This is a genomic window from Kitasatospora sp. NPDC087271 (genome assembly GCF_044744605.1).
GTDB lineage: Bacteria > Actinomycetota > Actinomycetes > Streptomycetales > Streptomycetaceae > Kitasatospora.
Genome location: NZ_JBIUYQ010000036.1, coordinates 1 through 56,313 on the forward strand (window position 1 = coordinate 1; position 56,313 = coordinate 56,313).

At 73.9% G+C, this 56,313-nt stretch carries 49 protein-coding genes and 1 pseudogene; 27 read left to right on the forward strand and 23 right to left on the reverse strand.

Annotation, left to right across the window (positions count from 1 at the left end):
• The first annotated feature begins 328 nt into the window (after window positions 1-328).
• Entirely contained in the window at window positions 329-1,141 is an 813-nt protein-coding gene (locus ACIO9K_RS34970) for a slipin family protein (RefSeq protein WP_363622866.1), read from the forward strand.
• A gap of 81 nt (window positions 1,142-1,222) precedes the next feature.
• Here ACIO9K_RS34970 and ACIO9K_RS34975 read toward each other — a convergent pair whose 3' ends face one another.
• Window positions 1,223-1,840, reverse strand: a complete 618-nt coding sequence (locus ACIO9K_RS34975; protein ID WP_363589205.1) for a TetR/AcrR family transcriptional regulator C-terminal ligand-binding domain-containing protein — start codon at window positions 1,838-1,840, stop codon at window positions 1,223-1,225.
• Window positions 1,841-2,346: 506 nt separating this feature from the next.
• Here ACIO9K_RS34975 and ACIO9K_RS34980 point away from each other — a divergent pair.
• The 4 genes from ACIO9K_RS34980 to ACIO9K_RS34995 all read left to right on the forward strand — a co-directional run bounded on the left by ACIO9K_RS34980 (window position 2,347) and on the right by ACIO9K_RS34995 (window position 6,795).
• Window positions 2,347-2,628: a hypothetical protein gene (locus tag ACIO9K_RS34980; protein ID WP_400335791.1), complete on the forward strand. Its 282-nt coding sequence runs from the start codon at window positions 2,347-2,349 to the stop codon at window positions 2,626-2,628.
• A gap of 101 nt (window positions 2,629-2,729) precedes the next feature.
• Window positions 2,730-3,092: a metalloregulator ArsR/SmtB family transcription factor gene (locus tag ACIO9K_RS34985; protein ID WP_363589209.1), complete on the forward strand. Its 363-nt coding sequence runs from the start codon at window positions 2,730-2,732 to the stop codon at window positions 3,090-3,092.
• 137 nt (window positions 3,093-3,229) lie between these two features.
• The gene (locus tag ACIO9K_RS34990) at window positions 3,230-4,591 is read left to right on the forward strand and encodes an MFS transporter (RefSeq protein ID WP_400335795.1); all 1,362 of its coding nucleotides are present in this window, start codon (window positions 3,230-3,232) and stop codon (window positions 4,589-4,591) included.
• Window positions 4,592-4,725: 134 nt separating this feature from the next.
• The gene (locus ACIO9K_RS34995) at window positions 4,726-6,795 is read left to right on the forward strand and encodes a heavy metal translocating P-type ATPase (protein WP_400335797.1); all 2,070 of its coding nucleotides are present in this window, start codon (window positions 4,726-4,728) and stop codon (window positions 6,793-6,795) included.
• Here ACIO9K_RS34995 and ACIO9K_RS35000 read toward each other — a convergent pair.
• From ACIO9K_RS35000 to ACIO9K_RS35010, 3 genes are all read right to left on the reverse strand, one after another.
• On the reverse strand, window positions 6,762-7,964 hold the full coding sequence (locus ACIO9K_RS35000) for an MFS transporter (protein ID WP_400335799.1): 1,203 nt from the start codon (window positions 7,962-7,964) through the stop codon (window positions 6,762-6,764). The two genes, ACIO9K_RS34995 and ACIO9K_RS35000, sit on opposite strands and share 34 nt — an antisense overlap.
• A 122-nt stretch (window positions 7,965-8,086) precedes the next feature.
• Entirely contained in the window at window positions 8,087-9,046 is a 960-nt protein-coding gene (locus ACIO9K_RS35005; RefSeq protein WP_363622857.1) for an AraC family transcriptional regulator, read from the reverse strand.
• A complete protein-coding gene (locus ACIO9K_RS35010) occupies window positions 9,043-9,831 on the reverse strand; it encodes a phytanoyl-CoA dioxygenase family protein (protein ID WP_400335802.1) in 789 nt (262 codons plus the stop codon). The genes ACIO9K_RS35005 and ACIO9K_RS35010 overlap by 4 nt, the downstream gene beginning before the upstream one ends.
• Window positions 9,832-10,103: 272 nt before the next feature.
• On the opposite strand from ACIO9K_RS35010, the gene ACIO9K_RS35015 reads away from it, so the two are divergent.
• Complete coding sequence (locus ACIO9K_RS35015) at window positions 10,104-11,663, forward strand: purple acid phosphatase family protein (RefSeq protein WP_400335805.1); 1,560 nt, start codon at window positions 10,104-10,106, stop codon at window positions 11,661-11,663.
• Window positions 11,664-11,741: 78 nt separating this feature from the next.
• Here the strand turns inward: ACIO9K_RS35015 and ACIO9K_RS35020 are convergent, their stop codons facing one another.
• Window positions 11,742-13,799 carry a glycogen debranching N-terminal domain-containing protein gene (locus tag ACIO9K_RS35020; protein ID WP_363589221.1) on the reverse strand — a complete coding sequence of 686 codons (2,058 nt, stop codon included), beginning with the start codon at window positions 13,797-13,799 and terminating at the stop codon, window positions 11,742-11,744.
• Between the two features lie 166 nt (window positions 13,800-13,965).
• Between ACIO9K_RS35020 and ACIO9K_RS35025 the strand changes: the two genes are divergently transcribed.
• From ACIO9K_RS35025 to ACIO9K_RS35050, 6 genes are all read left to right on the forward strand, one after another.
• Window positions 13,966-15,000, forward strand: a complete 1,035-nt coding sequence (locus ACIO9K_RS35025; protein WP_363589223.1) for a LacI family DNA-binding transcriptional regulator — start codon at window positions 13,966-13,968, stop codon at window positions 14,998-15,000.
• A gap of 62 nt (window positions 15,001-15,062) precedes the next feature.
• On the forward strand, window positions 15,063-16,316 hold the full coding sequence (locus ACIO9K_RS35030) for an extracellular solute-binding protein (protein WP_363589225.1): 1,254 nt from the start codon (window positions 15,063-15,065) through the stop codon (window positions 16,314-16,316).
• Window positions 16,306-17,382 (forward strand): sugar ABC transporter permease, encoded by a 1,077-nt coding sequence (locus ACIO9K_RS35035; protein ID WP_350884138.1) that lies wholly within the window; start codon window positions 16,306-16,308, stop codon window positions 17,380-17,382. The genes ACIO9K_RS35030 and ACIO9K_RS35035 overlap by 11 nt, the downstream gene beginning before the upstream one ends.
• Window positions 17,369-18,265 (forward strand): carbohydrate ABC transporter permease, encoded by an 897-nt coding sequence (locus ACIO9K_RS35040; protein WP_363622850.1) that lies wholly within the window; start codon window positions 17,369-17,371, stop codon window positions 18,263-18,265. The genes ACIO9K_RS35035 and ACIO9K_RS35040 overlap by 14 nt, the downstream gene beginning before the upstream one ends.
• Before the next feature lie 68 nt (window positions 18,266-18,333).
• The gene (locus ACIO9K_RS35045; RefSeq protein WP_400335808.1) at window positions 18,334-20,112 is read left to right on the forward strand and encodes a glycoside hydrolase family 15 protein; all 1,779 of its coding nucleotides are present in this window, start codon (window positions 18,334-18,336) and stop codon (window positions 20,110-20,112) included.
• A gap of 192 nt (window positions 20,113-20,304) precedes the next feature.
• A complete protein-coding gene (locus ACIO9K_RS35050; RefSeq protein WP_363622844.1) occupies window positions 20,305-21,525 on the forward strand; it encodes a hypothetical protein in 1,221 nt (406 codons plus the stop codon).
• 94 nt (window positions 21,526-21,619) lie between these two features.
• Here ACIO9K_RS35050 and ACIO9K_RS35055 read toward each other — a convergent pair whose 3' ends face one another.
• Entirely contained in the window at window positions 21,620-22,375 is a 756-nt protein-coding gene (locus ACIO9K_RS35055; RefSeq protein ID WP_400335812.1) for a class I SAM-dependent methyltransferase, read from the reverse strand.
• 205 nt (window positions 22,376-22,580) lie between these two features.
• On the opposite strand from ACIO9K_RS35055, the gene ACIO9K_RS35060 reads away from it, so the two are divergent.
• The 6 genes and pseudogenes from ACIO9K_RS35060 (at window position 22,581) to ACIO9K_RS35085 (ending at window position 27,844) form a co-directional block, all read left to right on the forward strand.
• A complete protein-coding gene (locus ACIO9K_RS35060; RefSeq protein WP_363622840.1) occupies window positions 22,581-24,119 on the forward strand; it encodes an MFS transporter in 1,539 nt (512 codons plus the stop codon).
• Window positions 24,120-24,200: 81 nt separating this feature from the next.
• Entirely contained in the window at window positions 24,201-24,590 is a 390-nt protein-coding gene (locus tag ACIO9K_RS35065) for an SCO5389 family protein (protein ID WP_400335815.1), read from the forward strand.
• A gap of 209 nt (window positions 24,591-24,799) precedes the next feature.
• Window positions 24,800-25,837: an LLM class flavin-dependent oxidoreductase gene (locus tag ACIO9K_RS35070; protein ID WP_400335816.1), complete on the forward strand. Its 1,038-nt coding sequence runs from the start codon at window positions 24,800-24,802 to the stop codon at window positions 25,835-25,837.
• Window positions 25,825-26,307: pseudogene (locus ACIO9K_RS35075) on the forward strand (LLM class F420-dependent oxidoreductase); the annotation flags it as partial. The gene ACIO9K_RS35070 and the pseudogene ACIO9K_RS35075, both read left to right, overlap by 13 nt.
• Entirely contained in the window at window positions 26,304-26,744 is a 441-nt protein-coding gene (locus ACIO9K_RS35080) for a nucleoside deaminase (RefSeq protein WP_400335818.1), read from the forward strand. The pseudogene ACIO9K_RS35075 and the gene ACIO9K_RS35080, both read left to right, overlap by 4 nt.
• A 92-nt stretch (window positions 26,745-26,836) precedes the next feature.
• A complete protein-coding gene (locus ACIO9K_RS35085) occupies window positions 26,837-27,844 on the forward strand; it encodes an NADP-dependent oxidoreductase (protein ID WP_363632474.1) in 1,008 nt (335 codons plus the stop codon).
• Window positions 27,845-27,910: 66 nt separating this feature from the next.
• Here ACIO9K_RS35085 and ACIO9K_RS35090 read toward each other — a convergent pair whose 3' ends face one another.
• Complete coding sequence (locus tag ACIO9K_RS35090; RefSeq protein WP_400335820.1) at window positions 27,911-29,362, reverse strand: WGR domain-containing protein; 1,452 nt, start codon at window positions 29,360-29,362, stop codon at window positions 27,911-27,913.
• Between the two features lie 304 nt (window positions 29,363-29,666).
• Between ACIO9K_RS35090 and ACIO9K_RS35095 the strand changes: the two genes are divergently transcribed.
• A complete protein-coding gene (locus ACIO9K_RS35095) occupies window positions 29,667-32,036 on the forward strand; it encodes a lamin tail domain-containing protein (protein WP_400335822.1) in 2,370 nt (789 codons plus the stop codon).
• A gap of 63 nt (window positions 32,037-32,099) precedes the next feature.
• On the opposite strand, the gene ACIO9K_RS35100 is transcribed toward ACIO9K_RS35095, so the two are convergent.
• The 4 genes from ACIO9K_RS35100 to ACIO9K_RS35115 form a co-directional block, all read right to left on the reverse strand.
• Window positions 32,100-32,375, reverse strand: a complete 276-nt coding sequence (locus tag ACIO9K_RS35100) for a hypothetical protein (protein WP_400335825.1) — start codon at window positions 32,373-32,375, stop codon at window positions 32,100-32,102.
• Window positions 32,376-32,389: 14 nt separating this feature from the next.
• Window positions 32,390-33,556, reverse strand: a complete 1,167-nt coding sequence (locus tag ACIO9K_RS35105) for a HEAT repeat domain-containing protein (RefSeq protein ID WP_400335827.1) — start codon at window positions 33,554-33,556, stop codon at window positions 32,390-32,392.
• A gap of 88 nt (window positions 33,557-33,644) precedes the next feature.
• Window positions 33,645-34,427: an ABC transporter permease gene (locus ACIO9K_RS35110; protein WP_363622823.1), complete on the reverse strand. Its 783-nt coding sequence runs from the start codon at window positions 34,425-34,427 to the stop codon at window positions 33,645-33,647.
• 35 nt (window positions 34,428-34,462) lie between these two features.
• Complete coding sequence (locus ACIO9K_RS35115; RefSeq protein ID WP_400335829.1) at window positions 34,463-35,395, reverse strand: ABC transporter ATP-binding protein; 933 nt, start codon at window positions 35,393-35,395, stop codon at window positions 34,463-34,465.
• Between the two features lie 211 nt (window positions 35,396-35,606).
• Between ACIO9K_RS35115 and ACIO9K_RS35120 the strand changes: the two genes are divergently transcribed.
• Together ACIO9K_RS35120 and ACIO9K_RS35125 are read left to right on the forward strand one after the other, a co-directional pair.
• The gene (locus ACIO9K_RS35120) at window positions 35,607-36,791 is read left to right on the forward strand and encodes a sensor histidine kinase (RefSeq protein WP_400335831.1); all 1,185 of its coding nucleotides are present in this window, start codon (window positions 35,607-35,609) and stop codon (window positions 36,789-36,791) included.
• Window positions 36,792-36,817: 26 nt separating this feature from the next.
• Window positions 36,818-37,513 carry a response regulator transcription factor gene (locus ACIO9K_RS35125; RefSeq protein WP_363622817.1) on the forward strand — a complete coding sequence of 232 codons (696 nt, stop codon included), beginning with the start codon at window positions 36,818-36,820 and terminating at the stop codon, window positions 37,511-37,513.
• A 62-nt stretch (window positions 37,514-37,575) separates the two neighbouring features.
• On the opposite strand, the gene ACIO9K_RS35130 is transcribed toward ACIO9K_RS35125, so the two are convergent.
• The 5 genes from ACIO9K_RS35130 to ACIO9K_RS35150 all read right to left on the reverse strand — a co-directional run bounded on the left by ACIO9K_RS35130 (window position 37,576) and on the right by ACIO9K_RS35150 (window position 43,212).
• Window positions 37,576-38,166, reverse strand: coding sequence for a Pycsar system effector family protein (locus tag ACIO9K_RS35130; protein ID WP_400335833.1), 591 nt, complete (start codon window positions 38,164-38,166; stop codon window positions 37,576-37,578).
• Entirely contained in the window at window positions 38,163-39,122 is a 960-nt protein-coding gene (locus tag ACIO9K_RS35135) for a hypothetical protein (protein ID WP_400335835.1), read from the reverse strand. The genes ACIO9K_RS35130 and ACIO9K_RS35135 overlap by 4 nt, the downstream gene beginning before the upstream one ends.
• Window positions 39,119-41,323, reverse strand: coding sequence for a hypothetical protein (locus ACIO9K_RS35140; protein WP_400335838.1), 2,205 nt, complete (start codon window positions 41,321-41,323; stop codon window positions 39,119-39,121). Before ACIO9K_RS35140 ends, ACIO9K_RS35135 begins: the two co-directional genes overlap by 4 nt.
• Complete coding sequence (locus tag ACIO9K_RS35145; protein ID WP_400335840.1) at window positions 41,320-42,363, reverse strand: hypothetical protein; 1,044 nt, start codon at window positions 42,361-42,363, stop codon at window positions 41,320-41,322. The genes ACIO9K_RS35140 and ACIO9K_RS35145 overlap by 4 nt, the downstream gene beginning before the upstream one ends.
• A gap of 159 nt (window positions 42,364-42,522) precedes the next feature.
• Window positions 42,523-43,212, reverse strand: coding sequence for a Crp/Fnr family transcriptional regulator (locus ACIO9K_RS35150; RefSeq protein WP_400335842.1), 690 nt, complete (start codon window positions 43,210-43,212; stop codon window positions 42,523-42,525).
• A gap of 444 nt (window positions 43,213-43,656) precedes the next feature.
• On the opposite strand from ACIO9K_RS35150, the gene ACIO9K_RS35155 reads away from it, so the two are divergent.
• The 5 genes from ACIO9K_RS35155 (at window position 43,657) to ACIO9K_RS35175 (ending at window position 48,344) form a co-directional block, all read left to right on the forward strand.
• Window positions 43,657-45,279: an ATP-binding protein gene (locus tag ACIO9K_RS35155; protein WP_363622805.1), complete on the forward strand. Its 1,623-nt coding sequence runs from the start codon at window positions 43,657-43,659 to the stop codon at window positions 45,277-45,279.
• A gap of 17 nt (window positions 45,280-45,296) precedes the next feature.
• Window positions 45,297-45,683 carry a roadblock/LC7 domain-containing protein gene (locus ACIO9K_RS35160; protein ID WP_208869028.1) on the forward strand — a complete coding sequence of 129 codons (387 nt, stop codon included), beginning with the start codon at window positions 45,297-45,299 and terminating at the stop codon, window positions 45,681-45,683.
• 144 nt (window positions 45,684-45,827) lie between these two features.
• Window positions 45,828-46,190, forward strand: coding sequence for a DUF742 domain-containing protein (locus ACIO9K_RS35165; RefSeq protein ID WP_063345928.1), 363 nt, complete (start codon window positions 45,828-45,830; stop codon window positions 46,188-46,190).
• Window positions 46,171-46,788, forward strand: coding sequence for a GTP-binding protein (locus ACIO9K_RS35170; protein ID WP_400335845.1), 618 nt, complete (start codon window positions 46,171-46,173; stop codon window positions 46,786-46,788). The genes ACIO9K_RS35165 and ACIO9K_RS35170 overlap by 20 nt, the downstream gene beginning before the upstream one ends.
• A gap of 98 nt (window positions 46,789-46,886) precedes the next feature.
• Complete coding sequence (locus ACIO9K_RS35175) at window positions 46,887-48,344, forward strand: cytochrome P450 (RefSeq protein WP_400335847.1); 1,458 nt, start codon at window positions 46,887-46,889, stop codon at window positions 48,342-48,344.
• A gap of 10 nt (window positions 48,345-48,354) precedes the next feature.
• On the opposite strand, the gene ACIO9K_RS35180 is transcribed toward ACIO9K_RS35175, so the two are convergent.
• Both ACIO9K_RS35180 and ACIO9K_RS35185 read right to left on the reverse strand, forming a co-directional pair.
• Window positions 48,355-50,007 carry a purple acid phosphatase family protein gene (locus tag ACIO9K_RS35180; protein ID WP_400335850.1) on the reverse strand — a complete coding sequence of 551 codons (1,653 nt, stop codon included), beginning with the start codon at window positions 50,005-50,007 and terminating at the stop codon, window positions 48,355-48,357.
• Between the two features lie 221 nt (window positions 50,008-50,228).
• A complete protein-coding gene (locus ACIO9K_RS35185) occupies window positions 50,229-50,867 on the reverse strand; it encodes a DUF4360 domain-containing protein (protein ID WP_363587153.1) in 639 nt (212 codons plus the stop codon).
• A gap of 373 nt (window positions 50,868-51,240) precedes the next feature.
• Here ACIO9K_RS35185 and ACIO9K_RS35190 point away from each other — a divergent pair, with 373 nt between their 5' ends.
• The gene (locus ACIO9K_RS35190; protein WP_400335853.1) at window positions 51,241-51,522 is read left to right on the forward strand and encodes a hypothetical protein; all 282 of its coding nucleotides are present in this window, start codon (window positions 51,241-51,243) and stop codon (window positions 51,520-51,522) included.
• A gap of 12 nt (window positions 51,523-51,534) precedes the next feature.
• On the opposite strand, the gene ACIO9K_RS35195 is transcribed toward ACIO9K_RS35190, so the two are convergent.
• The 5 genes from ACIO9K_RS35195 to ACIO9K_RS35215 all read right to left on the reverse strand — a co-directional run bounded on the left by ACIO9K_RS35195 (window position 51,535) and on the right by ACIO9K_RS35215 (window position 56,125).
• Window positions 51,535-52,383 carry an SAM-dependent methyltransferase gene (locus ACIO9K_RS35195; protein ID WP_363622797.1) on the reverse strand — a complete coding sequence of 283 codons (849 nt, stop codon included), beginning with the start codon at window positions 52,381-52,383 and terminating at the stop codon, window positions 51,535-51,537.
• 58 nt (window positions 52,384-52,441) lie between these two features.
• On the reverse strand, window positions 52,442-53,800 hold the full coding sequence (locus ACIO9K_RS35200; protein ID WP_363587150.1) for an MFS transporter: 1,359 nt from the start codon (window positions 53,798-53,800) through the stop codon (window positions 52,442-52,444).
• 92 nt (window positions 53,801-53,892) lie between these two features.
• Window positions 53,893-54,339, reverse strand: a complete 447-nt coding sequence (locus ACIO9K_RS35205) for an isomerase (protein ID WP_363622795.1) — start codon at window positions 54,337-54,339, stop codon at window positions 53,893-53,895.
• Between the two features lie 92 nt (window positions 54,340-54,431).
• A complete protein-coding gene (locus ACIO9K_RS35210; RefSeq protein WP_363587179.1) occupies window positions 54,432-54,764 on the reverse strand; it encodes a ribonuclease domain-containing protein in 333 nt (110 codons plus the stop codon).
• A gap of 281 nt (window positions 54,765-55,045) precedes the next feature.
• Entirely contained in the window at window positions 55,046-56,125 is a 1,080-nt protein-coding gene (locus tag ACIO9K_RS35215) for a phosphatidylinositol-specific phospholipase C domain-containing protein (protein WP_363622793.1), read from the reverse strand.
• Between the last annotated feature and the right edge of the window lie 188 nt (window positions 56,126-56,313).

The window sequence follows — 56,313 nt, forward strand, 5'->3', positions numbered from 1 at the left end:
ACGGCGAGGCCGAGGAGCACGGTGGCCAGGAGCAGGGCCGCACCGATGGCCAGGGCCGCCGGGGGGGGGGCCCCCCCCCCGGGGGCCCGCGCGGGGGGGGGGGGGGGGGGGGGGGGGCCCCGGGGGGGGGGCCCCCCCCCCCCCGCCGTCCGCGGCGTCGCCGAACGGCCCGACCGGCGGAGCGGACGGTCCGTCAGGATCCCCGGCGCACGCGGCTGTCGATCCCCGCGGCCGGGGCGCATACTGTCCTGCGCGGCTCGCACCCGCGCGACAGGGCCCGTTCCGGACCCGGCCCGGGCTGCGCCGCTACGGGGAAGGTCGGACGAACGTGGCAATTGTCGTTCTCGTCGTCGTGCTGGCGCTGTTCTGGCTGATCACCGGCGTGCGGGTGGTGCAGCAGTACGAGCGCGGCGTGGTGTTCCGGCTCGGCCGGGTGCGCGAGCAGGTCCGCCAGCCGGGCCTCACCCTGCTGGTGCCGGTGGTCGACCGGATGCGCAAGGTCAACGTCCAGGTCGTCACCATGCCGGTGCCCGCCCAGGAGGGCATCACCAAGGACAACGTCTCCGTCAGCGTCGACGCAGTGCTGTACTTCCGCGTCGTCGAGCCGGTCAAGGCCACGGTGGACGTCCAGAACTACTCCTTCGCGATGCTTCAGGTCGCCCAGACCTCGCTGCGCTCGATCATCGGCAAGAGCGAGCTGGACGACCTGCTCTCCGGCCGGGAGAACCTGCACCAGGGGCTGGAGGTCATGTTGGAGAGCCCGGCCACCGGGTGGGGCGTGCACATCGACCGGGTGGAGATCAAGGACGTCAGCCTGCCCGACTCGATGAAGCGCTCGATGGCCCGCCAGGCGGAGGCCGACCGCGAGCGCCGGGCCCGGATCATCACCGCGGACGGCGAGTTCCAGGCCGCCGCCAAGCTCGCCGAGGCCGCCGTCACGATGTCCGAGACCCCGGCGGCGATGCAGTTGCGGCTGCTGCAGACGGTGGTCGAGGTCGCGGCGGAGAAGAACTCGACGCTGGTGCTTCCGTTCCCGGTGGAGCTGCTGCGCTTCTTCGAGGCCTCCGCCGCCCGGGCCGCCGAGGCGGGCTCCGCGCCGGCGCCCGCCGTCCCGGCCCAGGCGCCGTCCGACGCCGGCTGACGGCCCGCCCGTACGACCACGGCCGGTCCGGGGCCCACCCCGGACCGGCCGTCGGCCATCAGCCATCGGCCTGACCGTCCGTCACGGACGGACGATCGGCAGCAGCACCTCGTCGACGATCTCCGCCGGGTCGAGCTGCGCCGGCGCGCCGCCGCACATCTTGATCCGGTACAGCATCAGCGCCGGGACGACGTCGGTGACCAGGGGGGTGACGGACCCGGGGCGGACCTCGCCCCGGGTGGCGCCGCGGGCGAGCACCTCGGCGATCAGCGCGGCGGTGGGCTCCACCACCCGCTCCAGCACGATCGCCAGGAAGGTGTGGGCCCGGTGCCGGTCCAGCTCGCCCATGATGGCCCGCACGGCGGCCCCGGGTTCGCTCAGCATCGCCGCGCGCAGCCTGGTCACCACCTCCAGCAGGTCCCCGCGCAGGCCGCCGGTGTCGGGCGGCGGGCCGGCCGGGGGCAGGCAGGCGCGCAGCGCGTCCTTGACCAGTTCCTCCTTGGAGGGCCAGCGCCGGTAGAGCGCGGCCTTTCCGGTCTGCGCGGCCGCGGCGACGCCCTCCATGGTGAGCCGGGCGTAGCCGTCGGCGGTGAGCTGCTGGAGGGCGGCCTCGAAGATGGCGTTCTCCAGCGCCTCGCCGCGCCTGCGGAGCGGGGCGCCCGTCGCCGGTCCGCGCGCGACTGCGGGTTCAGCGGGCATGGCTGCGCACCTTCTTCGGTTCCACCTCTCGACACGCCCGTTCACCGGCTGTCCGCAATGAACGGATGTGTTCCCTATATCCAGGGCCACTGTCGATGTTAGTGAACGAACCCGTCCCGTCCCAATCGTTCACCCCCCGGCCGTCGCGGACCGCGCCGGCGCCGTCTGACCGGCCTGCCATGGCTCTCCCTCCCCTCGCCCGCGCGACGCTGCCGCCCGCCCGACGCGCCACCCGCCGGAGCGCGATCGCGTCCGGGCCGGAGGCCGTCGATACGCGGGGCCGCCGTCAGGACACCGTCAGTGACGACGCCCGCGCAGTCAAGGGGGCGTCAGGATCGCCCGCCCCCCGGGGGTCCGCGGCCTAGGCTCGGACTCGTCCCCTCCCGGCTGACACGGGCCCGGCGCCCCGTCACCGCCCTCCGGAGCATCCGCAAGACACGCCGTCAGCCGCCCACACCCGATCGATCCGCCGCGTCGGACGATACGTCAACGAAGGTGAGGTCCCCGTGGCCGTTCTCGGCGCCTTCCACCGCCGCCAGCCCCTCCCCGCCGGCTGGCCCGCATCCGCACCGGCGCGCGGCTCGGTCGCCGCGACCCTGTCCGCGATCGTGCGCAGGCTCGCCGACAGCCCCCTGGACAATTCCGTGCTCCAGGCCGTGGGCGCCCCGACCGCCTCCAGGGGCGCCGGCGCCGCCCGCCGCACGGTGCGGATGCGGGCCAGCTGGCGGGCCGTCACCACCCCCGACGGCGCCCGCCGGCTCGAAGCCCGCTGGGGCCCCGGCCGCTGAACACCCCGGGAGCCGGGCCCGCCCCGGCGGCCCCGACAGCGCGGAGCCGTCACGTGCGCACGCGTGCACGCATCGGACGCACGCCGATCTACGATGAGCCCATGAGCACAAGCACCGACCTGGCAGCTGCACACGGCTCGCAGGAACAGGGGCAGGGCAGCGGCGAGCGGCTGGACGTCGCCGCGTCCGTCCTCGCCCTGCTCGCGGACCGCACCCGGCTCGCGCTGCTGCACCGGCTCGGCGCGGGCGAGGCCGACGTCACCTCCCTCATCGAGGCGTGCGGAGCCCCGCGCACCTCCGTCAGCCAGCACCTCGCGAAACTCCGCCTCGCGGGCCTGGTCACCACGCGCAGGGACGGGCGCCGCGTCGTCTACTCGCTGCGCCACGGGCACCTCCGGCGGCTGGTCGACGAGGCGCTGAACGTCGCCGACCACCAGATCGGCTCCCTGCCGCCGCACGACTGACCCGCCGCACGACCGACCCACCCCCGCAGCCCGGAACGGCGGCGAGAGCCGCACTATCGTAGCCAACACGTGCATACGTGTGCACGTGTTGGCTACGATAGTGCCGCCTCACCACGCCGCCGACCGGGACGGGGCCGATGCTGTCCACCCTGCGCAACCGCACCTACCGCCACCTGTTCGCAGCCCAGGTCATCGCCCTGGTGGGCACGGGCCTGGCCACCGTGGCGCTGAGCCTGCTCGCCTACGACATCGCCGGCGCCGACGCCTCGGCGGTCCTCGGCACCGCGCTGGCCGTCAAGATGGTCGCCTACGTGGCCGTCGCACCGGCGGTCGGCGCCCTCGCCGACCGCGTTCCGCGCCGAACGCTGCTGGTGGCGATGGACCTCACCCGCGCCGCCGTCGCGCTCGCCCTGCCGTTCGTCAGCCAGGCCTGGCAGATCTACGTCCTGGTCTTCCTGCTCCAGGCCGCCTCGGCCGCCTTCACACCGGCCTTCCAGGCCACCATCCCCGAGGTGCTGCCTGCCGAACGGGACTACACCCAGGCGCTGTCGATGTCCCGCCTCGCCTACGACCTGGAGTCCCTGTTCAGCCCCGCGCTCGCCGCGGGCCTGCTCGCCCTGGTCCCGTACACCTGGCTGTTCACCGGCACCACCGCCGGCTTCCTCGCCTCCGCCACCCTGGTCGTCTCCGTCGCCCTGCCCAAGCCCGCCCCCGTCGAGCGGACCGGCGGCGTCCACGCCAAGGCCGCCTTCGGCGCCCGCCTGTTCTGGGCCACCCCCCGCCTGCGGGCCCTGCTCGCCCTCGACCTCGCGGTCGCCGCCGCCGGGGCGATCGTCTTCGTCGACACCGTCGTCGCGGTCCGCGAGCACTTCCACCGCCCGGCGGGCGCGGTCTCGCTCGCCCTGGGCGCCTACGGTGCCGGCTCCATGCTGACCGCCCTGCTCCTGCCCCGGCTCCTGCGACGGCTCTCCGACCGCGCCGTCATGCTCCCGGCCGCCTTCGCTCTCCCCGCCGTCCTGGCCGCCGTCGCCGCCGTCACCGCCGCGGCCCCGGGCGGCTGGTCCTGGGCCGCGCTGCTGGCGTCCTGGGCCGCGATCGGCGCCGCCTGTTCCGCCGTCCTCACGCCGGGCGGGCGCCTGATCCGCCGCTCCGCCGCCGACGCGGACCTGCCCGCCGCCTTCGCCGCGCAGTTCTCCCTCTCGCACAGCTGCTGGCTGCTCACCTACCCCCTCGCCGGCTGGCTCGCCGCCGGCGCCGGCCTCCCGGTGACGGCCGTCGCCCTCGGCGCCATCGCCCTGCTCGCCGCCACCGCCGCCACCGCGATCTGGCCCGCCCGCGACCCCGCCAGGCTCGACCACGTCCACGCCGACCTGCCCCCGGGCCACCCCCACCTCACCGACGCCCACCCGGCCGCGGACGGCTGGCTCCACGGCCACGACTACGTCATCGACCAGTACCACCGCCACTGGCCGCAGGGCCTCGCCGCGCGGGCCAACTAGGGCGTGCCCGGCGGGGGCGCCAGCCGCATCACCCGGGAGGGTCAATCCAGCGGGAATAAATGAAGAGCTGTTCATGTATTCCTGTATGGTCGACGCGTCGCCCCGTCCTGCCCGCGTGGAGGAACACCACAGCCATGTCCGCAACCCTCACCGAGCGCCCAGCCGCCGCAGCCCCGCGCGGCGGCGCCGCTCCCAAGCGCCGTACGCGCGTCTTCGCGCTGGCCGAGGCCCGCTGGGCCGCCGCCGCGACCGTCGCCTTCCTGACCGCCCTGCCGCTCCAGCTGACCGGCGCCCCGGCCTGGGCCTGGGGGCCGCTGTACGCGATCGCCTACGTCACCGGCGGCTGGGAGCCCGGCTGGGCCGGCCTCCGGGCGCTGCGCGAGAAGACCCTCGACGTCGACCTGCTGATGATCGTCGCCGCGATCGGCGCGGCCTCGATCGGGCAGGTGATGGACGGCGCGCTGCTGATCGTCATCTTCGCCACCTCGGGCGCGCTGGAGGCGCTGGCCACCGCCCGCACCCAGGACTCGGTACGCGGCCTGCTCGACCTCGCCCCCACCACCGCCACCCGCCTGCTGGACGACGGCGGCGAGGAGACCGTCGCCACCGAGGACCTGGTGGTCGGCGACACCATCCTGATCCGCCCCGGCGAGCGCGTCGGCGCCGACGGCCGCGTCCTGGACGGCGCGAGCGAGATCGACCAGGCCACCATCACCGGCGAGCCGCTGCCGGCCGCCAAGCAGCTGGGCGACGAGGTCTTCGCCGGCACCCTGAACGGCACCGGCGCCCTGCGCGTGAAGGTCGAGCGCGACGCCTCCGATTCGGTGATCGCCCGGATCGTCGCCATGGTCGAGGAGGCCTCGGAGACCAAGGCCCCCACCCAGCTGTTCATCGAGAGGGTCGAGCAGCGCTACTCCCTGGGCATGGTCTTCGCGACCCTCGCCGTCTTCCTGGTCCCGCTGGCCTTCGGGGCCGCCGTGACCGGCTCGCTGCTGCGGGCGATGACCTTCATGATCGTCGCCTCGCCCTGCGCGGTGGTGCTGGCCACCATGCCGCCGCTGCTGTCCGCGATCGCCAACGCCGGCCGCCACGGCGTCCTGGTGAAGTCCGCCGTCGTGATGGAGCGGCTCGGGCAGGTCGACGCGGTGGCTCTGGACAAGACCGGCACCCTCACCGAGGGCACCCCCCGGATCACCGACCTGCTCCCCCTCACCGGCAGCGGCCTGGACGAGGACGAACTGCTGGCCCTGGCGGGCGCCGCCGAGCACCCCAGCGAGCACCCGCTGGCCCGCGCGGTGGTCGACGCCGCCCGCCGACGCGGCCTCGACCTGCCGGTCGCCGAGGGCTTCGCCTCCACCCCCGGCATCGGGGTGACCGCCACCGTCTCCGGCGCCGTCATCGCGGTCGGCGCCCCCGCCCGGCTCCTCGACGGCGCCGCCGACGCGCCCTCCGCCGAGGCCGAGGCCACCGCCACCGCCACCGCCACCGCCGCTGCCGTCGCCGTCGCCGTCGCCGTCGCCGAGGAGCTGGAGCGCGACGGGCGCACCGCCGTCCTGGTCCAGCGCGACGGCGTCCCGGTCGGCGTGCTCGGCATCGCCGACCGCCTGCGCCCCGACGCCGCCGCCACCGTCACCGCCCTGGCGGCCCTGACCGGCGCCGCCCCGGTGCTGGTGACCGGCGACAACCCGCGCGCCGCCGCCCGCCTCGCCGCCGAGGTCGGCATCACCGACGTCCGCGCCGGGCTGCTCCCCCAGGACAAGGTCGCCGCCGTCCAGGAGCAGGAGCGGGCCGGGCGCAAGGTCCTGGTGATCGGCGACGGCGTCAACGACGCCCCCGCCCTCGCCGCCGCCCACACCGGCATCGCGATGGGCCGGGCGGGCTCCGACCTGGCGCTGGAGACCGCCGACGCGGTCGTCGTCCGAGACGAACTCGCGACCGTCCCCACGGTGATCGCGCTGTCCCGGGCGGCCCGGCGGCTGGTCGTCCAGAACCTGGTGATCGCCTCGGTGTTCATCTCCGGGCTGGTCGTGTGGGACCTGGTCGCCACCCTGCCCCTGCCGCTCGGCGTCCTCGGCCACGAGGGCTCGACCGTCATCGTCGGCCTCAACGGCCTGCGGCTGCTGCGCGAGAGCGCGTGGAAGCGCGCGGGCGCCACCGGGCCGCGGCCGGTTCAGGAGCCGGCGCGGGCCCGACGCAGCAGGTAGGCGCCGGAGGCGGCGGCGAGCAGGGCCATGCAGGCGGTGAAGACCAGGCCGGCGCGGGCCAGGCCGATCGGTGCGGTGAGCAGGCCGATGCCGATCACCGGGATCGAGATGCCGAAGTAGGCGACCACGAAGAGCGCCGACAGGGCGCCGCCGCGGTGCTCGGCGGGAGCCGCGGCGGCGATCTCGCCGACGGCTCCGCGCAGGCCCATGCCCTGGCCGGCGCCGCCCACCAGGGCGCTGAGCACCAGCAGGGGCAGGGCCGTCCAGGCGAGGGAGCCCGCCATCAGGGCCAGCCCGGCGATGAGCACCAGGCAGCCGATCGGGATCGCCCGGGCGGTGCCGAGCCGGGGCACCACGAGCTGGCCGAGGGTGGAGGCGAAGAAGGCCGTGCAGACGATCAGACCGACGACGGCCGGGCTGTGGACGCCCAGCCGCTGGGCGAGGAAGGCCGGGCTGACGGAGGTGAAGACGCCCAGCAGGGAGAAGCCCGCGAACGCGGCGAGGCCGGCCGGGACGAACACCCCGCGGACCTCCGGCGGCAGGGACGGCCGGCGCGGCCGGGCGGTGCGCAGCGGGCGGGCTCCGGTGACGGTCTCCGGCAGGAGCCACGTGACGGTGAAGGAGGCGGCGAGCAGCACCAGGTGCACGGCGAACGGCAGGGTCAGGGGGTGGGGCGTGTACTCGGCGAGCAGTCCCGACAGCACCGGTCCGCAGCCCAGGCCGCCGATGTTGGCGGCGGTCGCGACGAAGCCCGCGCGGGCCTGGTGTCCGGGTGGGGCGAGCTCCAGGACGTACGCGGTGGCGGTGCCGGTGAACAGGCCTGCGGACAGGCCGGACAGCAGGCGGCCCAGGGCCAGCAGCGGGAGGCCGCCTTCGGCCAGGAAGGCGACGGCGCTGCACGCCGCGAGCGCCAGTCCGCAGAGCAGGACGGGCCGGCGTCCGACGGAGTCGGAGACGTTGCCGACGAGCAGCAGGACGCCGATGACGCCGAAGGCGTAGATGGCGAAGACGACCGTCACCATCAGTTCGGAGAAGCCGATCTGCTCCTGGTACAGCCCGTACAGCGGGGTGGGCAGGGTGGTGCCCGCCATGCAGACGGCGAAGCCGGCGGCCGCCCCGAGGTAGCCCGCCCGGCCCATCGCGGGCCGCGCGGTCTGATGATCGGTCATTCGCCCACGGTAGGGCGGCCGTCGCCGTCGCAGCCACGGCTCGCGGGGCCGACTAGGCCGATCCGCCCAAGAACCGACGCCCGGCCCCGGCCACGCCCGGCCCCGGCGTGGTCGGCCACCGGCTACCGGATCGCGCCGCGGTCCGCGGACAGGCCGTGGGTGGTGCCGCCCCCGGCCCGCACCTGCGTCGGGAGCGCTCCCCAGTGGCGCCGGAACGCGGTGCTGAAGTGCCGGGTGTCCGCATAGCCGCAGGAGCGGGCGACGGCCGCGACGGACAGCGGGCGCAGCGCGGGATCGGCCAGGCGCTGCGCGGCGACGTCCAGCCGTCGGCGGGTCAGGTAGGCGATGATCGTGCACCCGGTCTCCTGCTGGAAGAGCCGTGCTGCGTGGCGCTCGCTCAGGTGGACCTGGGTGGCGACGTCCCGTACCCGTACCGGGCGGTCGAAGTTGTCGTCCAGGTAGCGGGTCATCCGCGCGGCGACCGCCGCCGCGCGCCCACCCGGCACGGGCGTCGGGCGCGGGGCGTCGGGCAGGCCGGCGACGACGCGGGCGCAGGTGAGGACCAGTGCGGGGCCGAGGGCGGCCAGCAGGTCGGGGCTGGCCGGCCCCGGAGCCGCGGCCTCTTCGGCGAGTGTCGCCAACAGCCGGGGAAGCGGGGTTCCGGCGGCCGGGACGACCTGGCGCGGGCCGGCCGCGACGGCGTCGAGCAGGGCGGCGGTCTCCGGGGAGCCGGGCCCGGCGGCCCCGCGCGGACCGCGTTCGGGGACCATCGTCCAGGACCAGAAGACGATGCCGAGCGGGTCCCGGGCGTCGGTGGTGATCTCGTGGACCTCGCCGGGGCGGGCCAGGAACAGCTCGCCGGCTCCGACCGGGTGCTCCAGCGCGCCGAGCCGGAACGTCCCGCGCCCGGCGTAGGCGTAGCAGAACTCGAAGTAGGAGTGGCTGTGCCAGTAGTTGCGCCATGGCTCGGGCGGGTAGAACCCCCAGTCCACGAACTCGACCCGTCGTCCGGCGAGGGTGGTGCCCAGCCGCACGGAGTTGAGCAGGGGCAGGGCGGCGCCCGCCCGGGCCAGTTCGGTCATCTCGGCTCGCCCGCCCCGTCCGTCCTGCGCGCGGTGGGGTCGACGCCCCGCAACATCATGCCCTGACCGAGGGACCAGGTGTGATCGTCCGTGGTGGGCCGGTCCGCAGGGTCCCGGAACTGTACCAGCCAGGTGGTGCGGGCCTGGTCGGAGGTGTTCAGCCCCGAACCGTGCACGGTGAGGTAGCCGAAGAACAGGACGTCGCCGGCCTCCGCCGGGCACGGCCGGGCGTCCTGGAGCCGCCAGGTGTCGGGCGGCAGGTGCCAGCTGCCGTCCTCGACGTGCGGCAGCGGGCCCTGCCGGTGGCTGCCGGGGACGGCCCTGATGCAGCCCTTCTCCTCCGGGGCGTCGTCGAAGTGGAAGACCGCGGCCGCGACGGTGTGCCGGACGTGCGGGAAGAACGGGTGGTCCTGGTGCAGGGGGAAGGGGGAGCCGGTCTCCGGAGGCTTGATGAACATCTTCGTGTGGTGCAACTGGAGGTTGGGCCCACCGACCAGTGCGGCCGCGACGTCCGTGAACCTGGGGTCGACCAGCAGCCGGGCGAAGGCCGCCGAGTGGAACTGCGCGTCGTGGGCGTGCTTGAGGGCCGTGCGTCCGGCGGACGCACCCGCGACGGTGCGCGCGCTGGCCCAGGTCGGGTCGGCGTCGGAGTCGAGGCGGGCGGCCAGGGCGTGGCACTCCTCCCGCATCGCCGCCGCCTCCTGTCGGCTGATCAGGTTCTTGACGAGGAGGAAGCCGTTCTCGTGGTAGGCGGCGAGGTCGTCGGGGCTGAGGGGTTCGTTCATGGCCTCGACCGTAGGCGTGGGGCCGGGCCGGACCGAGGGGCGATACGGACGGCCCGGTGGGTTATCCGGACATCGGCCCGCGCGTTCACGTCCCTCCCGCCGGGCCGCAACCGAGCAGGTGGCGGGGCTCCCGAGGCGGGGGGCGCCCCCGGCTCGATGCCCGAGCACCGTCGCCTCGATGTCCGAGCACCCCCAACTGGCGTGCGGTGCGGCCGAATCCGTTCGCGTTCGCCCCCTTGTCAAAGGTTAGGGATGTTTCCTAACTTAATGTCATGTCCGAGACCACACGGCACTCCCGGCGCGACCTCCTGCGAGTGAGCGCGGCGGGCGGTGCCGCCTTCGCCGCGGGCAGCCTCCTGCTGCCCGGCGCCGCCCAGGCCGCCCCCCGCCCGACCGCCCTCGACACCCCGACCCTCCCCGCACCCCGCAGCGACCGGACCGCCGGGTCCGCGCTGCGCCCCTTCGGCCGGCACCTGGCCTTCGGGGCCGATCCCTCCCAACAGGTCGTCGTCTCCTGGCAGGTGCCGGGCGCGGTGACCGCCCCCTTCGTCCGGATCGGCCTCCAGCCCGGCGACTTCGGCTCCCCGATCGCCGCCGAGGTCCGCACCCTGGTCAGCAAGCTGTCCTGGCAGCACCCGGTCGAGGACCAGCCCCTGGTCAAGCCCACCACCGTCACCCAGTACTACCTGCACGCGCAGGTGGACCAGCTGATCCCGGACACCACGTACTACTACGTCGTCGGCCACCAGGGCTACGACCCCGCGGGGCAGCGCGCCCAGCTCGGCGACGTGGCGAGCTTCCGCACCGCGCCCGCCCCCGGCCGCGGCACCGGGTTCACCTTCACGGCCTTCGGCGACCAGGGCATCGGGTACAACGCGGCCGCCACCGCCAACCTGATCGCCGGCCTCGACCCCGCCTTCCACCTCCACATGGGCGACCTCTCGTACGCCAACAGCGGCGGCAGCGGCAAGACCAGCGACCCCTACGACGCCCGCCTGTGGGACTCCTTCTTCGTGCAGAACGACCCCGTCGCCTCCCGGACCCCGTGGATGATGGCGATCGGCAACCACGAGATGGAGGCCTGGTACGGGGCCGACGGCTACGGGGGCGTCCGCGCCCGGTTCACGATGCCCGACAACGCCTGGGCCCAGTCCACCGGCATCTACTCCTGGCGCTGCCAGAACGTCGGCCTGATCAGCCTCGACGGCAACGACATCTGCTACAACACCGCGGCCAACCTGAACTACACCAAGGGCAAGCAGAAGAAGTGGCTGGAGAGCCGGCTCGCCGCGCTCCGCGCCGACACCACCATCGACTTCGTCGTCGTCTACCTGCACCAGTGCACGTACTCCACCTGCCACGACAACGGAGCCGAACTCGGCGCGCAGCAGGACTGGGCCCCGCTGTTCGACAAGTACCAGGTGGACCTGGTGCTCAGCGGCCACAACCACGTCTACGAGCGGACCGACCCCATCCGCTCCGGCAAGCCCACCCGCAAGGTCGCCTCCGGCGACACCGTCAATCCCCTGAAGGACGGCACCACGTACGTCGTCGCGGGCGGCGGTGGCGGCGGGGTCTACTCCTTCCCCGTCGCCGACACCTACCTCGGGCACGAGACGAAGAACGACTCCCCCGTCCCGATGGTGGTCGCCGATCCGACCGGCCACAACCAGACCGTCAAGGTCACCTGGTCCAGGGTCCGTTACACCGGTTACTGCCTGGTGGCGGTCGACGTGACGCCCGCCGCCGCCGGCAAGCCGGCCCGCATGGCGGTGCGCTCGATCACCGAGGACGGCACCGCCGTGGACCAGTTCACCGTGCAACGCGGCTGAGCCTGCCCGCGCCCGCGCCCGGACGGTCTGCTCCCCGCCGGCCGGGCCGGGCGCGGCGGCGGGCCGGCGGGGTGCGCGTCAGCGGTCCGTGGTGACGGTGAAGCCCTGCGGGGCGCGCAGGTCGACGGCTCCGGTGTGGTCGGTGGACACCTCGATCGGCAGGCCGGCCACCGTCAGGCCGGTGAACGTCAGCGACTCGTAGCCGGCCGGGAGCTGGGCCCGCACCCGGAGCCGCCGGTTGGGGGCGTCGGCCTCCAGGCCGAGCAGTGCCTGCACCACCTGGACGGAGGCGGCGGCGGCCCAGGCCTGCGGGCGGCAGGAGGCCGGGTAGGGGACGGGGCGGGCGACCTCGGCGCGCGGGTGGCCGCCGAAGAGTTCGGGCAGGCGGTGGTCGAAGGCCGCCGCCGCGCGGACCAGGCCCGCGGCCAGCGGCGCGGCGGCGTCGTGCAGCCCGGCGCGGGCGAGGCCGTGGACGGCGATGGCGCTGTCGTGCGGCCAGACCGAACCGGTGTGGTAGCCGAGCGGGTTGAAGCCGGTCGCAGCGGCGTCCAGGGTGCGCAGCCCGAAGCCGCTGTCCATGCCGGGGGCGGTGAGCCGGCCGGCGACCAGGGCGCTCTCCTGCGGGTCGAGCAGGCCGGTGCCGAGCAGGTGGCCCATGTTGGAGGCGATCGAGTCGACCTTGTGCTTGCCGCCGTCGAGGGCGACCACCGGGTACGGGCCGTGCGCGTCCTCGGTCCAGAACCGGTCGCGGAAGCGCAGCCGCAGCTCCTCCGCCCACTGCCGCCAGCGGTCGGCGCCGGGCCGGCCGAAGGCCTCCAGCAGGGCGGCGGAGGCGACGGCGGCCTCGTACGCGTAGGCCTGGACCTCGCTGAGCGCGATGGGGGCGTCGGCGATCCGGCCGTCGCGGAAGCGGATGCTGTCGGAGGAGTCCTTCCAGCCCTGGTTGGAGAGCCCCTTGCCGGAGCTGTCGACGTACTCCAGGAAGCCGTCGCCGTCCGCGTCGGCGTGGTCGGCCAGCCAGGCGAGGGCGGCCTCGGCGTGCGGCAGCAGGGCCTCGACCTGGTCCTCGGGCATGCCCCAGCGCCAGGCGTCGTGCAGCAGGGTGAGCCACAGCGGGGTGGCGTCGGCCGTGCCGAAGTAGCAGGGCGGCAGGTGGGAGCCGTTGTCGAGGTGCTGCTCGTCGCGGCGGACCTCGTGGAGGATCTTGCCGGGCTGCTCCTCGGTGGCCGGGTCGAGGGCGCGGCCCTGGCGGCGGGCCAGGGTACGCAGCGTGCCGGCGGCGAGATCGGTGCCGAGCGGGAGCATCATCCGGGCCGCCCAGAGCGAGTCGCGGCCGAACAGGGTGAGGAACCAGGGGGCCCCGGCGCCGAGGAAGTGGTCGGCGGGCTCCAGCGGGTCGGTGAGCAGGAGGCCGCGCAGGTCGTGGTGGGAGCGGGCGATCCAGTGCGCGAGGTGGTGGTCGCGGCCGGTGATCCCGGGGGTGCGCCACGGGGCGGCGTCGGCGGCCGGGGCGGGGAAGAGGTCGCCGTCGCGGTGCTCGGCGGTGCACTCCAGGACGGCCTGCCAGGTCTGGCCGGGGGCGAGTTCGAGGTCGAAGCCCAGGGTGCCGGTGTCGGCGGCGAGGTGGTCGGGCGCCGGCTCGACGGTGAGGGCGGCGCTGAGCGGGCCCTCGCTCCAGCGCAGGCCGTTCGGGCCGGCGGTGGGCGTGAGGGCCTGGGTGGTGCGGCCGGCCTTGACGGAGTCCATCGCGGCGAAGTCGCTCTCCGCGCGCAGGTCCAGGCGCAGGCGGGCGGTGAGGTCGCCCGCGTTGCGGACGGTGTACCGCTCGACGAGGCGGCCGGGGTGCAGCTCCCGGCGGCGTTCCAGGGTGACGGCCGGGTCGGGGGTGAGTTCGGCGATGCCGCGCAGCACGGTGACGAAGGTGGTGCGCCCGTCCTCGCCGTGCGCGGTGGCGACGGGGGCGTTGGGGATCCCGGCGACACCGGCCTCCAGGCGGGAGAGGATCCGGCGGTCCCCGTGGTAGAAGCCGTCCGCGCCTTCGCCGATCCGCCCGTCCGGGCGCGAGGCACAGAAGCTCGGGGCGGCCACGGAGAGCTGGGCGTCGTGCAGGAACGGCTGCAGGGCGATCGCTGACATGGTCTCTTCATCCTCGTTTTGGGGCTTGACAGTTGCTTCCACTCGGGCGCAACCTTTCTGCCATTGGAGCGTTCCAAGACATTAACCCCCCTGGTGGGGAAGATGGAACCCCGTATTGGAACGCTCCAAGATCTTGTCAATGAAGACAGAACCTAGGATCGCCGTCATGCATGCACACTCATCGCCCCGGCCCAGGACAGGGTCCGCCGCGACCCTGGAAATGGTCGCCGCCCGGGCCGGCGTGGGCCGTCAGACGGTGTCCAACGCGATCAACTCGCCCGAGCTGCTGCGCCCGCAGACGCTGGAGCGGGTCCAGCGCGCGATCGACGAGCTCGGCTACCGCCCGCACCGGGCCGCGCAGGCCCTCAAGACCAGGGCCAGCCGGCTGATCGGCTACGGCATCCGCTCCAGCAGCACCGGCGTCCCGACCCCGGTCCTGGACCAGTTCCTGCACTCGCTCTCCGAGGCCGCCGACCAGGCCGGCTACCGGGTGGTGCTGTTCGCCGTCGCCCCCGGGGACGACGAACTCACCAGCTACCAGCAGCTGCTCGACGAGCACGGCGCGGACGGCTTCGTACTCAGCGGCACCGACCGCGGCGACCGCCGCCAGGGCTGGCTGCACGAACGCGGCGTCCCCTACGTCGCCTTCGGCCGCACCTGGTCCGGCCGGGACGTCGGCGACTGGGTCGACGTCGACGGCTCCGCCGGGACCTCGGCCGCCGTCCGGCACCTGGCCGGGCTCGGCCACCGCAAGATCGGCTTCCTCGGCTGGCCGAAGGGCTCCGGCGTCGGCGACGACCGCGCCCGCGGCTGGCAGAGCGCGATGCGCGAACTGGGCCTACCCGCCCGGGGCCGCCGGGCCGAGAGCCCGGACGACCAGGCGAGCGCCACCGAGGCCGCCGAACGGCTGCTCGCGACCGGCGCGACCGCGGTCGTGACCGCCAGCGACACCCTGGCGCTCGGCTGGTACCAGGCGCTGCGCCGCGACGGCCGCGCCCCCGGCCCGGACGCGGCCGTCATCGGCTTCGACGACTCGCCGGTCGCCCCCCTGCTGTTCCCGTCGCTGTCCAGCCTCGCCCAACCGCTCGACGCGGTCGGCCGCGAGTGCATGCGACTGCTGCTGGAACGCCTCGGCGACCGCCACCGGCCGACCGAACACGTGCTCCTGGAACCGGAGCTGGTCCTGCGCGAAAGCGTCTGACCGCCACTCCCCCGAACCATCTCCGCCCACTCCCCCCACCCACCCTCGCAAGGAGATCCCGCATGGCCACCTCCCGCACCCTCGCCGCGGCAGCCGTCTGCACGGCCGTCGCCCTCGGCGCCGTCACCGGCTGCTCCTCCTCCGGCGGCTTCGGCGACTCACCGGCCAAGCAGTCCTCCGGCGGCAACCAGAGCCTGACGGTGCTGATCGCCACCTCCGGCGAGTCCGAGACGGCCGCGGTCAAGGCCGCCACGGCCGACTGGGCCAAGAAGACCGGCAACACCGTCACCGTGCAGATCGCCAGCGACATCAACCAGCAGCTCGGCCAGGCCTTCGCCGGCGGCAACCCGCCGGACCTCTTCTACGTCAACTCCGACCAGTTCGCGAACTACGCCAAGGGCGGCTCGCTGTACGCCTACGGCGACCAGATCCCGGACGCCGCCGACTTCTCCGAGCCGCTGCGCAAGGCCTTCAGCTACGACGGCAAGCTCACCTGCCTGCCCAAGGACACCTCCACCCTGGGCCTGGCGATCAACACCACGCTGTGGCAGCAGGCCGGCCTGACCGAGGCCGACTACCCGACCAGCTGGCAGCAGCTCTCCGACGACGCCGCCAAGCTCACCAAGGACGGCGTGACCGGCCTGGTGACCGCCCCCGACTACCAGCGGCTCGGCGCCCTGCTGAAGGAGGCCGGCGGCTGGATCACCAACCCCGAGCAGACCGCGATGACCGCCGACAGCCCGGCCAACAAGCAGGCGCTGGAGTACGTGCAGTCGATGATGAAGGCCGGCTCGGCCAAGTACGTCGCCGAGGTGGACGCCGGCTGGGGCGGCGAGGCGCTCGGCAAGGGCAAGGCCGCGATGACCATCGAGGGCAACTGGCTCAAGGGCGCGATGGCCAAGGACTACCCGAACGTCCAGTACAAGGTGCTCCCGCTGCCCGCCGGCCCGGCCGGCCCCGGCACCCTCGCCTTCAGCAACTGCTGGGGCATCGCCGCCAAGAGCCAGCACCAGGCGGCCGGGGTCGACCTGGTCAAGCACCTCGCCTCCGCCGACCAGCAGCTGGAGTTCGCCCAGGCCTTCGGCGTGATGCCCTCGCGCACCAGCGCGCTGAGCGCCTACGCCCAGAAGTACCCCGAGTCCAAGGCCTGGGTCGACGGCGTCGCCAACGCCCAGGCGCCGGTCACCATCGCCGGGTTCACCAAGGTGCTCACCCAGTTCAACACCGACCTCCAGTCGCTGAAGACGGGCGACCCGGCGGCCATCCTGGCCACCCTCCAGCGCAACGGCGAGCAGGCCATCAAGAATGCCAAGTAACAGCTCCACCGGCACGACACGCCGGCGCAGCCTGCGCGAGGGAGCATGGGGCTGGCTGTTCGCCGGCCCCATGGTCCTGGTCCTCGGCCTCTTCATGGTCCTGCCGATCGGGATGGCCCTGTGGGTCAGCCTGCTGCACTGGGACGGCCAGTCCAACCCGTTCAGCGGCAGCGCGGACTTCATCGGCCTGGACAACTACCGCCGGCTGTTCGCCGAGGACGGCCTGGACCGCACGCTGTTCGCCACCTCGATGCGCAACACGCTGTACTACGTCCTGCTGACGGTGCCGCTGCAGACGGTGCTGGCACTGCTGCTCGCCATCCTGGTCAACCAGCGGATGCTGCGCGGCCGGGGCGCCCTGCGCACGGTGTTCTACTTCCCGTCCGTCACCAGCTCGATCGCGATCTCGACGGTCTTCCTGTTCCTCTTCCAGGGCAGCGGCGCCGTCAACCGGATGCTGGGCTGGCTCGGGGTCAAGGGGCCGAACTGGTTCGCCGACCCGCGCGGGGTGATCTGGCTGGTGCTCGGCTGGTTCGGCCTGGACCAGCCCGCTCCGGGCACGGGCGGCCCGCTCGGGCTGTCCTGGTCGGAGTGGTTCGCCGGGCCCTCGGTCGCGATGTGCACGCTGATCCTGATGGCGGTGTGGACCACCTCCGGCACCTTCATGCTGATCTTCCTCGCCGCCCTCCAGGACATCCCGCGCGAACTGGAGGAGGCAGCCGCGCTCGACGGCGTCAACCGCCGCCAGCTGCTGCGCCACGTCACCCTGCCCGCCCTGCGGCCCGTCCTGTTCCTGGTGCTGACCCTCGGCCTGATCTCCACCTGGCAGGTCTTCGACCAGGTGTACGTGATGGGCAAGGGCGCGCCCGGCAACACCACCCTGACGCCCGCCTACCTGTCCTACTCGGCCGGCTTCGACAACGCCGACTTCGGGCAGGGCGCCGCCATCGCGTTCGTCCTGCTCGGCCTGATCCTGCTGCTCACCGCCGTCCAGCGGTGGGTCCTGCGGGAGCGGGACGGCAAGCCCCGCCGCAGCCCGAAGGGAGCCCGCCGTGCCGCACGCTGACCGCAAGGCCACCGTGGACAAGCCGATCCTCGGCCGCTTCCCCCGGCCGCTGCGGATCCTCGGGTACACCGTCCTGCTCGGCTTCGCGCTGCTCTACCTGCTGCCGTTCCTGCTGCAACTGGTGAACAGCTTCAAGACCGACCCGGACGCGGCCGCCAACCCGATGTCGGTACTGCCCGACGGCGGCACCCTGGCCTCCTACCGGCGGCTGTTCGGCCTGGCGGAGGGCGTCGAGAACATCCCGTTCCTGCGCTGGCTGGGCAACAGCGTGGTGGTGACCGTCCTGGTGACGGCCGGCCGGGTGCTGTTCGACTCGATGGCGGGCTACGCGCTGGCCCGGATCAGGTTCCCGGGCCGCCGGCTGCTGTTCGCCTTCGTGCTCGCCGTGATGGCGGTGCCGGGCGTGGTGCTGCTGATCCCGAAGTTCCTGGTGCTGAAGAGCTTCGGCATGTTCGACAGCTACAGCGGCATGATCCTGCCGCTGCTGGTCGACGCCGCGGGGATCTTCATCATGAAGCAGTTCTTCGAGTCGGTGCCGCGCGAGATCGAGGAGGCGGCACGGATCGACGGCGCCGGGACGTTCCGGATCTTCTGGTCCGTCGTCCTGCCGATGTCCCGGCCCTCGCTGATCACGCTCACCGTGCTCTCCTTCCAGGGCTCCTGGAACGAGTTCACGCACTTCCTGGTCTCCACCCAGTCCAGCGAGCACGACACCCTCACCACCGGCCTGGCGCACTTCGTCTCCGGCGGCCTCGGCTCCGGGACGCAGTACCCGCTCAAGCTGGCGGCGGCGCTGGTCTCCACCCTCCCGGTGGCGATCCTGTTCTTCTGCTTCCAGCGCCACTTCGTGCGCGGCGCCAACTCGGGCTCGCTCAAGGAGTGAGCCCGGCCCGGCCCGGCCAGTACACCCCCTCTGCCGAACCTTCCTGTGAACCCTTCTTGGAGAACCACGTGCCCGCCCGTATCGAGGACTACGCGCTGATCGGCGACATGCAGACCGCCGCCCTGGTCGGCAGGGACGGCGCCGTCGACTGGCTGTGCCTGCCCCGCTTCGACTCCCCGGCCGTCTTCGCCGGCCTGCTGGGCACGGACGAGCACGGCTTCTGGCGGATCGCCCCCGGTGACGCCCCGCCCGCCCACCGGCGGCGCTACCGGGGCGATTCCCTGATCCTGGAACAGGAATGGGACACCGCCGGGGGCACCGTCCGGGTCGTCGACTTCATGCCGCCGCGCGGCACGGCGGCCCCGCAGCTGATCCGGATCGTCGAGGGCGTGTCCGGCACCGTCCGGATGCGCTCGGCCCTGCGGATGCGCTTCTCGTACGGGCGCGTCGTGCCCTGGGTGCACAAGGTCACGGACGGCACGGGGACCCGCACCGTCGCCGTGGCCGGGCCCGACTCGGTGTGGCTGGACGACGAGTCCGAGACCTACGGCCGCGACCTGACCACCTACGCCGACTTCACCGTCACCGCAGGCGAGCGGATCGCCTTCGCCCTCACCTGGCAGGCCTCCCACCTCGGCGCGCCCGACCGGCCGGACGCCGAGCAGGCACTCGCCGCCACCGAGGAGTTCTGGCGCGACTGGGCCGCCCAGTGCACCTACCAGGGCCCCTACCGCGAGGCCGTGATCCGCTCCCTGATCACCCTCAAGGGCCTCACCTACGCCCCCACCGGCGGCATCGTCGCCGCCCCCACCACCTCGCTGCCCGAGGACATCGGCGGCGTCCGCAACTGGGACTACCGCTACACCTGGCTGCGCGACGCCACCATCACGCTCTCCTCGCTGCTGCGCACCGGCTACCGCGACGAGGCCAAGGCCTGGCGCGAGTGGCTGCTGCGCGCCGTCGCCGGCGACCCGGAGAACCTCCAGATCATGTACGGCATCGCCGGCGAACGGGAGCTGGTGGAGACCGAACTCGACTGGCTGCCCGGCTACGAGGGCTCCCGCCCCGTCCGGATCGGCAACGGCGCCGCCGGCCAGCTCCAACTCGACGTCTACGGCGAGGTCGTCGAGGCCCTGCACCTCGCCCAGCACACCGGCCTGGCCCGCAACGACCACGCCCACCTGCTGCAACTGCGGCTGATCTCCTGGCTGGAGGAGCACTGGCAGGAGCCGGACGAGGGCATCTGGGAGGTCCGCGGCCCGCGCCGGCACTTCGTCCACTCCAAGGTGATGGCCTGGGTCGCCGTCGACCGGACGGTCCAACTGCTGGAGCAGACCGACTGCGAGGGACCGCTGGAGCGCTGGCGCGCCCTGCGCGACACCATCCACGAGGACGTCTGCACCCACGGCTACGACCCGGACCGCAACACCTTCACCCAGTCCTACGGCTCGCGGGAACTCGACGCCTCCCTGCTGCTCATCCCCCAGGTCGGCTTCCTGCCGCCGGACGACAAGCGCGTCATCGGCACCGTCGAGGCGATCCAGCGCGAACTGTCCACCGAGGACGGCTTCGTGCTGCGCTACCCCACCAGCGGCGGGGTGGACGGCCTGCCGGGCGACGAAGGCGCCTTCCTGGCCTGCTCGTTCTGGCTGGCCGACGCCCTGGCGATGATCGGCCGGACGGACGAGGCGCACCAGCTGTTCGACAAGCTGCTGTCCATCCGCAACGACCTCGGGCTCCTGGCGGAGGAGTGGGACCCGCGGCTCAAGCGCCAGGTCGGCAACTTCCCGCAGGCCTTCAGCCACGTCCCGCTGATCGACACCGCGTTGCGCCTCGGCCGGGGCTGAGCCGGTCCGAAATTAATCGGCCACCCCCTTGCCGATGATGTGATCAAATGTGTAAACACTGTGGCGCTCGACGCCACCGGGGAGGGACTGGTCTGACCATGTGGTCAGGCCCCGTTACACAGGAGACGTACCATCAACACCGCCATTCGCCGGGCCGCACGCGGAACCGTTCCCGTCGCCGTCACCGCATCCGTGCTCGCCGCCGGCCTGGCCGCCTGCGGCACCGTCGAGCAGTTGTCCGCCGCGCAGAAGGTGTCCAAGGCCTTCACCAAGGTCGGCGAGGGCAAGGCCGCCGGCCTCACGTTCTCCGTGGACGCCACCCCCGAGCAGATCACCGCCTTCGGCGCGGCCACCGGCGACAAGGTCGACCCGAAGAGCGCCGACGCCGTGTCCGGGCTGAACTTCTCCGTCGCGATATCCGCCGACAAGCCGCTGAAGGACCTCGACACCTTCAAGAACGCGCAAAGCAGCGGCGCCGACAAGGACCTGACGCTCGACAAGTCGGTGCGCCTGTCCTACGTGCTCTCCGACCGGAAGGGCACCGCGCTGCTGGAGTACCGCCAGGTCGACGCCAAGGCGTTCCTGCGGGCCGACGCCAAGGGCCTGGTGAAGCTGGTCGGCGAGGACCCGTCGCAGGTCGACGCCATCAGCAGCGGCCTGCCCGCCGAACTGAAGCCGGTCAAGGACGTGCTGGCCGGCAAGTGGGTCTCCTTCGACCTCCAGAAGCTCGCCGACGACGCCAAGAAGTTCGACGGCGCCAAGGCCACCCCGAGCGCGCAGCCCTCGCTGGACCCGGAGTCCGCCAAGCAGCTGACCAACTCCCTCAAGGACGTGCTGTCCCGCACCGTCACCTTCGAGGACAAGGGCAAGAAGGACGGCGCCGAGCACATCTGGATGAGCGCCCCGGGCCGCCAGCTGGCCGACGAACTGCTGAAGGCCCTCAAGCCGCTGGCCACCAAGCTCCCCCAGCAGTTCGGGAAGCTCCCCACCTCCGTCCCGAGCACCGTGCGCGAGGACAAGGTCGGCGCCGACCTCTACCTGAAGGACGGCAAGCTCTCCGCCGCCACCTTCGACCTCGCCCAGCTGGAGGCGAAGGCCGGACCGGGCGTCAACTTCCCGGTGAAGCTCGCCTTCAACCAGAACGCCCCGACCGTCGAGGCGCCCGCCGACGCCGTCGCGTTGACCAGCGACGACATCCAGAGCGCGATGCTCAGCCTCCTCACCTCCGGCGCCGCCAGCGGTGGCAAGGGCGGCACCGCCCCGACCACCCCGGCGCTCACCCCCGGCAAGCCCCTGACCCCGGCCCAGGCCGAGGAGCTGAAGGGCCTCGGCCTGCCCCTGGAGCAGCAGCAGGTGTTCAGCAAGCTCGGTATGGGCTACGAGGACATGAAGAGCCTCGCCCAGGAGGGCTGATCCCCGCTTCTCCCCCACGGCGCCCGGCCGGCCGCGACAGCGGCGGGCCGGGCGCCGCTGTTCGACGTCACAGCCGGTGCCCCGACCGCCCGGATCACCGGCGCGCGAGATGGACGGTGAGGTCGGCCGCGACCTCGACCGTCTCGGGCAGCACCCGAGCGATCGCGTCGAAGGCCTGCCGCCGCCTCGGCGGCGGCAGTTGGAGGTACGCCGAGATGGTCGACAGGTGGCCGAGGTAGTACGGGGCGCTCACGAGCAGGCGCCGCCGGATGACGGACTGCCGGACGTCACGGAACAGCCGGGACCGCTCCAACTCCGTTCCCGGCCACTGTAGTTCCTCCTCGGGGGCGGTCCCGTCCGGGGACGGGACGTCGTCGCTCTCCAGGAACGGCGCCCGGGCCGCCCGCACGGCCTCCTCGACGGCCGGGTCGGCCGGCTGGAACGGACCGCCGAAGTTGGCGAACACGCCGTCCGGCTCCAGCAGTTCGGCCACCCGCGACCACCGGCCCTCCGGGCGCGTCCAGTGCAGGGCCGCCGCCGCGTAGACCAGCCCGTACGTCGCGCCCGGCCGCAGGTCCTCGAACGCGGCCCGGACGGTCCGCACGTTGGGGGGCGCCGTCCTGCGCAGTTCGGCGAGCATGGCCGCGTCGGGCTCCGTCGCCGTGACGTCGACCCCGTGCCCGGCGAACAGCCGGGTCGCCTTTCCGGTGCCCGCACCGATCTCCAGGGCGGTCCGCACCGGCCGGCCCGCGTACGCCGTCACCGTGTCGAAGAGCTCGTCGGGGTACCCCGGCCGGAAACGTTCGTAGGCTTCGGCGACCGCGCCGAAGCTCAGTGCACGAGCAGACATGCCGAGCATCCTGACACGACCGCGGCGGGCCGTGCCCCGGGCTTTCCGCCGCCGCACCACGCCCGGCGGAGTGGTGCGGGTCCGGAATCAGCCGGTTGTCGGTAATGAACGATTGTGTTCCCTATACCCCGGGGATACTGCCGGTGTCATTCGACGGACCCGCCCCCTCACCGTCATTCGCTCCCGAGTCATTGGGGGACCTGCCATGGTCACCTCGCGCGCCCTGGCCCCGGCGCCGCCCGCACCCGCGCGACGCGGCCAGCACCCGGGGACAGCCCTCACCGTCATCGCGGCCACCCAGCTCATGGTGGTCCTCGACGTCACGATCGTGAACATCGCCCTGCCGCACATCCAGCAGGCGCTGAGGTTCGACACCACCGACCTGTCCTGGGTCGTCAACGCCTACACCCTCGCCTTCGGCGGGCTCCTGCTGCTGGGCGGACGGATGGGCGACATCCTCGGGCGCCGGCGCGTGTTCGTCGCCGGGGTCCTGATCTTCAGCCTCGCCTCACTGCTCGGCGGCGTCGCACAGTCCTCCGGCTGGCTGCTGGCCGCGCGCGCTCTCCAGGGCCTGGGCGCGGCGATCGCCTCGCCGACCGCGCTCGCCCTGATCGCGACCAACTTCCCGGAGGGCCCGGCCCGCAACCGCGCCTTCGGCGTGTACTCGGCCGTCGCCGGAGCGGGTGGGGCCGTCGGCCTGCTCGCCGGCGGGATCCTGACCTCCTGGCTGTCCTGGCGGTGGGTGCTGTTCGTCAACGTGCCGATCGGCATCGCGATCGCGCTGCTGGCGCCGCTCTACATCAACGAGTCCGAACGGCACCCCGGACGCTTCGACCTGACCGGCGCGTTCGCCGCCACCGCGGGCATGGTCTCGCTGGTCTTCGGCTTCATCCGGGCCTCCGACCACGGCTGGACCGACCCCGTGACGCTCACCTCGTTCGGCCTCGCCGCGCTGCTGCTGGCGGCCTTCCTGTTCCACGAACGGCGGGCGCCGCAGCCGATCACCCCGCTGCACCTGTTCCGCGACCGCAACCGCTCCGGCGCCTACGGGCTGCTGCTCTGCGTGGCCGCGACCATGTTCAGCATCTTCTTCTTCATGACCCTGTTCGTGCAGGACGTCCTCGGGTTCAGCCCGCTGCGGGCCGGCCTCGCCTTCCTGCCGATCAGCGCCGCGAGCGTCGCCGCCGCCCAGTTCGCCGCCCGCACCCAGCTGCGGTACGGGCGCAGACCGTTCCTGGTGGTGGGCTCGCTGCTGGTGGCGGGCGGGACGTTCTGGTCGACCCGGCTCGACGCCCACAGCGGCTACCTGACCGGGGTCCTCGGCCCGACCCTGCTGTTCGGCCTCGGGATGGGCTCGATCTTCGTCCCGGCCACGCTGACGGTGGTCTCCCGGGTCGCCCCGCACGAGACCGGCGCGGCCACCGGCATGCTCAACACCACCCAGCAGGTGGGCGGCTCGCTGGGGCTGTCGATCCTGGTCACGGTCTACGGCGCGGCCGGCCGCAACGAGGCCGGCCGACAGGTCGACACGTTCCTGCGGCAGGCCACCCCGCAGCAGGCGGCCCAGTTCCGGGCCAGCGGAAAGCTGCCGGCGCCGTACTCCTCCGAGGTGCTGGCGCACGGCATCTCCAGGGCGTTCGACATGGGCCTGGCCTTCGCCGTGCTCGCGGCGCTGATCGCCCTGTTCGTCATCAGGACCGACCGGGAGGCGCCGCCCGTCAGCCCTTCGGGGGACGGCACTTGACAGGGCCTCCGGACATCGCCGACAGTCCATCTTGCAATGGTTTTCATCTTCGATAACCAGACTCCGCGAAAGAGGACACCCATGTCGCTCGACGTCTCCCCCGCCCTCCTCGCCCAGGCCGAGCACGGCCGGGTCAACCAGGCCGACTTCCTCGACACCGTCCGCGCCTCCCTCCCTTACGCCTACCAGGTCGTCGCCGGGCTCAGCACCGAACTCAGCGCCACCGACGACGAGTTCACCACCGACAACACCACGCCCACCGACGAGGAGCGCGCCCAGCTGCTGCGCGCGCTCGCCAGCAACGCCATCCGCGGCAGCCTGGAGGACCACTTCGGCGTCAAGCTCGCCTTCGTCAACTGCCACCGCGTCGGCGCCTTCCGCCCCGGCACCGAGGACGGCGACGCCTACCGCGAGTTCACCTCGCTGCACAACCAGATCCGCAACCAGAGCCCGGAGCTGCGCAGCTGCTGACCCTCCCGGACGCGCGGCGGGCCCCGTCGGGGGAGGGGGCCCGCCGCGCCCCGTACCGGGTCGATGTGGAGACGGGATTGCGCCGTGTTGCGTGCCGATGTCCGATCCCGCGCCGATCTTGTGGGGACGCGAGCCGCCTGCGTACGTTCGACGGGCACCACCCGCCCGGCCCTCCCGGGGCCGCCTCACACCACCCGGAGCCACCCACCATGCCGCCGACCCCACGACCGCTGCGGAAACTCGGCTTCCTGACCATCGGACTGTTCGACGAGGCCGACCCCCGCCGGGGCCACGAGTCCACCCTCGACCTCATCACCCTCGGCGAGCAGCTCGGCTTCGACAGCGCCTGGCTGCGCCACCGCCACCTCCAGTACGGGATCTCCTCCCCCGTCGCCGTGCTCGCCGCCGCCTCCCAGCGCACCAGCCGCATCCACCTCGGCACCGCCGTCACCCCGCTCGGCTGGGAGAACCCGCTGCGCCTCGCCGAGGACCTCGCCACCGTCGACATCCTGTCCGGCGGCCGCCTCAACCCCGGCTTCAGCGTCGGCCCGCCCACCCACTACGACCGGGTCCGCGGCGCGCTCTACCCCGACACCGGCGAGCACGAGGACTTCGGGACCGGTCGCGCCGAGCGCCTCCTCGGCCTCGTCCGCGGCGAACCCGCCTCCGACTTCGCCGGCACCGAGGGCATCGAGGTGTACTCCCGCCGGGTCCAGCCGCACTCCCCCGGCCTCGCCTCCCGGCTCTGGTACGGCGCCGGCAGCCTGCGCTCCGCCCGCTGGGCCGGCGAGCACGGGCTCAACCTGCTCACCAGCAGCATCGTCAAGGCCGGGGAGCCCGGGGAGTCCGAGGACTTCGCCGAGATCCAGCGCACCCAGATCCGCGCCTTCCGCGCCCAGCACCCCGACGGCGAGCGCGCCCGCGTCTCCCAGGGCCTCGTCGTCATCCCCACCGACGGCGCCACCCCCGAACAGCGCGCCAAGTACCAGGCGTACGCCCTCGCCCGCGCCCCGCGCACCCTCGCCCCGCAGGGCCCGGCCCGGATGGTGTTCGCGCCCGACCTGGTCGGCCCGTCCGAGGAGATCGCCGAGCGGCTGCACGCCCACGCCGGCTACCAGGAGGTCGACGAGGTCGCCTTCGCCCTGCCCTTCACCTTCGACCACCAGGACTACGTGCAGATCCTCACCGACCTCGCCACCCGCCTCGGCCCCGCCCTCGGCTGGCAGCCCTCGACCGGGCGCGGCTGACCGACGAGTACCTGGGCGCGCTGCGGGACGCCTGGCGTCCGGAGGCTCCGGGAACGGGGACGGGGACCGGAACCGGGACGGGGACCGGGCGCCACGGCGCCCCGACGCCCGTCTGGGTCGGCGGCCACAGCGGGGCGGCGATCCGACGCGCGGTCAGGTTCGGCGACGCCTGGCACCCGCTGCGGCTGCCCCTTCCCCTGATGCGCTCCATCCTGGCGGCGCACTCGCTACCGGGGTTCTCCCCCCGCATCGCCCTGCGGATCACCGAGGCGCCGGTCGACGGTCCCGAGCGGCCCGCCGGGGTCGGCACCGTCGAGCAGGTCCTCGACGACCTCGACCAGCTGCGGCTGCTCGGCGCGGACACCGTCGTCCTCGACCCCTACCGCGGCGATCCGGAGGAGACCCGTCGGCCCCGCGCGGCCTGGCGGGCGCTCACCACCGTGGCCACCCACTGGAAGGCCCGCCCGTGATCACCCTGGCCGACGAAACCCTCCTGCGGCGCGCCGTCGCCCTCGCGGCCCGGGCGGGCGCCCTGGGCGACGCACCGTACGGCTCCCTGCTGGCCGGCCCGGACGGCGCGATCCTCGCCGAGGCGCACAACACGGTGCGGCGCGACGACGACATCACGGCCCACCCGGAGCTGAAGCTCGCCCGCTGGGCGGCCCGCGAACTCGACCCGGACCTGGCCGCCCGCACCACCCTCCACACCAGCTGCCAGCCCTGCGGCATGTGCGCCGGCGGCATCGTCCGCTCCGACCTCGGCCGGGTGGTCTCCGCGCTCTCCACCGAGCAACTCGTCGAACTCAACCCGCAGTCGGGCGCCTGGCCGACGGTGGCCCAGGACGGCCCGGCCCTGTTCGACGAGGCGCGCGCACCCCTCGACGCCCACTACCGGCCAGGCCCCTGACGTCGACGCGCCGGGCGGGCACTGGTCAGATGACTAAGCGCTTGCTTAGACTCGGGCGTCCAGTGCAGGCCCGCGCGCCCCCAGGAGACGTCATGACCGCGACCAACCGTCAGATCCGCCTCGCCCGCCGTCCGGTCGGGGAGGTGCGGGCGGAGGACTGGGCACACGGGTCGGAGCCGGTGCCGGCGGCCGGGCCCGGGCAGTTCGTGGGGCGGACGCGGTACGTGTCACTGGACCCGGCGATGCGCGGGTGGCTGGACGACCGGCCGTCCTACCTGCCGCCGGTCGGGCTGGGCGAGGTGATGCGGGCCGGGTCCGTGGTCGAGGTCGTCGAGTCCGACCACCCGAAGTTCCGCGTCGGCGACCACGTGGTCGGCAGCTTCGGCGTCCAGGAGTACGTGGTCTCGGACGGCAAGGGCGCGCTGAAGGTCGACCCCGCGCTCGCGCCGCTGTCGACGTACCTCGGCGCGCTCGGCATGCCCGGGATGACCGCCTACTTCGGGCTGCTGGACGTCGGGGCGCTCAAAGAGGGCGAGACCGTGGTGGTCTCCGGCGCCGCCGGGGCCGTCGGCAGCCTGGTCGGACAGATCGCCAGGATCAAGGGCTGCCGGGTGGTCGGCATCGCGGGCGGCCCCGAGAAGTGCGCGCTGCTCACCGGGGAACTGGGCTTCGACGCGGCGATCGACTACCACTCCGAGGACGTCCGCAAGGCGCTGCGCGACCACGCGCCAGACGGCATCGACGTGTACTTCGACAACGTCGGCGGGGACGTCCTGGACGCCGCGCTCACCCGGCTCGCGATGCACGCCCGGGTGGTGCTCTGCGGAGCGATCAGCCAGTACAACAACGAGACCGCCGTGCAGGGCCCGTCCAACTACCTGTCACTGCTGGTGCGGCGGGCCCGGATGGAGGGCTTCGTGGTGTTCGACTACGCGCCCCGCTACCCGGAGGCGGCCCGGGAGCTCGCGGGCTGGATCGCGGACGGCCGGATCAAGGTCAAGGAGCACGTGGTGGAGGGGACGGTGGACGACTTCCCGGCGGTCCTCGGGATGCTCTTCCGCGGGGAGAACACCGGCAAGCTGGTGCTGCGGCTGAGCTGAACTCCGGCCTGAGCCGGGCCCGGTGCGGCGGCGACGGGACGTCCGCCGCCGCCGCACCGGGGGCGTTCAGAGCAGGCGCTTGATCTCGCCGCGCGCCCGGTAGAAGCCGCCCGAGGCGGACTCCCGCACCTCGGCGACCAGGTACCGCGCCCCGGCGACCCGGATGTCCTTCGGGAACTGCACCCGCCGGCCCGGGTCGAAGCCCGCCGACACCACCCGCACCCGCAGCCGGGCCCCGTCCTGCACGCACTCGACCTCGATCCCGCCGCCGGGCAGGCCGCCGGTGCCGACGACCACCGTCTCCAGGGCCGTGCCCGGCCGCACCGCCTCCCAGCCCGCGTCGCGCACCTCGGCGGTGGCCGGCAGCGTCCCGGCCTCGGCCGCCCGGACGGCCTGCTCGCTCGCGTCCAGGCAGGCGAGCGAGCCGTCGGTGGTCACCAGGTAGAGCCGGCCGTCCCGGTACTGCATGCTGTACGCGGAGCCGCAGCCGGTGGCGAGCTTCCACAGCCGGGTGCCGTCGGCGGCGAAGCAGTACACCGAGGAGTGGTTGTCCCCGGCGAAGACGTACTCGCCGTCCGGGGAGGCCGCGCAGGAGAACACGGCGGCGTCGCAGCGGTAGGCGGCGACCTCGGAGCCGTCCGACTTGCGCAGCCGGTGCACCCAGCCGCGCCCGGTGCCGGCGAACACCTCGTCGGCCTCCTGCCAGCCGAACAGCACCTCGCCCTTCGTCGCGGTGTGCCACACCTGGTCGCCGCCGCGCGCCGCGTAGCGGGCGACGCCGCGCGAGTGGCCGTGGTAGACGCCGTCCGCGTCGCAGCGCACCATCCAACCGGAGCGGCCCTCGGCCTTGCGGCGCCACTGGAACTCGTCCTCGTGGTCGACGGTGGTCAGCCCGCCGCGTTCGTCGGCGACGCCCAGGACGCCGTCGTGGATGTCGAGCCAGAAGATGTCCACGTCCTCGGCTATCTCGTACGCCACCCGGGGGACCTTGCCGCCGAGGTCGTACACCTTGCCGTCGTCGCAGCCCGCGTAGATCCACCAGTCGTCGGCGACGATGCACTTGACGCCGTCCGGCAGGCCGAACCGGGCGGTGACCTCGCCGTCGTGGGTGAGGGTGTAGACGTCGCCGCGCTCGTTGCCGACCCAGGCGTGCTCCTCGCCGACGAAGACGCCGAAGGCCGGCGAGCCGGAGCGGAACCGCCACAGCAGCGGCGCCTGGTTCGCCGTCGAACGGGTGCTGACGAGCTGCCGCCTGGTCACCGCCCGGCGCTGGCGCACGCCCTGGACGGCCGGCGCGTAGCCCTTGCGGACCTTCTCGCCGATCTTCTTGGCCGCCGACCCGGCGGCCTTCTCGGCGCTCGGGAAGCTGGTGGACTTGGCCTGCCCCTCCTCGCCGATCCGCCCGTAGCGGACCGTCACCGTACTGCCGACGAGCCGCACCTCGTAGAACTTGTGCGCGCTCCCCTCCTCCTCGGACAGTTCGAGGTAGGTGACCTGCTCTTCCACGGCGACGGACACGACGAAGTCCCCTTTCGGGTTCTCGGGCAACGGAGACGGGAGGCGGGGCGGGGCCTGTTCGCGGCCCCGCTCGCCGACAACCCCCAACCTAAGGCCCGGCACTGACAACGCGTCCCGCCGGGCTGCCCGGAACCCCGCCTCCCACTTGTCGCCTCACGAACCATTCTTCCGCCGTACATCTGGCCGTCGCCCGCCGCGCACGGTAGGGATCGGGTGGCGTTGCTAGAACCGCAGCGCCCGAACTTTCTTGTCCGTGCTCAGACCGCCGGGCCCACCAGCCCGAGCGGCCGTCAGGAGGAAGCTCATGCGGAGTACCCAGCGAGTCCGGCGCAGAGCGATGGCGGGGGCGTCCGCCGCAGCCGTGGTGGGGGCGCTGCTGGCGCTGCCCGGCGGCGTCGCCCAGGCGGCGTCACCCGACGTGGTGATCAGCCAGGTGTACGGCGGGGGTGGCAACTCCGGAGCCCCGTACGCCAACGACTTCATCGAGCTGTACAACCGCGGCACCGCGCCGGTGTCCGTCACCGGCTGGACGGTGCAGTACGCCTCGGCGGGCGGCACGTCCTGGGGGCGGACCACGCTGTCCGGCACGATCGCGCCGGGGCGTTTCCTCCTGGTGCAGGAGGCCGCCGGGGCCGGGACGGGAGCCGCGCTGCCGACGCCGGACGCCACCGGGACCCTCAACCTGGCCGCGACCTCCGGCAAGGTCGCGCTGGTCACCAACGGCACGGCGCTGACCTGCGGTTCGGGCTGCGCGACGCAGCCCGGGGTGAAGGACCTGGTCGGCTACGGGTCGAGCGCCAGCTCCGCCGAGGGCTCGCCGACCGGCAACCTGTCCAACGCCACCGCCGCCCTGCGCGTCGGCGGCGGCGCCACCGACACCGACAACAACGCGGCGGACTTCACCATCGGCGCCCCGACGCCGCGCAACTCCGCGTCCACCGGCGGCGGCACCACCACCGGCGCCCGAATACACGACATCCAGGGCGCGGCCCGCACCTCCCCGCTCGCCGGCAGCGCCGTGAGCGCGGTGCCCGGCGTGGTCACCGCCGTCGGGCCCAACGGCTTCTGGTACCAGGACCCGCAGCCCGACAACGACCCCGGCACCAGCGAGGGCGTCTACGTCTACACCGCCGGCGCGCCCACCGTCGCGGTCGGCGACTCCGTCACCGTGAGCGCCACCGTCAGCCAGTACCGCCCCGGCGGCAGCGGCGGCACCACCAACCTGTCGATCACCGAACTCACCGCGCCCAGCGTCACGGTGCTCGCCCACAACGCGCCGCTGCCCGCGCCCACCCTGGTCGGCCCCGGCGGGCGGGTGCCCCCGGCAGCGGTGATCTCCAGCGTCACCGGCGGGGACGTCGAGACCGCCGGGAACTACCAACCCGCCACCGACGGCCTCGACTTCTGGGCCTCGCTGGAGGGCATGCGGGTCGAGATCGACAACGCGGCCGTGGTCGGCCCCAGCAACAAGTACGGCGAACTCCCCGTCGTGCCCCAGGGCAGCACCACCCGCACCAACCGGGGCGGCATCCTGCTCCAGGCGGGCGACGGCAACCCGGAGCGGGTGACCCTGGCGAACGCGCTCGCGCCCACCCCCGCCGCCAACGTCGGCGACACCCTGACCGGCGCGACCGTCGGCGTGCTCGACTACTCCTTCGGCAACTTCAAGCTCCAGGTCACCGCGACTCCGGCGGTCACCGCCGGCAACCTCGCCCCCGAGGTCACCGCCGCCCCGACGGCCGGCCAGCTCGCCGCCGCCACCTTCAACGTGGAGAACCTCTCCCCCGCCGACCCGCAGAGCAAGTTCGACGGCCTCGCGGCGGGCATCGTCACCAACCTGCGCTCGCCCGACCTCGTCGCCCTGGAGGAGATCCAGGACAACAGCGGCCCCACCGACGACGGCACCACCGCCCCCGACCAGACCCTCGCCAAGCTCACCGCCGCCATCTCGGCGGCCGGCGGCCCGGCCTACTCCTACCGCCAGATCGACCCGGTGGACGGCCAGGACGGCGGCCAGCCCGGCGGCAACATCCGCCAGGTGTTCCTGTTCCGCACCGACCGCGGCCTGAGCTTCACCGACCGCCCCGGCGCCGGCTCCACCACCGCCGACTCGGTGGTCAACAACGGCGGCACGCCCCAACTCGCCTACTCCCCCGGCCGGATCGACCCGACCAACACGGCGTTCAACTCCAGCCGCAAGCCGCTCGCCGGCGAGTTCCGCTGGAACGGCAAGCCGGTCTTCGTGATCGCCAACCACTTCAACTCCAAGGGCGGCGACCAGCCTCTGTTCGGCCGCTACCAGCCGCCCGCGCACCCGTCCGAGACCCAGCGCCACAACCAGGCGACGGCGGTGAAGAACTTCACCGACCAGATCCTGGCGGTGGACCCGAACGCGGCGGTCATCGTGCTCGGCGACCTCAACGACTTCGAGTTCTCGCAGACCGCCGACATCCTCACCGCCGGCGGCTCGCTGACCGACCTGCCGCGCACCCTGCCGCTGCCCGAGCGCTACACCTACGTGTACGAGGGCAACTCCCAGGTGCTGGACCACATCCTCATCTCCGGCGCGCTGGCGGCGAAGCCGTACAGCTACGACATCGTGCACATCAACAGCGAGTTCAGCACCCAGCTGAGCGACCACGACCCGCAGGTCGTGCGGATCCCGCTGCCCTGACGCACGACACCGGCGCGGTGCCGGCCTCCCGCCGGACGGGGAGGCCGGCACCGCGTTCGCCGTTCAGCCTCCGGCCACGGCGGCCAGCAGGGCGCGCAGGGCCTCGTCGTCACGGATGCCGGCGCCCGCGAAGCAGCCCCCGACGATCCGGCGGTCGCGCCCGGCGAGGTCCGCGAGGCGGCGGCGCTGACCGTCGTCCAGGGCGGTGGTGCCCAGGGCCGCCAGGGCCTCGCCCGCGCCCCGGAGGTCCGACTCGGTCTCGGCCGCACAAAGGGCGGCCTCGGCCAGGCGGCCGCGGTCGAGGGCGGCGCCGTCGGCCACCGCGAGGAGGGCCAGCACGGCGGCCGGGGCCTTCACCCGGTCGGCGAGCAGCCCGTCGAGCCTGGCGGTGAGCGGGCGGGCGGCCGGCCCAGCGCACGGGCGAGCAGCGGGGCCGCCGTCCGGGGTGCGATCAGGACGAGCGCGGCCAGGGCCTGGTCGGCGGGCCCGTCCTCGGCCTGCGCGGCCCGGGCGGCCAGCGCCGGGGCGGCCTCGGCGGCGGCCGGGCCGAGGTTGCCGAGCAGGTGCACCACGTCGGGGTCGGCGACGAGCCGGGCGAGCGCCGGGAGCAGCCGCCGGGGCGCGCTGCGGGACAGCTGGCAGGCGTGGTCGGCCGCCCAGACGGCCTCGGCCCGCACCTCCGGGCGCTCGTCGCGCAGGGCCCGGTCGAGCAGGGCGTAGGCGGCGTCGCGGTCGGCGGGCGTCTCGCGCAGCAGCAGTTCCTCGGTGATCGCGCGCAACGGCTCCCGGCGGTCCAGGTCGTACCGGTCTGCGGCGACCGGGTCGGCGGGCAGCAGGGCGAGGACGGCGGCGTGGTGGGCGCCGGTCCACGGCTCGCCCGCGTCCAACCCGGCGAGGACGGCGGCCAGACGCAGCGGCGCCGACGTGTCCTCGCCCAGCAGCGGCCCGGCCTCGGCAGCGGCTGCGGACCGGTCCAACCGGCCGAGGGCAGTGAGCAGTTCACCGCGGACGACGGGGTCGGTCTCGCTCGCCCAGCGGCGGCGCAGCGCGGGCAGGGCGGGCTCGACGGCCCTGGTCTGGCCCACGGCCCAGGCGGCGGCCTGCCGGACGGCGGCGCTCCCGTCCGCCAGCAGCGGCAGCAGCAGCGGGAGCTGGCCGACGACGGCGGCCCGGACGGGAGCGGGCGGGCCCTCCCCGCCGCCGCCCCGCTCCCCGCCCCGTGCTCCGCCCCACACGCCCTCGCTCTCGGCCAACCCGCCGAGCAGGCCCAGGACTTCGACCGTCCCGCAGCCGGCCGCCGCGATCCGGGCCAGATAGGGGACGGCGTCCGCGCTGGCGGTGTACACCGAGCCCTGGTGGAGGATGCACGAGTAGAGCTCGGCGAGCGCCTCGTCGGCCTGCTCGCCACCGGCGACGAGCGCGCGCAGCAGGCCGGGCAGGTCTTCGGCGGGTCCGTAGGCGTGCGAGACGGACGCCCAGGGGTGGGCGTCGAGTCCGTCGAGGGCGTGGGCGATGTCCATGGGCGGATCATCGCAGCCGCCACCGACAGCGCTCGGGCGTCCCGCAGTGCTCAGGCCTCCCGGCGGGTCAGGCGTTCTGGCGGGAGGGTCAGGCGTCCCGGCGGGTCAGGCTGAGGGCGGCCAGGGTGAGGGCGACGGCGAGGTAGCCGGCGAGGGTGGCCAGGCAGCCGGCCGCGCCGAGCCGGTCGGTGCCGCCCACGGAGGCGACGGTGCTGCCCAGGCCCTCGAAGACGCTCTGCAGGCCGAACCGGGTGGCGCCGTCACCGAGCGGCGCCAGCAGCATCGGCGAGAGGAAGAACAGGCCGAACAGCACGGCGACGGCGCCCGCGGTGTGGCGCACCAGGAAACCGAGCGCCAGTCCGAGCAGGGCGAAGACGGACAGGAACACGCCGCAGCCGACGACCGCGCGCGCCACGCCCGGGTCGCCGAGCGACACCGCCAGGTGCTTCCCGGCCAGGGCCCGTCGGCCGAGCAGGAAGGTCAGGAACGCCAGCAACTGCCCGAGCAGCGCCGACACCCCGCCGACCACCAGCACCTTGGCCGCGAGCACCTGGCCCCGCCGGGGCACGGCGGCCAGGGTGCCGCGGATCTGGCCGGTGGTGTACTCGCTGGAGGCGGCCAGGGTGCCCAGCGTGCCGATCGCCAGGACGGCGACGTAGAAGCCGCCGGAGAAGCCGTAGCGGACGGGATCGAAGCGCTCGCGCTGGTCGGCCGTCCAGACGTCCCAGTTGTCGGCGGCGCTGCCGTAGTCGATCAGGCCGATGAACAGGGCGGCGGCGAGCGCGACGGCGGCGGTGAGCGGGGTCGCGCGGACGCTGCGCAGCTTGACCCACTCGCCGGCCAGCGCGCCCCGGGTGGTGGGGGCGGTCATGCGGTCCTCCTTTCCGGACGTACCGGTGGGGGCGGTCATGTGGTCCTCTTTCCGGACGTAGTGGTGGTGGCGCGGTAGTCGACGGCCTCGCCGGTGGCGTCCAGGAACGCCTGCTCCAACGAGGCCTGCCGGACGGTGAGTTCGTGGACGCCGAGGCCGTGCGCGGCGGCCAGCTCGCCGATCGCCGCCGGTTCCAGGCCGCCGACGGCCAGTGCCCCGCCGGACTCCTCGGTGACCGGGGCTGCCCCGGCGGCGCGCAGCAGCCGGGCCAGTTCGGCCGGCCGGGCGCAGCGGACCAGGACGTCGGTGCGCGCGTTCTCGGCGAGGAAGTCGGCGGTGGGGCGGTCCGCGACGAGCCGGCCGCGCCCGATGATCACCAGGTGGTCGGCGGTGGCGGCCGTCTCGCTCATCAGGTGCGAGGAGAGCAGGACGGTCCGGCCCTCGGCGGCCAGGTCGCGCAGCAGGGTGCGGATCCAGTGCACGCCCTCCGGGTCGAGCCCGTTGACCGGTTCGTCGAGCAGCAGGACGGGCGGGTCGCCGAGCAGGGCGGCGGCGATGCCGAGGCGTTGCTTCATTCCGAGGGAGAACCGCCCGGCCTTGCGGCGGGCCGCCTGTTCCAGGCCGGTGCGGGCCAGCACCTCGCGGACCCGGGCCGGCCCGATGCCGTTGGTGACGGCGATGCCGAGCAGGTGGTGGTAGGCGGAGCGGGCAGGGTGGACGGCGCCGGCGTCGAGCAGCGCCCCGACTTCCCGCAGCGGGTGGCGCAGGGCCGCGTACGGCCGGCCGTTGACGGTCGCTCGCCCGCTGGTCGGGGCGTCCAGGCCGAGGATCATCCGCAGCGTGGTGGACTTGCCCGAGCCGTTCGGCCCGAGGAAGCCGGTGACCTGTCCCGGCCGGACCGTGAAGGTCAGCCCGTCCACGGCGACGGCGCCGCCGTAGCGCTTGGTGAGGTCGCGTACCTCGATCATCGTGGTGCCTTTCCGGGTCTCCTGGTCGGCCGAGGGGGCCGACGCGGGCTCCACGCTCCCGCCCGGGCCCGGGGCGGGGCGTCCCGCCGTGGGCGGAAATCACGGCGTTCGGCGGGGCCGGCCTCTGCCCGTGGTCGTAGGTCCACAGGGCGATGCCGGGCGCGGGGGCCGCCGCTAGCCTGGGGAAATGCCCCGTGCTCCGCATCCACCGGTGACCAGGAGGCTGCGCCCGGGCCACTGGGTCGCGGTCGACCTGACGGTCTCGCTGGCCCTGACCGTGCTCACCTGGTCCCGGGTGCTGGACGCCTACCGGGTGTTCGACCCGCACCACCGCGGCTACCCGAAGCCGACGTCGGCGGAGCTGGTGACGGTGCTGGTGTGCGTGGTGGCGGTGGGCGTGGCCGCCGGGCTGCGCCGGCTCGCGCCGGTGGCCGCGGCCGGGGTGGTGTTCGCCGCCTGGGTGGTGGTGGTCGCGGTGGCCGGGCAGCTGACGATCGCCAACCTGGCCGGGTTCCTGGTGGTGGTCGCGGCGGCGATGGTCGTCTACCTGGTCGCGGCCGCCGGGCCGATGCGGCTGGGTCTCACCGTCCTGGCGTTCGGCCTGGTCGGGGCCGGGCTGAGCCGGTTCGGGTCGCGGGAGCTGTGGAACAACCTCGTGCTGTCCGCGCTGGGGGTCGTCACCGCGTGGGCGCTCGGCTGCGCGGTGGCCCGCTACCGGGCGTACGGCGCCGAGTTGCGCCGGCACCAGGTCGACCTGGCCACGGCGGAGCTGGCCGAGGAGCGGATCCGGCTGGCCCGGGAGCTGCACGACGTGATCGCGCACAGCATGAGCGTGGTCAACGTCCAGGCCGGGTACGGTCGTTTCGTGATCGGGCGGGATCCGGCGCAGGCCGAGCAGGCGCTGGCCGCGATCCAGGCGGTGAGCCGGGACGCGATGGTCGAGATGCGCGGCCTGCTGACCGTCCTGCGCGGCGCCGACGGGGCCGGGCTCGCGCCCGCGCCCCGGCTGGCCGATCTGGACCGGCTGGTGGCGAGCAGCGCCGAGGCCGGGGTGCGGGTGGAGCTGCGGGTCGGCGGCGTGGTCCGGGAGCTGTCCGACGGGGTCGAGCTGTCCGCGTTCCGGATCGTCCAGGAGGCGCTGACCAACGTGGTGAAGCACGCGCACGCGGCCGAGGCGCGGGTCGCCGTGGAGTTCGAGGAGGGGGCGCTGGTGCTGGAGGTGAGCGACGCCGGGCGCGGCGGGCCGGTCGGGGTCGGCGGGCACGGACTGGCGGGGATGGCCGAGCGGGTCGGGCTGTACGAGGGCCGGTTGGAGGCCGGGCCGCTGCCGGGCGGCGGGTTCCGGGTGCGCGCCGTGCTGCCGCTGGCCGACGCGGGCGGGCGGGCGGCCTCATGACGGGAGACACAGTGACGGGAGACGTCATGACCGTGGCGCCCGTCGGCCCGCCGATCCGGGTCGTGGTGGCCGACGACCAGACCCTGGTGCGGGCGGGTCTGGCCGGGATCGTGGCCGCCGCCGACGGCTTCGAGGTGGTGGGCGAGGCCGCCGACGGCGCGCAGGCCGTCCGGCTCGCCCGCGCCGGGCAGCCGGACGTGGTGCTGATGGACATCCGGATGCCGGGCACGGACGGCCTGGCGGCCACCCGGCAGATCACCGCCGAGAGCGCCGTGCGGATCCTGATCCTCACCACGTTCGACCTCGACGAGTACATCTACGGCGCGCTGCGCGCGGGGGCGTCCGGCTTCCTGCTGAAGTCGACCCCGCCCGAGGAACTGCTGACCGCGATCCGGGTGGTCGCCGCCGGGGAGGCGCTGCTGGCCCCGAGCGTCACCCGCCGGCTGATCCGCGAGTTCGCCGCCCGGCCCGCCGCCGAACCGGCGAACGCCGCGCCCGGCGGCGGCGAGCGGGAGCGGGTCCTGCGGGCCGTCACCGGGCGGGAGTTGGAGGTGCTGACGCTGATCGGTCGCGGGTTGACCAACGCCGAGATCGCCGAGCAGCTGTCCGTCAGCACCGGCACGGTCAAGACGCACGTCGGCCACCTGCTGGCCAAGCTCGCCGCCCGGGACCGCGTGCACCTGGTGATCACCGCCTTCCGCGCAGCCCTCGTCGAATCCTGACGGCCGCCCGCCCCAGGAGCCCTGGGGCGGACCGTGGACGGGACCGCGCCTCAGACCGCGCCTCAGACCGGCCGGAGGGTCAGCGCGAACTGGGGCAGCGCGAGGAGCAGCACGGCGGTACCGGCCTCGATCCAGCGGTACTTCGCCCGGATGATCGCACTGGTCCCGGCCAGCGAGGACAACAGCGGTCCCACCGGATCACGGCCCCCGAGCTCGAAGACACGGCGCAGCCGGTCCACCCCGGCACCCGGCGCGATGTGCCCGAAGTAGGCCGGGCTGGCCGGGGCCTGCCGCTCGCCCTTCCGGTACCGGGGAACGAGGGCGGCCACGAAGCAGGCGACGGCGAGCAGCGCGCTCGCCACCGCGCTCCACCACAGGAACGGCACCGCCCAGGCCCGGGGCCCGGATCCGCCGCCGCTCCCGCCCCCGCCCCCGCCCCCGCCCAGCGGGATGAACACCCCGAGGACCGCGCCGGTGAACGCCAGGAACACGGCGGCCTTGGCGTCGGCCCGGGTGAGCTCCATGCTGTTGGCGGCCATCAGGCGATCGATCGCCGCCACCGCCGACGGGCTCGGGGCGGCGTCCGAGGTGGTGGTAGAGGCGGCGGTCGGTGCGGTCGGCGCCCGGCCGCCGGGTATGCCGGCGGCGGTCACACCGGGCTCCCGTTCGCCACGCCGCCCGCCCAGCCGTTGGCCTGCGAGCGGATCTTGACGAACTCCGGCCCGGCGCCCTGCGGCCCGGGGCCCGGCACCCGCCGTCCGAGCGCGATGAGGCGGTCGCGCAGCATCCGGGACAGCTCCTGCCTCTCCTGCTCGCTCAACTTGCCGAGCATGAGAGCCAGTTGGTCCTGCCAGGTGGTCTCACCCCGGAGCAGTTCGGCGTGGCCGACCGCCCAGTCCAGGACCTCCCGGACCTGGTCCGGGTGTCTGGCCAGCCAGAGCGCCGCGAGCGACACCGGGCCCTCCTGAACGGCCCGGCGGCAGAACGCGTACTCGTCCTCGCTCTTGTCCATCCAGTTGTAGGGCACGTCGGCCCCGTCCGGCTCCCCGAGCCGCAGTTCGGCGTCGTGCTCCCGGGCGGACACGTCCGTGACGCGGTAGCCGAGGCCGCAGTGCGGCAGGAGGTGGGGCGTCGCGAGGTAGTGCATCAGCTCGGCCTCGGCCAGCCCGTGCCCGGCGGTGGCGAACTGCTCCTTGAGCTGGCGCAGACGCTGTTCGAGATCCTTGCGGACCGGCAGCCAGCCCCGCACGGTCCGCGCCCGCACGACGTTCACGGCGTCGTGCACCCACCACAGGACGTGGACGTCCACCGACTTCGTGCCGTACGGGGTCGACAGGCCGACCGCCCGGGTCCCGGACCGCTCGTCCAGCTCGACCAGGTACGCCTCGTCGAATCCGCGCAGGCCCGTCCGGACGGCCACCGGGCCCTCCAGGTCCGGGTCCTCGTCGGCGCGGGCGCGGCGGCGGTGCCCCACCTGGTGGTAGAGCCCGTCCCGGTCCAGCAGGACGAGCGCGCGGTCGCGCCGCCCGGACCAGCGGTGGCGCAGGATCTCCCGCCACGGCGCCTGGGTCGCGCGGGCGTAGACGGGCGGATCACTGTCGGCGGTCATCGGGCTCCTCCATCGGCAGGGGCGGGCCGGTGCGGCTGCGGTTCGCCCCGGCGCCAGGCGTCCAGGGCGTGCTGGACGATGTGCCGTCCGGCCAGGTCGGGGTTGTCGTCGCCGTCGATCTCGACGAACAGGCGCATTTCGCCGAGGCTCATCTCCTGGGCGAGCGCGGTCAGCAGCGTTTCCACGGCGGCGCGCAGCGGTTCGTTCCAGACCGCCGAGGCACACCAGGAGAGCAGTGCGCTGCGCGTCTCGCCGAAGAGGTCGTCGTCGTTGAGCGAGAGCCGGATGAAGGTGATCACGGTGTCGGTGAACTCGCCGACGGTGATCAACTGGGCCTGGAACCAGGCGCGGTCCCACAGCAGTCGGGGGAAGGTCCGGAGCGCGAGTTCGGCCCCGCGCCCCGGGCGGTCCGTCCAGTCCATCAATTCGCGCAGGACGACCGGCTGGTTACCTGAGGCGAAGAGCTCCCACAACGCCGCGTCGACGGCTGTGGCGACCGCCCTCTCGTCTCCCTCCCGCCCCCGGTAGCACCCCCGCAGCAGCGACAGCGCGAGCTCCGGGCGGGACGTCCCGAATTCCTCGCCGCAGGCGTAGGCGACCGTGGACCGCGCCTGCCAGCCGACCTCGTGGCTCCAGCTCCTCAAGCGGTACTTGACCTCTCCGGCCAGCACCGGGTCCAGCGCCGCGATGCCCAGCGCGAACGCGGCGGTGCGGCGGCTGCGTTGACGGTCGGACCGGGCCAGCTTGACGATGTCGCGCAGGGCGCGCCGGCCGCCGCCCCAGCCGGCGGCCAGTCCCATCACCCGGCCCAGGGGCGCGGCCAGTTCGGGGTCCGTACCCGGGACGGCGTCCATCCACTCGGTCAGCAGCCCGGACAGCTCGCCGTACTGCCGCCAGACGTGCCGCAGCACCGTCTCGGCCTGGCGGTGCCGGGTGAAGCGCACCGGTTCCACCGTGTAGGTGTAGCGGGAGGTCGCCCGGATCTCGCCGGGCGCGCACTCGGCGCGGACGGTCGCCAGGAGTTCGTCCAGTGACCGCCGGAAGACGAACCGCGGGTTCGGGCGGGGGGCCTCCCGGCTCACCCCACCGGTCTGGCCGTCGTCACCGCCCGTCGGCAGGACGGCGTCGAGACGGCCGTCGGCCAGCTTGAGCAGGCGGTCGGCCTCGTCCCGGACGATCCGGTGGTCGAGTCCTTCGAAGACGCTGGTCGCCAGCAGAAAGGCGAGTCCGTCCGGGTCGTCGCGCAGCTTCTTCAGCAGGTCGGGGACCTCCTTCTCGGCGAGGAAGCTGAGCCGCCTGCGGAGATCGGCGAGGTCAGGGCCCTCGTCGCCGGCCCTGGCCACCTCGGCGACCAGTTCGGCGACCTGGGCGGGGACCAGTTCCGACGCCAGGAGGTCGTCCAGCCCCGGCCGCAGCCGCTCCAGCAGGTGCCGGCGCCGGTCGGGGTCGGGGACGGCAGCCTCCAGGCGGGCCTCGAAGACCGCTCCGGGCGGCGGGGGCACGCAGCGCACCGGGGTGAGGTCCAGGTCGCGGGCGAGGCTGCGGAGCAGGTCCGGGTCGTGCGGCAGCATGACCACCATGCGCGCCTTCGCGTCCGCCAGCAGGCGGCGGAGGTTGGCGACCACCGCCGGGCCGAGCTGGAGGGTGGGCAGCAGGCCGTGCACCAGGTACCCGCGGGCCTCGGCGTCGCGGGGGCGCCAGGTGGACAGGTCCTCGTCGCTGTCGAGCGCGCGCAGCTTCGTGCTGTGCCCGCTGTGCTGGAACAGCAGGTTGAGGGCCGCGGTGCGGCGCCCGGTGCCGGGCTCACCCGCCAGGAACAGCAGGCCGGTGTCCAACTGCCGCAGTGCCGACGGGAACCACTCGGGCCGGGCGAAGCCGGCCCGCGCGTCCAGGATCTCCAGTGCGGAGATCGGGCCTTCGTGCGCCTCCACGTGCGGGCCGCCAGGGGCGGACGTCGCGCCGGCGTTCTCGACGCGCTGGTCCCCGTGCACCGCGCCGGTGTTGATGTTGCCGTTCGGGGCGTAGATGACATAGCGCCGGCCGGGGAAGTCCCGGTCGAGGTCGGCCAAGTCGTCGGCGTCGTCCGGGTCCGGATATCCGGACGCGGTCCCGTCCCGGTCGGGCGTCGGGTCGCCGGGGCGGTCGCCGGACGGGCCGCCGCCGGACGCGCCGTCGGCGGAGGCCCGGTCCTCGGCGCTCACCGGCGGCGCTCCTTCTTGTCACCGTGGAAGGTGTCGCCCTGGTTGCCGTGGACCGTACCGGCTTTGTGGCCCGCCACGTAGTCGCCCCCGAAGGAGTCGCCGCGCACGAAGTCGCGCCCGGCGTAGTCGCCGCGCACCTTGGTGACCTGCTGGCCGCCCTCCACGTTGGTCACCTGCTGGCCGCCCTCCACGTTGGTGACGTGCTGGCCGCCGTGCACCGTGCCGCCGCCGTTGACGTTTCCGCGGTCGGCCCGGTAGCTCACCGGCCCGCTCCCCGCGCGGCCACCGTCCGCCTGCCCGGCCGCCGGCTCCGCCGCCGCGGCCTGCGCCCGCTCGTGCTCCCCGACCACGGCGTCGCCCAGGATGCGGCGGTCGTAGAGGTTGCCCGAGGGCGCGGGTACGTACAGCCAGGCCCGCTGGTCGAACCGCTTGCCCTCGACGGTGGCCGGCACCTCGATGAAGTGGTCGGGGTGGCGGCCGGTGAATCCGCCCGTCACCGCGTCGTCGTAGCAGCGGTCGGACAGGATGGCGGCGACCTGGGTGATGCTCTCGTTGGAGGCGGCCAGCATGGCCTTCACCGGGCGGGAGTCGAGCAGGCGGTGGGTGTCGTTGCGGGGCGTGCCGTTGCCGTCGAACTCGCCGCCGGAGTCGGGCAGCGGCCCGATGTGGAGGCTGACCCGCAGCCGGATCCGTACCGTCCCGACCGAGTGCACGTTGAACTCGGTGAGCACCTCCTGGAGGGTGTGCAGCCACGGGTGGATCAGGAACGGCATCCATGCCGGGTCGAAGCCGAAGACGTAGCCGTCGCCGGTGGAGGCGGGGAACCGGCGACCGTGCCAGACCTCGGCGAGCCCGGCGCGCTCGAAGGACCACTGGAGGACCTGCGGGACGGCCTGGCTGATCATGCCGTGCTCGATGGCCGGGTAGCCGGTGAAGTCCTTGGCGTCGACGGCCACGATGCCCCGGTACGGCGGCAGCTGGCGGCTCCGGCTGTAGGGCAGGGCGCTGGCCTCGGGCATCGGCTGGTCGGACTGCGACATCTGTGCTCCTTGTGGTTCCGGTGCGGACCGTGTGCCCCAAGCTTCGCGAGCGCGCGCCGTGCGGTGTGCTCGCTCAGTGCGGAAACCTGGTGACGCCCGTCACACGAACTGACGTGGCATCAGTCGCGCGGCGGACCCTCCGAACGGACCGGCGCCGCGTCAGTCACGCGCCCCGCGGGCCACCCGCCGGAGCGCGGACAGGTCGCCGATGACGATGGACTTCCGCCCGGCGTGGACCTGGTGGGAGCCGAGTTCGGCCAGGCCCGCGGTGACGGTGTTCCGGGACACCCCGAGGTGCTGGGCCAGTTCGTCGCGGGTCAGGGCGAGTTCCGTGCGCTGCCCCGGCGGCCCCGCAGGGTCCGCGGAGACGTCGGCCAGGGTGGCCAGGGCGCCCGCCAGCCGGGCCACGATGTCGCCGCCGCTGCGGGCGAGGTCCGACTCCCGCAGCCTGCCGATGGCGTAGCGCACCATCACCGGGAACAGGTCCCGGTCCGTGACGAACCGCAGGAACGCGGCCTTGGCGAGGACCGCGACCGTACAGTCCGAGATCGCCTGGACGCTCGCCGAACGGGCCCCGTCGTCCAGCACGGCCACCTCGCCGAGCAGTTCACCGGGGCCGCGGAACGCCAGCAGTCTGACGTCTCCGGTGCGCTCCCGTCGGGTCACCTTCGCCACCCCGCTCAGCAGGGCGAGCACGTGCGTTCCGGGCTCCGCCTGGCGCAGCAGGGTGGCGCCGATCGGATGCCGGCGCTCGAAGGCCTCCGCCAGCATGCTCTTCCAGGTCGCTTCGCCCATGAGTCGGCGCAGGGTCTGACCCAGGGGGTCCGCCGTTCGGCCGTGATCGTTCATGCGCTGACCTTAGGAGGCGCCACGGCGGGTGCGCAGACGGATGCGGTCTCCCGCCGGAATTTCCCTTGGGCGCACCGGTGGTGGCGGTCCCCGGGAGGGGGGTGGTCCGGTCGGGGCCAGCGCAGGAGGCGCCGCTGTAGCACGAACTCATCTTTCGGGGTGGGGAATTGGCGAAGAAACCCTTCGCATGAGCGAATCCGGGGCGGGTTGGCGGTGCGGGCGGGGCGGGGCGAGAAGCCTGGTGGCGGGACGGCGGCCGGCCGGGGCTGAGACTGGTGTGCGAGATGTCCGGCATGTCCGGCACAGCAGGACAAGTCGGCTGTACAGCTGGATTCTTGAACTTCCGTCAGGATTGTCCTGAACTTGGCTATGCTGCATCACCATGCCTCCGGCGCCGGCCGTCGCCCGTCCCCGTACTGTTCCGATCGTTTGAGGATGCCGAGAATGCTTCGAGCTGGATCATCACCCGCCAGACGGCCGTCCGCGCCCCTGCTCGGATGGCTGCTGCCCACCGCCGTGATGGCGGCGGCCGTGGCGGCCGCCGCGGCGGTGGTGTCCGCCGGGGTCCGTGCGGAGGTGCTCTGGTGCGGGGCGACGGGCACGGTGCTGGTGGCCGTGGTGGCCGCCGAGTCGGCCCGCCGGGGGCGTGCGCTGGCCGCGTTGCGGGAGCAGCACGCCCGGCAGGTGGGCGAGTTGCAGCGGCGGCTGGCCGGCCAGGAGGCCGAGGCCGTGCGGCTCGCGAAGGAGGAGCTGCCGAGGCTGGTGGCCCGGGCCCGGTACGGCGCGTCGATGGACAGCCTGGCCCGGTCGTACCAGGTGCGCGATCCGCTGGCCGCGCCGAAGTTCCGGGGCGCGCTGGAGTCGGTGGTGCGCGGGATCATCGTCGCCGTCGACGACGAGGTGAACCGGCGCGACTCCGCCGAGCGGGCCTTCGTCAACATCGCCCGCCGGGTGCAGGCGATCATCCACCGGCAGGCCAAGGACCTGCGCGAGATGGAGGACCGGCACGGCAACGACCCGGCGGTCTTCGACGACCTGCTGCGCCTGGACCACGGCAACGCGCTGACCGGCCGCCTCGCCGACAGCATCGCCGTCCTGTCCGGCGCCCGCCCCGGCCGTCAGTGGACCAGGCCGGTGGCGCTCTACAGCGTGCTGCGCGGCGGCATGTCGCGCATCCTGGAGTACCAGCGGGTGGACCTGCACCCGGTGGCCCAGGTGTCGGTGATCGGACCGGCCGTCGAGCCGCTGATCCACGCCGTCTCCGAACTGCTCGACAACGCCACCCGCTACTCGCCGCCGCACACCCACGTGCACCTGAGCGCCGCCGAGGTGCAGAGCGGCATAGCGATCGAGATCGAGGACGGCGGCCTCGGTCTGACCGACGAGGCCCGGATCCGCGCCGAGCGCAGCCTGCGCGAGGCCCAGGTCTCCAAGGACCTGGACGACCTCACCGAGTCGCCCCGGCTGGGCTTCGCGGTGGTCGGCCGACTGTGCCAGGCGTACGGCTTCCAGATCTCGCTGCGCCGCTCCGCCTACGGCGGCGTCCGGGTCGTGCTGGTGGTGCCGCAGGAGTTGGTCACCACCGCGCCCCCGACCGGGCGGGCGCACGGGATCGGGGCGTTCTCCGGCCCCCGGCCGCTCCCGGCGAACCCGTCCAAGTCGGCGGCCCCGTGGGGGGCGCGGGCGGCGGCGACCGGCGTGACGGGGCCGTCCGTCGGACCGTCCATCGGGGCGTCCGGCCCGTGGGCGCCGAGCGGGCCGGGCCCGGGGGACGACGAGGTGGTGGTGACCGAGCGCACCGCGAACGGCCTGCCGCAACGGCGGCGCCGCCCGCCCACCCCCCGGGCGGGCTACCCCGGATCGGCCCGGACCGCCGGACAGTACGGCAACCCGGCCTCGGGGCCCGCCGCGGGCCCCGCCCCGGGGACGGGAGGGCGTCACGCCAAGGAGCCGGTACAGCCCGGCCTCTGGCTGGAGGCGTTCACCGAGGGGATCAACGGCCATGGGCCGGCCGCGAGTTCGGCCGGTCAGACCAATGAAGAGACGGCAGGGAAAGGCGAGCAGTGATTCCGCACCGCAGCAACATGGACTGGATCCTCAAGGACCTCGCAGACAGCGTGCCGTACATCCGCCACATCGTCGTGCTCTCCGGCGACGGCCTCCGGATCGCCCAGCACGGCACCGATCCGGACACCGCCGACCGGCTCGCCGCCGCCTGCGCCGGGCTGCAGAGCCTGGCCGCGGCGGTGGGGCAGGAGTTCCCGCACGGGGACGGCTCGATGCGGCTGGTGGTGATCGAGGTGGACGGCGGCTTCTTCTACCTGATGGCGGCCGCCTCCCGCGCGTACCTCGCGGTGCTCGCCGACGAGGGAGTCGACGCCGGGCTGGTGGGCCAGCAGATGCGCGACCTGGTCGCCCGGATCGGCGAGCACCTGGCCACTCCCCCGCGCAACCCCGAGGTGGTCGCGTGAACCGGCCGGAGCGGCGGGCGCAGCGGCGGCCGGTGCGCCGTCCCGGTCGTGGTCCCGGTCCCGGTCCCGACCGCGACCGGGACCACGACCGCCTGACCCGGCATCGCGGAGCGGGCACATGAACGAGCACAGCGAGGCGGGCACATGACGACGGCCGACCAGGACGGGTGGGACGGTCCCGACCCCGCCCGCCTGTACGTGATCACCCGAGGCCGCAGCGGCCCGGCCGGACCGGGCGTCTTCGACCTGGTCACCCTGATCGTCTCCCGCGCGGAGCCGACGCCCACCATGCAGCCCGAGCACGCGGCCATCCTGCGGCTGTGCCGCTCGCCGCTCTCGGTGGCGGAGGTCTCCGCCTACCTCGAACTGCCCACCAGCGTCGTCACCGTGCTGCTGGCGGACCTGCTCGACGACGGGCGGATCGAGGCCCGCGCCGCCGTCCCCAAGGCGGAACTTCCCGACCGTGCCCTGTTGGAGGCGGTGATCCATGGACTTCAAAGGCTCTGACTCGGTGGTCGGGCCGGCCGCCTCGGACCTGCTGCCGGACTCCGTCGCGATGGCGGTCAAGGTGGTGATCGTGGGCGGCTTCGGCGTCGGCAAGACGACGCTGGTCGGCTCGGTCAGCGAGATCCGCCCGCTGACCACCGAGGAGACCATGACCCAGGCGGGGGTCGGCGTGGACGATCCCACCGGGGTCGAACGCAAGACCTCCACCACGGTGGCGATGGACTTCGGCCGGATCAGCATCAGCGACCAGCTCGTGCTGTACGTGTTCGGCACCCCCGGGCAGGAGCGGTTCTGGTTCCTCTGGAACGGCCTGTTCGAGGGCGCCCTGGGCGCGGTGGTGCTGGTGGACACCCGTCGGCTGGAGGTCAGCTTCGAGGTGATCGGGAGGCTGGAGGACCGCGGCGTGCCCTTCGTGGTGGCCGTCAACGGCTTCCCGGAGGCGCCGGCGCACCCGGTCGACGAGCTGCGGGCCGCCCTCGACCTGCCGCCCGAGGTGCCGATCGTGGCCTGCGACGCGCGCAGCCGCGAGTCCAGCCGGGACACCCTGATGACCCTGATGCGGTACCTGTACGAGCTCGCGGTCCCGCCCACCCGCTGACGCCCCCCGCTGACGACCGCCCGCCCGGGGCCGCCCGCGCGCCCCGCCAGCCGAACCCCCCGTCCGCCCCGCCGACCCCACCCGACCCCGGAGAGCCCGTGAGCACCCCGTTCCCCGATGACGCCGCCCCCACCCCGCCGCCCGGCTGCCCGTCCCACGGGCGCGCCCTCGAACCGTTCGGCCCCGGCGGCGTCCGGCGCCTGTACGGGCCGGAGGCCGAGGCCGACCCGGCGGGCCTGTACGAGAAGCTGCGCGCCGAACACGGCGAGGTGGCCCCGGTCCTGCTGCACGGGGACCTCCCGGCCTGGCTGATCCTCGGCCACGGCGCGAACATCACCGCGATGCGCTCGCCGTCCCTGTTCTCCCGAGACTCCCGCCTCTGGTCGGCGTTCCGCGACGGTGACGTCCCGATGGACTCGCCGCTGATGCCGGTGATCGCCTGGCAGCCGCTGTGCGTGTTCGCGGACGGCGAGGAGCACCGGCGGCTGCGCGGCGCCGTACTGGACGGCCTGAACCGCTTCGACCGGCGCGGCGTGCGCCGCCACGTCCGGCGGTTCACCACCGAGCTGGTCCAGGTGGTCGGGCAGACCGGCCGGGCCGAGCTGGTCACCCAGTTCGCCGAGCACCTGCCGATGCTCGTCATGACCCAGCTGCTCGGCATGCCCGACGAGTACGGACCACAGCTGGTGAACGCCGCCCGGGACCTCATGAAGGGCACCGAGACGGCCATCGCCAGCAACGAGTACGTGGTGGCGAGCCTGCGCCGGACGATGGCCGCCAAGCGCGAGGACCCGGGCGGCGACCTGGTCACCTGGCTGATGGAGCACCCGGCCGGGCTGACCGACGACGAGGTGATGGAGCACCTGCGGGTGGTGCTGCTCGCCGCGAACGAGACCACCGTCAACCTGATCGCGGACACCCTGAAGATGGTGCTCACCGACCCCCGGTTCCGCGCCCACCTGTCCGGCGGTCAGATGACCCTGGGCGAGGCGCTGGACCAGGTGCTGTGGGACTCCCCGCCGATGTCGCTGGTGGCCGGCCGCTGGGCGACCGTCGACACCGAGCTGGGCGGGCAGCAGATCAGGGCCGGTGACCTGCTGCTGCTCGGACTCGCAGCCGGCAACGTCGACCCGGTCGTCCGGCCCGACCTGGCCACCCCGCTGTACGGCAACCGCTCCCACCTCTCCTTCGGCGCCGGCCCGCACGAGTGCCCCGGCCAGGACATCGGGCGCTCCGTCGCCGAGGCCGGGATCGACATCCTGCTGACCCTCCTGCCGGACCTTCGGCTCGCCGTGCCGGAGGAGGAGCTGACCTGGACCTCCGCCTGGATCTCCCGGCACCTGGTGGAGCTGCCGGTGGAGTTCACCCCGCGCGAGATCGAGCCGCACCCCGACTCCAAGCCGGTCGACGCCCCGGAGCCGGCGGCCGTCACCGCACCCGAACCCGCGCCGGCGGAGTCGCCGGCGGTGGAGGAGGCGGAGGCACCGGCCGCCGTCCGGATCCCGGCGCAGCGGCGCGGCTGGTGGCGGGCGTTGACGGGCCTGTTCCGGCGCTGACGGCCCGTCCCTAACGACGGTCGGTGCGGGGCCGCTGCAGGGTGAAGGTGTCGACCGGGGTGAGGTCCCCGTGCGGGCCGTCGAAGGTGTAGTACGTCACCCGCATCCTGGTCAGACCGCCGCGCCGGTCGCCGGGGTCGACGTCGAAGGCCGCGAAGCCGTGGGTGTGCTGCCGGTCCTGGACGGCGGCCCACGGGGCTTCCTCGGTCAGCCACACGGACTGCCGGTACGGGGCCGGCGGGCGCGGCGCGTCCTCCAGGGCGACGACCACCCGGCCCTTGGGCTCCCCGAACAGGTCGTCCTGGGTGGTGGCGGCGTTGCCGCCGGCGCCGATGACCATGTGGACGGTGCCGCGGCCGGTGTCGACCGTGTGGAGGTCGGTGTCGGACGGCACCGGGGTGCGGGTGTCTTTGGGCAGGGTCCCGCGGACGGGGTGGGAGCGCTCGTAGTAGTGCTCGTGGCCGCTGACCACCAGGTCGACCCCGTAGGCGTCGAACAGCGGGCCCCAGGCCTCGCGGATGCCGAGGTCGCTGCCGGCGCCGTGCTGCGAGCTGGAGATCATCGGGTGGTGCATGCAGACCACGATCCAGTCGATCGCCCGGCTGCTCCGCGCCGACCGCAACTCGCGCTCCAGCCAGCGCTGCTGGGCCCCGCCGGAGTAGCCGCGCAGATAGTGGTCGCCGCTGTCCTGGATGGCCACGTCGTCGTTGGCCAGGCTGATGAAGCGCACCGAGCCGACCGTGAAGGCGTACCACATGCCCCGGGTCTCCGCGTCGTCGGCGGCCGCGGAGTCGGGCAGTTCGAAGTAGGTCTGGTAGCCGAGGGCGCCGATCGGGCCGTTGCCGGCCTCGTTCTCGCCGTTGCCGGCGCAGGGCATCCAGGGGCGCAGCCGGGCCGAGCGGCTGTTGTTGATGAACCAGTCGGCCCAGGTCAGCGTGCGGCTCTGGCCGTGCCGGCCGCTGTAGGAGGCGTAGCAGAGGTCGCCGTTGACCAGGTTGAACAGCGGGCCGACGCGTTCGACGGCGGCGACGATGTCGGCAGAGTGCGGGGTGCCGACCTGGCTGCTGGTGAACACCGGGTACTTGCCGAGCGGTGACGGCATGCCGTCGGGGAAGACCACCTGGCGGCGGAGGTTGGGGGTGGCCTGGTCCCCGAAGCTGGTGAAGGTGAAGGGCGCGCGGCCGCGCGGGGCGGTGGTGAAGGAGCCCGGCTCGGGGCTCGCGCCGTCGTGGCCGGCGGTGTAGAGGTAGGTGGTGGCGGGGCGCAGGCCGGTGAGGCGGGCGTGGTGGACGTACACCTCCTCCTTGCCGAGGGCGTCCCGGTAGGTGCGGGTCTGCGCCTCGACGACCCGGCCGAGGCCGCCGTCCGGTGAGCCGAGCCGGACCTGCGGGCGGCGCACGGACTGCGGGGTGATCCAGGAGACCGTCATGTCGGCGGACGGGTCCGTGCCGAACTGCAGGTGCAGCCCGCTCACGCTGGGCGCCCCGGTCCGGTGCGGGGTGGACTGCAGCAGCGGGCTCGCGGCGGGCCCCGCCTCCCGGCCCGCGTCCGGGCCTGCCTCCGGGTCCGCCGCCGCGGCCGGCTGGGCGGCCGCACCGCCCGCGACCAGCGCGGCGCCGGCCGCGGATGTGCCCTTGAGGATGGACCTGCGTGCGATCGTCATGGAGCTCCGCCTGCCGAGTGGGGGTGTCGACCCGGAGCACTGTACAGACATGTGCATGCAGAAACGATCGATATGACGGACGGTCACCACCGGTACGACGGAGGGCATGCGTCGGCCCCGGCGGGGGTCGGGAGCTCCGCCGGGGCCGGGCGCAGGGAGTCGGGCGCAGGGAGTCGAACGCAGGGAGTCGGGCGCAGGGCCCGGGGGTCAGGCGCCGGGGATCAGGGGCACTGCTTCCAGGCGAGGTGGTAGACGGTGTTGATGCTGCCGTCCGTCGAGTCCATGGTCATGAAGCTGGTGGTGCTGTTCGGGTCCGAGCTGCCGGCGCCGACCCGCAGTTCGGTGTTGATGTTGAAGTTGCGCTCCTCGCCGCAGGGGGCGAAGACCAGGGCGGCGACGTCGACGGTGTCGGTCGCCTGCCAGTTGTCGTCCTTGGGGCCGCTGAAGTGGTGGCTCAGCTGGACGGTCGCGGGGTCGCCCTGGAAGTAGTAGCCGGCCTGCTGGGTGCCGGTCGCGCCCTTCTCCAGGTGGGCGAAGCCGCGGTAGTCGGCGGAGGCGATCGCGTAGGTGAAGCCCTGGGGGACGTGCACCCGCAGGTTGAGCTGACAGTTCTTCCGGAAGTCGGTCGGCTTCGAGCCGACCCCCACCTGGGCGAGGTAGCTGCTGTAGGTCACGGTGAAGGCGGTGTTGTCCGGGGAGACGGCCACGGCGGCCGTCCCCGCCGGGCAGCCGGAGCCGTTGACGGTCGCGACGTCGATGACGATCCGGTCCGGCGGCGTCGGAAGCGCGCCGGAGCCGAGGGTCGGCGAGGCGAACAGGGTTGCGGCGATTCCGGTCGTGGCCAGTACACGGAGCAGCATGGGCTTCCCCTTCGATCGTCCACGGAGCCGGGGCCGGCGCGTTGGCGCTCCGAGCGCGGTGACGTTCCCCGCGTTGGCGGTCCGAGCACCTTGGCGGTCCGAGCGCCTTGGCACTTCGAGCGCGGCCCCGAAATTGACATGAATATGTCACCACACTCGGGGTGTCCGCGTACAGGGGGTGACGCACCTCCCGGGTGACCTGCGGGCGACGAGCAGCAGCTCACCCTCGCCCGCGAGCCGGCCGTCGAACCGGCTCCCGGACAGCCCGACATCGACCTGATCCTCGGCACCCACGCCCACATCCCCGCAGGCCTACGAGAAGATCGGCGACACCTGGACGGTCTACGGCCTCGGCGACCAGCTCGCCGGGCACATGTTCACCTACGACGGCGCCGAGGACCCGCGCGGCAACCGGAGCTCCCACGCCCGTTTCACCGTCGCCCCGCCCGCCGGGCCGGGGCTGCGCCGGACGGTGGGCCGGGCCGAGTTCGTCCCGCAGATCACCGACCTCGGGCCGCCCTACCGGGTGCTCGACCTGCGCGAGGCCGTCCGCCGCGACCCCGGCCGTGCTGACTACGCCCGCGCCCTGGAGCACATCCGCTCGGTGGTGCTCAGCCGGGGCGCGGGCGCGGCGGGGCTCACCATGGCGCCGTAGAGCGGAAAGCCGTTACGGCTTGCGGCCCAGCCCCGCGTAGGCCGCCACCTCGTGGTCGCCGAGCACCGGGCCCTCGCCCAGCTCCGGGTGCCAGCGGTTGATCAGCACCACGCCCGGGTCGTCCAGTTCCAGCCCGGTGAAGAAGCGCTCGACGCCCGCGCGGGGGCGCAGGTGGTTCTCGATGCCGGCCTCCGAGTAGCGGCGGGAGCCGATCGCGACCAGGTCGGGAATCGAGTCGGCGGTGCCGGCGGTCAGCGCGAGGAAGCTGCCGGAGGGCAGGGCGTCGACCAGCTTGCGGACCGGCGGGTGCGCGGCCTCGTCGGAGAGGAAGTGCACGATGTTGATCAGCGTCAGCGCGATCGGCCGGTCGAGGTCCAGGGTGGCGGCCACCGCGGGATCGGCGAGGAACCTCCCCGGCTCGCGCAGGTCGCCCTCGACGTAGGCGGTGCGGCCCTCGGGGGTGCTGGTGAGCAGCGCGCGCGAGTGGGCGAGCACGATCGGGTCGTTGTCGACGTACACCACCCGGCAGGACGGGTCGACGGCCTGGACGACCTCGTGCAGGTTGGGCGTGGTGGGGATGCCGGTGCCGACGTCCAGGAACTGGCGGACGCCGTGCACCTCGACCAGCCGACGGACCATCCGGTGCATCACCGCGCGGGCCGCGACGGTGGCGGTGCGCGAGCCGGGCCACTCCCCGAGGATGCGGTCGCCGACCTCGCGGTCCACCGGGAAGTTGGTCTTGCCGCCGAGCAGGTAGTCGTAGACCCGGGCCGGGTGCGCGCGGTCGGTGCGCAGGTCCACCTGCGGCGCCTCCTCGAACCGGACCCCGGTCAGCCAGCCGTCCGGACCGCTGTTCTCCATGTCTTGCCCTTCCGCACGTTCGTTCCCGTCCCACTCAACCACAGGACATGATCGAACGTCAGCCACTTCGGGACGGCACCCGCCCGCCGCGCGCCTTGATGGCCGGAGCCCCCACGGCGGCGGCGAAGGACGGCACCCGCAGGGCGGTGACGAGGCCGAGCGCCGGGCCCAGCGTGCAGAGGGTGACGTAGCCGGGGATCAGGCCGAGCCGGTGGTGGTCGTGCAACCACTCGGCGAGCAGCGGGAAGGAGCCGCCGAACACGGCGATGGTGGCCGCGTTGACCACGCCCAGGCCGAGGGCGCGGACCTCCGTCGGGAACAGCAGGCCGGTGAAGACGTTGAGCGTCCCGAGCACCGTCGCCACCAGCATCCCCAGCAGCACGGCGACGACCTGGAACGGCAGCCAGCCCTGCCTCAGCCCGATCAGCAGCACCGGGACCAGCAGCACCGGCAGCGCGAACCCGGCCCGGGCCACCGGCAGCAGGCCGAAGCGGTCGGCGGCGGCGCCGCTGAGCAGCATGGTGGCCAGCACCACCGCGAGCACCACGGTCATGAAGGAGGTCGCCTCCTCCCGGTCGACCACCCCGTAGGCGGCGGCGTACTGCGGCAGGTAGACCAGGGCGAAGTAGTAACCGACCGTCCCGCCCAGGGTGTTGAGGAAGACGGTGAGCACGGCCCAGCGGTGCTCGCGCAGCACCCGCAGGAACGGCGGGCGGGCGCCCGTCGACTCCGCCCGGGCCCGGCGGAACTCCGCGCTCTCCGGGGCCGCCCGGCGCACCCAGACGGCGGCCAGCCCGAGCAGCGCCGCGACCACGAAGGCCCAGCGCCAACCGCCGTCGGTCACACCGGACTTGCCGAGGGTGTGCAGCAGCAGCGCGAGCACCCCGTAGGAGAGCAGCGAGCCGACGATGATCCCGCCGTAGGAGACCGAGCTGAACGCGAAGCGGTGCCGGGGCGGGGCCGTCTCGGTCACGTACGCGGCGACGCTGGGCGCCTCCCCGCCGAAGGCCAGCCCCTGCACCACCCGCGCGGCGACGGCCAGGACCGCCGCCCAGGCGCCGATCGTCCGCTGGTCCGGCAGCACGGCGATCCCGAGGCTGGCGGCGGCGATCACGGACATGCCGAGGGTCAGGGCGAAGCGCCGCCCCCGGGTGTCGCTGAGCCGCCCGATCAGGTACGAGCCGACCGGCCGGGCGACGAACCCGACCGCGAAGGTCGCGTACGCCCCGAGCAGGCCGCTGACCCCGCCCTTGCCGTGCCCGAAGAGGTCCGCCGCGAAGTACGGGGCGAGGACGGCGTAGATGTTCCAGTCGAAGGACTCGACCACCGAGCCCACCGTGGCGGCGGCCAACTCCCGTCGCCGCCGGCCGGCTTGCGGCTCCTCGCGCGGCGGGGTGGTTCCGGTCCGATCTGTCATGGCCTCAGCATGGCACCGATCGAGGTGGCGCGGTATCGGACGCGGCGAGGTCCGCCGCCCCCGGCGGCCCGGCGCTACCGGCCGGGGTGGTGCTACCGGCCGGGGTGGTGGACGAAGCGGTAGGTCTCGCGGTCCAGTTCGGTGACCTCCACGCCGATCGCGGCGGGCACGTCGAGGCGGGCTTCCAGCGCGGCGAGCACCCGGGCCGTCAGCTCGGCACGCTGCGCGGTGCTGCGGCCCGCCAGGATCTTGACCTCCACCAGCACCACCGCGCGCCCGCCCCTCCCGTCGCCGACCACGTGGCGCCCGGCCGGGCGGAACAGCGTCTTGCAGTCCGCCACGGTGGTGTCGATCACCTCGGCGATCAGCCGGTGGACCTCCTCGGCGAAGCCCGCCCGGTCGAGGTCGAGGCCGGCGGAGTGGTCGACCAGGATCTGCGGCACGGGGACCTCCCAGGAGACGGAGCCCGCGCGAGGCTCCTCGGACAGTACGGCGACGCTACCGCGCACGGCGGCGCGGCCCTCGGGCAGGGCGCTCACCGGGGTGCGGCGCGGCGGTGGCGCGGCACTCCCGGGGCCCCGGTTGCGCCGGGGGCCCGGGAGCCCGGGAGCCCGGGAGCGTGAACAGCGGGTCAGCAGCCGAAGTTGATCAGGCGGAAGGTCACGTAGTGGTCGCCGGTGTAGTAGTCCTCGCGGGTGCGCTGGCCGGTGACGATCCGGCGGGTGCCGCGGGTCGGCGAGCCGGGCGTCACCACGGTGTACTCGTGGTAGTAGCCGGAGGACTGGCTCGGCAGCACGCGCTCCTTGTTCTGGAACACCACGCCGTCCTGGCTGTACGGGAACGGCCCGCCGGAGGCGATCAGGTTGAGCGTGGTGCGTGCCTGTGACGGCAGGGCGGACAGGCACACCGAGCCGCTCACCGCGGCGTGTGCCTCGGTGGCGACCGCGACGGGCGCGAGGGTCATCAGAGCGACGGCGGTGACGGCGGCGGCGCGAGACTTCCACGCGCGTAGAGTTCGGGTCATGACAACCAGCATGGCGACCGCCCCGGCCCGCCGAAAGCCCTGATCCAACTCTTCATCTCTGGTCAACTCGACGTACCCGCAGCGGACTTGACCTGGACAGCAGCCGCTCCGGGCCCGCCCTGCGCGAAGCCAAACCAAGCCGAGCCGAGCCGAGCCGAGGCCGGACACGGCTGCGCCACCGGGGCGTTCACCGCCCCGGTGGCGCGTCCGGCGTCCCGGCGTCAGCCCCGGGGCAGGGCCAGGGACTGGACGGCCGGCAGCTTGCGCCAGTCGCTGGAGACGATGCTGGCGTGCGCCCGGGCCAGCTGCTCGGTGCGGGCGCGGGCCTGGTCCGCCGTCGGGTCGGTGGCGCTGATGGCGGGCGCCACGTTGTGCGCGTCCGTCATGACCAGCAGGTAGTGCGAGCGGTCGTACCACGCGGTGTCGACGCCGTTGAGGTACGTGGCGGCGTCGCCGTCGAAGACCACGAACCAGGGCCGGATCCCGGCGTCCGCGCCCGTGTACGCGGCGCGCGGGTCACCGGTCTTGGCGCCGTGCACGGCGGGGAACAGCTGGGCGTCGCCGATCCGGCCGGCGGCGGCGAGGTCGCGCAGGTGGCGGCCGTACTCGACGTCGGTGTGCAGGGTGTCGAAGGGGTTGCTCTCCTCGACCGTCCCCGGGATCGCGTACAGCAGGACCTTTCCGGCCAGCGCCGCGCGGCTCGGCCAGTTGCCGGCCCGCACCGCCTCGTCGACGCTGGCGTACGAGCCGCCGCCCGGCTTGGCGAGCAGGTCGGCGGGGCGCAGCACGGCCGATCCCAGGTGGGCGGCGATCAGCGCGTCCAGTTCCGTCGGCCCCATGCCGAGGTTGGCCGAGAAGCCCGCCTTGAGCTCCAGCTTGACCACCAGCGGGCCGGCGCCCGGGTGGGCGCCGAGCCAGACCCGGACGTCGTCGAGGCAGTTCTCCAGGTTCTTGTTGGCGCCGCCGCTGTAGAGCTGCGCCGGGGTGCTGGCGGCGGTGCAGTTGTTGGAGTTGCCGAGCGGGTTGGAGTGGCTGACCTTCCACTCCTTGGTGACGATGTCCGTCCAGATGTCCAGCTCGATCATCCCGGTGCCGGTGTCGAGCCCCTGGGCGAGGTACGGGTAGGCGGCCGGGTCGTAGGTGTTGTGCAGGCCGACGGTGGTGGCCGAGCCGAACGGCAGGTCCGCCGGGCCGCTCGCGGCCGCGTCCTGCGCCGCGTCGGCGGTCGTCGGAATCAGGGCCGCGGCGGCGGCGAGCAGGCCGGCCGCCAGGATGGCGGCGGCGGTGCGGCGTACGGTCACAGGTACTGTCCCCCCAAGTGCGGATGTGCCTCCGGCCGCCCCTCCCGGACGGTCGGACGAAGCATCGCCCACCAGGGCGAGCTCCGGGTGAAGAAGACACGACAATAGCGTGACGGCTGTACCGCTCCCGCCCGGGTTAGCGTGGTCCGTCCAGCAGGCGCGGCCCGGTCCGCGCCTGAGCACCGAGC

Bases quoted from the DNA above. Each gene is read 5' to 3' on its own strand.
- ACIO9K_RS35020 (WP_363589221.1), bottom strand. From the start codon at position 13,799: ATGTCAGCGATCGCCCTGCAGCCGTTCCTGCACGACGCCCAGCTCTCC.
- ACIO9K_RS35155 (WP_363622805.1), top strand. From the start codon at position 43,657: ATGCTTCGAGCTGGATCATCACCCGCCAGACGGCCGTCCGCGCCCCTG.
- ACIO9K_RS35030 (WP_363589225.1), top strand. From the start codon at position 15,063: ATGGCCACCTCCCGCACCCTCGCCGCGGCAGCCGTCTGCACGGCCGTC.
- ACIO9K_RS35195 (WP_363622797.1), bottom strand. From the start codon at position 52,383: ATGGAGAACAGCGGTCCGGACGGCTGGCTGACCGGGGTCCGGTTCGAG.
- ACIO9K_RS34985 (WP_363589209.1), top strand. From the start codon at position 2,730: ATGAGCACAAGCACCGACCTGGCAGCTGCACACGGCTCGCAGGAACAG.
- ACIO9K_RS35035 (WP_350884138.1), top strand. From the start codon at position 16,306: ATGCCAAGTAACAGCTCCACCGGCACGACACGCCGGCGCAGCCTGCGC.
- ACIO9K_RS35185 (WP_363587153.1), bottom strand. From the start codon at position 50,867: ATGCTGCTCCGTGTACTGGCCACGACCGGAATCGCCGCAACCCTGTTC.
- ACIO9K_RS35095 (WP_400335822.1), top strand. From the start codon at position 29,667: ATGCGGAGTACCCAGCGAGTCCGGCGCAGAGCGATGGCGGGGGCGTCC.
- ACIO9K_RS35150 (WP_400335842.1), bottom strand. From the start codon at position 43,212: ATGAACGATCACGGCCGAACGGCGGACCCCCTGGGTCAGACCCTGCGC.
- ACIO9K_RS35005 (WP_363622857.1), bottom strand. From the start codon at position 9,046: ATGACCGAACTGGCCCGGGCGGGCGCCGCCCTGCCCCTGCTCAACTCC.
- ACIO9K_RS35000 (WP_400335799.1), bottom strand. From the start codon at position 7,964: ATGACCGATCATCAGACCGCGCGGCCCGCGATGGGCCGGGCGGGCTAC.
- ACIO9K_RS35180 (WP_400335850.1), bottom strand. From the start codon at position 50,007: ATGACGATCGCACGCAGGTCCATCCTCAAGGGCACATCCGCGGCCGGC.
- ACIO9K_RS35110 (WP_363622823.1), bottom strand. From the start codon at position 34,427: ATGACCGCCCCCACCACCCGGGGCGCGCTGGCCGGCGAGTGGGTCAAG.
- ACIO9K_RS35070 (WP_400335816.1), top strand. From the start codon at position 24,800: ATGCCGCCGACCCCACGACCGCTGCGGAAACTCGGCTTCCTGACCATC.
- ACIO9K_RS35125 (WP_363622817.1), top strand. From the start codon at position 36,818: ATGACCGTGGCGCCCGTCGGCCCGCCGATCCGGGTCGTGGTGGCCGAC.
- ACIO9K_RS35165 (WP_063345928.1), top strand. From the start codon at position 45,828: ATGACGACGGCCGACCAGGACGGGTGGGACGGTCCCGACCCCGCCCGC.
- ACIO9K_RS35190 (WP_400335853.1), top strand. From the start codon at position 51,241: ATGTTCACCTACGACGGCGCCGAGGACCCGCGCGGCAACCGGAGCTCC.
- ACIO9K_RS35135 (WP_400335835.1), bottom strand. From the start codon at position 39,122: ATGACCGCCGACAGTGATCCGCCCGTCTACGCCCGCGCGACCCAGGCG.
- ACIO9K_RS34990 (WP_400335795.1), top strand. From the start codon at position 3,230: ATGCTGTCCACCCTGCGCAACCGCACCTACCGCCACCTGTTCGCAGCC.
- ACIO9K_RS35060 (WP_363622840.1), top strand. From the start codon at position 22,581: ATGGTCACCTCGCGCGCCCTGGCCCCGGCGCCGCCCGCACCCGCGCGA.
- ACIO9K_RS34975 (WP_363589205.1), bottom strand. From the start codon at position 1,840: ATGCCCGCTGAACCCGCAGTCGCGCGCGGACCGGCGACGGGCGCCCCG.
- ACIO9K_RS35105 (WP_400335827.1), bottom strand. From the start codon at position 33,556: ATGGACATCGCCCACGCCCTCGACGGACTCGACGCCCACCCCTGGGCG.
- ACIO9K_RS35010 (WP_400335802.1), bottom strand. From the start codon at position 9,831: ATGAACGAACCCCTCAGCCCCGACGACCTCGCCGCCTACCACGAGAAC.
- ACIO9K_RS35115 (WP_400335829.1), bottom strand. From the start codon at position 35,395: ATGATCGAGGTACGCGACCTCACCAAGCGCTACGGCGGCGCCGTCGCC.
- ACIO9K_RS35200 (WP_363587150.1), bottom strand. From the start codon at position 53,800: ATGACAGATCGGACCGGAACCACCCCGCCGCGCGAGGAGCCGCAAGCC.
- ACIO9K_RS35065 (WP_400335815.1), top strand. From the start codon at position 24,201: ATGTCGCTCGACGTCTCCCCCGCCCTCCTCGCCCAGGCCGAGCACGGC.
- ACIO9K_RS35085 (WP_363632474.1), top strand. From the start codon at position 26,837: ATGACCGCGACCAACCGTCAGATCCGCCTCGCCCGCCGTCCGGTCGGG.
- ACIO9K_RS35170 (WP_400335845.1), top strand. From the start codon at position 46,171: ATGGACTTCAAAGGCTCTGACTCGGTGGTCGGGCCGGCCGCCTCGGAC.
- ACIO9K_RS35015 (WP_400335805.1), top strand. From the start codon at position 10,104: ATGTCCGAGACCACACGGCACTCCCGGCGCGACCTCCTGCGAGTGAGC.
- ACIO9K_RS35025 (WP_363589223.1), top strand. From the start codon at position 13,966: ATGCATGCACACTCATCGCCCCGGCCCAGGACAGGGTCCGCCGCGACC.
- ACIO9K_RS35055 (WP_400335812.1), bottom strand. From the start codon at position 22,375: ATGTCTGCTCGTGCACTGAGCTTCGGCGCGGTCGCCGAAGCCTACGAA.
- ACIO9K_RS35210 (WP_363587179.1), bottom strand. From the start codon at position 54,764: ATGACCCTCGCGCCCGTCGCGGTCGCCACCGAGGCACACGCCGCGGTG.
- ACIO9K_RS35145 (WP_400335840.1), bottom strand. From the start codon at position 42,363: ATGTCGCAGTCCGACCAGCCGATGCCCGAGGCCAGCGCCCTGCCCTAC.
- ACIO9K_RS34995 (WP_400335797.1), top strand. From the start codon at position 4,726: ATGTCCGCAACCCTCACCGAGCGCCCAGCCGCCGCAGCCCCGCGCGGC.
- ACIO9K_RS35160 (WP_208869028.1), top strand. From the start codon at position 45,297: ATGGACTGGATCCTCAAGGACCTCGCAGACAGCGTGCCGTACATCCGC.